Raw genomic sequence first — 57671 nt, 5'->3', positions numbered from 1 at the left:
CGACCCTGCAGGACCCGCTCGTCGGGCATGTGCTCGACGGCCGATACCGGGTCGAGGCACGAATCGCCGTAGGTGGCATGGCCACGGTCTACCGGGCCGTGGACACCCGGCTCGACCGGGTGCTCGCCCTGAAGGTGATGCACCCGGGCCTCGCCTCGGACGGCGCGTTCGTCGACCGCTTCATCCGCGAGGCCAAGTCCGTCGCCCGGCTCGCCCATCCCAACGTCGTCGGTGTGTTCGACCAGGGCACGGACGGGACGTATGTCTATCTCGCGATGGAGTACGTCGCCGGTTGCACGCTGCGCGACGTACTGAGCGAGCGCGGCGCTCTGCAGCCCCGCGCCGCCCTCGACATCCTGGAGCCGGTCCTCGCCGCGCTCGGCGCCGCCCACCGCGCCGGCCTGGTGCACCGCGACATGAAGCCGGAGAACGTCCTCATCGGGGACGACGGCCGCGTCAAGGTCGCCGACTTCGGGCTCGTGCGGGCCGTGGACACCAACACGAACGCCTCCTCCGGCTCCCTGCTGGGCACCGTCTCCTATCTCGCGCCGGAGCAGATAGAGCACGGCACCGCCGACACCCGCGCGGACGTCTACGCCTGCGGTGTCGTGCTGTATGAGATGCTCACCGGCGCCAAGCCGCACAACGGCGGCACCGCGGCCCAGGTCCTCTACCAGCACCTCCACGAGGACGTCGCGCCGCCGTCCGGGGCGGTTCCCGGGCTGGCCCACGAACTCGACGAGCTGGTGGCGGCGGCCGCCGCCCGCAGCCCCGAGCTGCGCCCCGCCGACGCCGTCGCGCTGCTGGCGCGTACGCGTGAGGCACGGAACACGCTCAGCGACGAGCAGCTGGACGCGGTCCCCCCGCAGGCCGTCACCGCCGGCCTGACCGGCTCCGAGGACCGTACGAGTGTGATCCCCCGGCCGGTGGCGCACGGCACCGGGCCGGGCGGCCCCGCCCCGGCGGATGACGACGCGCTGAACCGGACGAGCCGGCTGGAAATGCCTCCGCCCGGAGACCGTGCCGCCCCAGCCAGGACGGCACGCCGTGTGCCCCGGCGCGGGGCCCTCGCGGTGATCGCGGCCGTCCTGCTGGTGTTCGGCGTGGGCGCCGGCGTCTGGTACATCAACTCCGGCCAGTTCACGCAGGTGCCCGCCGTTCTCGATCTGCCGAAGAAGGAGGCCGAGCAGAAGCTGAGCGGCAGCGGCCTCGATGTGAAGGTGGACGAGGACTTCAGCGAAGTCGTGGACCGGGGCCGGGTGATCCGTACCGAACCGGGACCGGGCAAGCGCATCCGCGACACCGGCACAGTGACGATCACCGTGTCGAAGGGCCCGGAGATCGTGAAGGTCCCTCGGCTGGAGGGCGTCCCGCTGCCGAAGGCCAGAGAGCAGCTCAAGGAGCTGGGCCTGGCCCCGGGGACCGTCCGCAAGGAGTTCAGCAGCGAGGTGGCCCAGGGCTCGGTCATCCGTACGCAGCCCCCCGCCGGCACCAAGCGCAGCCCGGACTCGGCCGTCGCGATCATCGTCAGCAAGGGCGAGCCGATCGAGGCGTCGGATGTGACCGGCGAGACCGTGCAGGACGCCACACAGGAGCTGCGCGAGGCCGGGCTGAGGGTCGAGGTCTCCCCCCGGCGGGTCTTCTCCGAGGAGGAGAAGGGCAGCGTCGCCGGGCAGTCATCCGCCGAGGGCGACCAGCTCGCGAAGGGCGACATCGTCACGCTGACCGTCTCCAAGGGCCCGCAGATGGTCGAGGTGCCCGATGTCGAGGGCAAGAGCGCCGACGACGCGAAGCGGGAGCTGGAGGGCAAGGGGTTCGAGGTGCGGGTCACCCGGTTCTTCTTCGGCGACACCGTCTTCGACCAGTCGGTGGACGGCGGCGACGAGGCTCCGAAGGGCAGCTCGATCACGATCAGGGTCCGCTGAGACCCGGACGGCCGTACGGTCCGCCGTACGGCCGTCCGTGGGATCCTGGAGCGGTGCCGCAATCCCCCGGCGGGCAGCGACCCCCGTCCCCCCGCGAGAACCGAGTCCCTCGTCCCCGTAACCCGGTCGGCAGCCATGTGCCGGTCGCGGGCGGCCTGGCCGCCAACGGGCTGTCCTACGGCCGCGAGATCGGCGCCGAGGCCGTGCAGGTCTTCGTCGCCAACCCGCGCGGCTGGGCGACGACGGCCGGCAACCCGCTGCAGGACGAGGCGTTCCGGGAGCTCCGCGCCACCGAATCCGTCCCGGCCTACGTCCACGCGCCCTACCTGATCAACTTCGGCTCGCACACCGAGGCCACCGTGGACAGGTCGGTGGATTCACTGCGCCACTCGCTGCGCCGTGGCCGCGCCATCGGCGCTCTCGGGGTCGTGGTCCACACCGGCTCGGCGACCGGAGGCCGGCCCCGCGCCGACGCCCTGGCCCAGGTCCGGGAACGGATGCTGCCGCTGCTGGAGGAGCTCACTCACGACGACGACCCGTGGCTGCTGCTGGAGCCGACGGCCGGGCAGGGCGCCTCCCTGTGCTCTCTCGTCGAGGACCTGGGCCCGTACTTCGACGCGCTGGACCGGCATCCGCGGCTCGGCGTCTGCCTGGACACGTGTCACGCCTTCGCCGCCGGGCACGACATGGCGGCACCGGGCGGGACGAAGGCACTGCTCGACGAACTCGTGGACACGGTCGGCGAGGGCCGTCTGAAGCTCATTCACGCGAACGACTCGAAGGACGTGGTGGGCGCCCACAAGGACCGGCACGCGAACATCGGCAGCGGTCACATCGGGGCGGAACCGTTCGGCGAGCTGTTCACGCACCCGGCGACCAAGGGAGTGCCGCTGGTCATCGAGACCCCGGGCGGCAAGGAGGGCCACGCGGCGGACGTGGCGCGGCTGAAGAGGCTGCGCGACGGCTGACAGCGCGGCCGCGCAGGGCCCGGTGTCGGACAGCCCTGCCGGACAGGCCCGTCGGACAGGCCTGGTGGGACAGGGCCTAGAGCTCGGGCCCTTCGCCCGGCCCCTCCTGGTAGGAGTACCGCTGCTCCCGCCACGGGTCACCCAGGTTGTGATAGCCGCGCTCCTCCCAGAAGCCACGGCGGTCGGCCGTCATGTACTCGACACCGCGGACCCACTTGGGGCCCTTCCAGGCGTAGAGATGCGGTACGACCAGCCGGACCGGGAAGCCGTGCTCGGCGGTGAGCAGCTCGCCACCCTTGTGGGTGGCGAAAATGCTCCGTTCGGACGCGAAGTCGGAGAGCCGCAAGTTGGAGCTGAAGCCGTACTCCGCCCAGACCATCACATGGGTGACATCGGGCGCGGGCGGGGCGAGTTCAAGGACCGTACGGGCAAGGACGCCGCCCCATTCGGCCCCCACCATGCTGTACTTCGTGACACAGTGAAGATCAGCGACGACCGTGGAGTACGGCAGAGCCGTGAACTCCTCGTGCGTCCAGCAGTGCTTGTCCCCGTCGGCGGTCGCGCCGAACACCCTGAACTCCCAGCGGTCGGGCCTGAACTTGGGAACCGGACCGTAGTGCGTAACCGGCCATCCGCGCTGGAGCCGCTGCCCCGGAGGAAGCTCGACCTGCGCCCCTTCGTGGCTTTCCGGCTGACCCATGTGTCCATGGTGACAGACCGGGAAGGGTGGTCGTGACCAGCGCAATACCGATCGGGACAACTCATACTAAGCATGCACTTACTGGACCGTCCTCCCGGGCGGTGCGAGGATGCGCGCATCCTGCCGTTCTTGTCTGGAAGGAGCCACTGCGATGCAGGGCGACCCCGAGGTCATCGAGTTTCTCAATGAGCAGCTGACCGCCGAGCTGACTGCCATCAACCAGTACTTCCTGCACGCCAAGATGCAGGAGAACTTCGGCTGGACGAAGCTGGCGAAGTACACCCGCGCCGAGTCGTTCGACGAGATGAAGCACGCGGAGTTGCTCACCGACCGGATCCTCTTCCTCGAGGGGCTGCCCAACTACCAGCGGCTGTTCCACGTCCGGGTGGGCCAGACGGTCACCGAGATGTTCCAGGCGGACCGGCAGGTCGAGGTGGAGGCGATCGACCGCCTCAGGCGCGGGATCGAGATCATGCGGGCCAAGGGCGACATCACCTCGGCCAATATCTTCGAGAGCATCCTCGCGGACGAGGAGCACCACATCGACTATCTCGAGACACAGCTGGAGCTCATCGAGAAACTCGGGGAACCGCTCTACATCGCCCAGCTGATCGAGCAGCCGGACAGCTGATCCGGGAGGTCAGGCCGCTTCGGCGGAGAGTACGGCGGGGTCACCCTGATCCGCCATCTCGCGCCGTGGGCACGCGCCACGCCCCAGCAGCGCCTGGATCCGCCGCACACAGCTGCCGCAGTCCGTGCCCGCCTTGCACGCACCCGCTATCTGGCGGGGGGTGCACGCACCGGTGTCCGCGTGCTCGCGCACCTGCTTCTCGGTGATGCCGAAGCATGAGCAGACGTACACGCGATTCACTCCCGTCAGCGGGATCGGACAGCAGGACAACTGCGGGACAACTTCACGATGATCAGTGAGGTTACCCTTACCTTACCCACAATGGCCGACGCCTCACAACGCATGGGGGCACGGATCAATGTGATCCGTGCCCCACAGTGCTGTTCGAGCCGTCCGGCCGGTCCTACTGGCCCCGGTACATCTCCGCGACCAGGAACGCCAGGTCAAGGGACTGGCTGCGGTTGAGCCGCGGGTCGCAGGCCGTCTCGTAGCGCTGGTGGAGATCGTCGACGAAGATCTCGTGGCCGCCACCCACGCACTCGGTGACATCGTCGCCGGTCAGCTCCACATGGATGCCGCCCGGGTGGGTGCCGAGACCCTTGTGGACCTCGAAGAAGCCCTTGACCTCGTCCAGCACGTCGTCGAAGCGCCGGGTCTTGTGGCCGGAGGCCGCCTCGAAGGTGTTGCCGTGCATCGGGTCGCACACCCACGCCACCTGCGCGCCGGATGCGGTGACCTTCTCCACCAGGGTGGGCAGCTTGTCGCGGACCTTGTCCGCGCCCATCCGGGAGATGAAGGTGAGCCGGCCAGGCTCACGGTCCGGGTCCAGCCGCTCGATCAGCGTCAGGGCCTCTTCCGGCGTCGTCGTCGGGCCGAGCTTCACACCGATCGGGTTCCGGATCCGGGACGCGAACTCGATGTGCGCGCCGTCCAGCTGCCGGGTGCGCTCACCGATCCACACCATGTGGCCGGATACGTCGTACAGATCGCCGGTGCGCGAGTCCGTACGGGTCAGCGCGGACTCGTAGTCGAGCACCAGCGCCTCATGGGAGGCGAAGAACTCGACCGTCTTGAACTCCTCGGGGTCCACCCCGCAGGCGTTCATGAAGTTCAGCGCGCGGTCGATCTCGCGGGCCAGCGCCTCGTAGCGCTGTCCGGACGGGGAGGACTTCACGAAGTCCTGGTTCCAGGCGTGCACCTGGCGCAGGTCGGCGTAGCCACCGGTGGTGAAGGCCCGTACGAGATTCAGCGTGGCGGAGGAGGCGTGGTACATCCGCTTCAGCCGCTCCGGGTCCGGCACCCGCGCGGCCTCGGTGAAGTCGACGCCGTTGACGGAGTCGCCCCGGTAGGTCGGCAGGGTCACGCCGTCGCGGGTCTCGGTAGGCTTCGAGCGCGGCTTGCTGTACTGACCGGCGATCCGGCCGACCTTCACGACCGGCACGGAACCGGCGTAGGTCAGCACGGCGCCCATCTGGAGCAGCGTCTTCAGCTTGTTCCGGATCTGGTCGGCGCCCACGGCGTCGAAGGCCTCGGCACAGTCGCCGCCCTGCAGCAGGAACGCCTCGCCCTTGGCGACAGCGCCCAGACGGGCACGCAGCTGGTCGCACTCGCCTGCGAAGACGAGCGGTGGATACGATTCGAGGTCCGCGATCACATCGCGCAGAGCCTCGGGGTTGGGCCACTCAGGCTGCTGCGCCGCGGGAAGGGCTCGCCAGGTGTTGTCCCCGGCGTGAGATTCAGCGTTCACGGTCACGCCCTCCACATTACGGGGTCAAACACACCGTCCGGACCGCTGCCCACGGGATGAGACGGTCGGCACACGGCTCGACGGAGCCCCCGTAATCCCGGCGCCTGTCCGCCGCCGGAACAGCGGCCGTCCGCCGCCCGAACGCCGTCGGTCACCGGGCGGAACGATCTCCGCTGCGCCACCCCGTCTCCCGCGACGCACTGGGACCGGCGGGACACGTTCGGGTAGGGTTCTGGTCATGTTCGCGCAGACGATGACCATGAACTGGTGGTGGACCGCTCACCCGGCGGCCCACTGATTGCGCGTATCCGACATACCGACGCGAGGCCGCCCGAGGGGCGGCCTTTGTGCGTTATCGAGCCTCGCGGCTCCGGGCCGTTCCGCCGACTCGATCATCGATCCGAATCCGGAAGGAACAAACTCAGATGCATCGCGACATCACCGCGCTCCTGCGCCGGCTGTCCGCGGGCGACGGCCCGCCGTTCGCCCTGATCCACCGCCGCACCCCGGGCCGCCCTGGGGCCGCCGAGGCCACTGTCGAGGTGCTGACCGGCCCGGTTCAGGACGTGGAGCGGCTCGCGGACATCCCGCTGGGCGAGGGGGCGACCGGCGAGGCCGTGACCGACGCCCTCGCCCTGGTGCCCTTCCGGCAGATCCGCGAGCGCGGATTCGACGTCCGGGACGACGGCACACCGCTCACGGTGCTGCGGCCCGAGCAGGCGTACGAGCTGCCGCTCGACGCCGTGCGGGACGCCCTGCCGCAGCAGGTCGTACGCGTCGAGAACGGCGCCTTCGACATCGGCGACGACGCGTACGCGGCCACCGTCGGACAGGTGATCGAGGAGGAGATCGGACAGGGCGAGGGCGCGAACTTCGTCATCCACCGGACCTTCCGGGGCGAGATCCCGGGGTTCGACCGGGCCGACGCGCTCGCCCTGTTCCGGCGGCTGCTCGAGGGTGAGCGCGGGGCCTACTGGACCTATGTCGTGCACACCGGCGTACGCACCCTGGTCGGGGCCGGCCCCGAGGTCCACGTCCGGATGTCCGGCGGCACCGTCGTGATGAACCCGGTCAGCGGAACCTACCGCTACCCGCCCGAAGGGCCGGACGTCGAGGGCCTGTTGGACTTTCTCCAGGACCGCAAGGAGGTGGAGGAGCTGTCCATGGTCGTGGACGAGGAGCTGAAGATGATGTGCACGGTGGGCGACATGGGCGGGGTCGTCGTCGGGCCGCGGCTGAAGGAGATGTCCCATCTCGCGCACACCGAGTACGAGTTGCGCGGCCGCAGCTCGCTGGACGTACGGGAAGTGCTGAAGGAGACCATGTTTGCGGCGACCGTCACCGGCTCGCCGGTGCAGAACGCCTGCCGGGCCATCGAGCGCCACGAGGCCGGCGGACGCGGCTACTACGCCGGGGCCCTGGCTCTCATCGGGCGGGACGCGGGCGGGGCGCAGACCCTCGACTCCCCCATCCTCATCCGGACTGCCGACATCGACGCGGACGGCGGGCTGCGGCTCCCGGTCGGCGCCACGCTCGTACGCCACTCCGATCCGTACGCCGAGGTCGCCGAGACACACGCCAAAGCGGCCGGGGTACTGACCGCACTCGGTGTGCGCGATGCGCCGGTACGGGATGCGGAGGGCGCACGGGCGCGTTTGTCGGACGACCCGCGGGTGCGGGCCGTGCTCGACGCCCGCAGGGCGGATCTGGCCCCCTTCTGGCTGCGGATGCGGACAGCCGCCGGCCCGGCCGCCGGGCCCCGTACCGGCGCGATGTCCGGGCACGCGCTCATGGTCGACGCCGAGGACACCTTCACGGCGATGCTCGCCCACCTGTTGCGCTCCTCCGGCCTCACCGTGACCGTACGGCGCTACGACGAGCCCGGGCTGCGCGAGGCGGCGCTGTCGCACCAGGGTCCGGTGGTGCTGGGGCCGGGGCCGGGCGACCCCGGCGCCACCACCGATCCGAAGATGCGTTTCCTGCGGGAGCTGGCCGCCGCGCTGGTGCGCGGACACCGGCAGGGGCTGCTCGGGGTCTGCCTGGGTCATGAGCTGATCGCGGCCGAGCTGGGCCTGGATCTCGTCCGCAAGGACGTGCCGTACCAGGGGGCGCAGGAGCGCATCGACTTCTTCGGGCGTCCCGAGACCGTGGGGTTCTACAACACCTTCACCGCGCGGTGCGACGCGCTCGCCGAGAAGGAGCTGGCGATGCACCGGGTGGAGCTGAGCCGGGACCCGGTCAGCGGGGATGTCCACGCGCTGCGCGGGCCGGGCTTCGCCGGGGTGCAGTTCCATCCGGAGTCGGTGCTGACCCTGGACGGCGCCGCGATCACCGCGGGGCTGCTGGCGGCCGTCCTGGTGTGAGGGGCGCGGCGGATGCCTGAGCGATGGGCCCGGGCGGTGCCCGGCCCATCGCCCGGTGCCGCCGCCCGGATCCCGCGGGGTCGGCGCGGCGGACCAGGCGACCGGGGACTGCTTGGGACGTCCGGTCGGCCGCCCGGTCGGACCCCCCGAAGCGGCCGGGTCAGCCGAAGAAGACGCCGACCTCGGCGTACAGCTTCGGGTCGACCGTCTTGAGCTTCGCGGTGGCCTCGGCGATCGGGACCCGGACGATGTCCGTGCCGCGCAGGGCGACCATCTTCCCGAAGTCGCCGTCGCGCACCGCGTCGATCGCGTGCAGCCCGAAGCGGGTGGCGAGCCACCGGTCGAAGGCACTCGGGGTTCCGCCGCGCTGGACGTGACCGAGCACGGTCGTGCGGGCCTCCTTGCCCGTCCGGCTCTCGATCTGCTTGGCGAGCCACTCGCCGATGCCGGACAGCCGGACGTGTCCGAAGGAATCCTGCGAGCCGTCCTTGAGGACCAGATCGCCGTCCCTGGGCATCGCCCCCTCGGCGACGACCACGATCGGCGCGTAACGGATCTTGAAGCGGGACTCGACCCAGGCGCAGACCTGGTCGAGGTCGAAGCGCTGCTCGGGGATGAGGATGGCGTTGGCGCCGCCCGCGAGGCCCGAGTGCAGCGCGATCCAGCCCGCATGACGGCCCATCACCTCGACCACCAGCACCCGCATATGCGACTCGGCGGTGGTGTGCAGCCGGTCGATGGCCTCGGTCGCGATATTGACGGCGGTGTCGAATCCGAAGGTGTAGTCGGTGGCGGACAGATCGTTGTCAATGGTCTTCGGCACGCCGACACAGGAAATGCCGAATTCGTCGGCGAGGCGCGCCGCGACGCCGAGGGTGTCCTCACCGCCGATGGCGATCAGCGCGTCGACCTCCTGCTTGACGAGGTTGTCCTTGATCCGGCGGATGCCGTTGTCGGCCTTGAGGGGGTTGGTGCGCGACGATCCGAGGATGGTGCCGCCGCGGGGCAGGATGCCGCGCACCGCGGGGATGTCGAGCTGGACCGTGTCGCCTTCGAGCGGCCCTCGCCAGCCGTCCCGGAAGCCGGTGAACTCGTAGCCGTACTCCTGGACGCCCTTGCGGACGACAGCGCGGATGACCGCGTTGAGCCCGGGGCAGTCGCCGCCCCCGGTCAGTACTCCGACCCGCATGGAATCTTCCCTTCTCCACATTGACCCGTACGTGCGGCTCACGCTAACGGTGATCCAGGTCACAGGGGATGGGGTTGGCGGCCGAATCCGATATACGGAAAGGGAGCCGAGTCCCGCGGTTCACTCGTACGAGCGGCTATTCGTCGTCCAGACCGCGCTCGATGGCGTATCGCACCAGCTCCACGCGGTTGTGCAACTGCAGCTTGCCCAGGGTGTTCTGCACATGGTTCTGGACCGTGCGGTGCGAGATGACCAGCCGCTCCGCGATCTGCTTGTACGAGAGCCCCTTGGCCACCAGCCGGAGCACCTCGGTCTCCCGTTCCGTGAGCCGGGGCGCGCCGGGATCGTGAGACGTCGCGGAGACCGGGTCCGCGGCCAGCCGCCGGTACTCGCCGAGCACCAGCCCGGCCAGGCCCGGGGTGAAGACGGGATCGCCGACGGCCGTCCGGCGCACCGCGTCGAGCAGTTCATCCGTGCTGGCGGACTTCAGCAGATAGCCCGTCGCACCGGACTTGACCGCTTCCAGCACATCGGCGTGCTCGCCGCTCGCGGAGAGGACGAGCACGCGCAGCGCGGGGTTGGAGCCGACGAGCTCCTTGCAGACCTGGACGCCGGGCAGACCCGGCAGATTGAGGTCGAGGACCATGACGTCGGGGGTCGCCGCCCGGGCCCGGCGCACCGCCTGCGGGCCGTCCCCGGCGGTCGCCACCACGTCCATCCCCGCGGCGCCCAGGTCGCGGGCGACCGCGTCCCGCCACATCGGGTGGTCGTCGACCACCATGACCTTGAGCGTCGTCGCCTGTTCGCTCACCGCTTCGCCTCACTCCCCCGGGGCTCCTTCGGAACCCTCAACTCGACCTCCGTGCCCTGCCCGGGGACCGACAGCAGCTCTGCGCTGCCGCCCAGTTCCCGCAGCCTGCTGCGGATCGACAGCGCAACGCCCAGCCGGCCCTCGCGCTCGGCGTCCGCCAGCCGGCCTTCCGGGATGCCCGGGCCGTCGTCCCGTACGGTCACGATCACCGCGTCGGGCTCGTCCTCCACCAGGATCCACGCCTGCGCGTCCGCGCCCGCGTGCCGACGCACATTGTCCAGCGCGGCACCGACAGCTGCCGCCAACTCCGCTGCCGCCGCGGCCTCCAGGGACACCGGCGCCCCCGGCTCGGCGAAGGACACCCTCGCCCCGGCGTACGGGGCGAGGAGCGCCCGCAGATCGCAGTGATCTCCACAGCTCCCCTCGCCGTCCTCCGCCACGCGCGCGTGCGCGTGCCCCGCGTCCGGTACGGCCGCGGGTTCGTCCCCTGCCGCGGGCGGGGATGCGGTGCGGGCCGCGGGGATCAGTCCGCCGGCGACCAACGTGCGCAGCGCGACCTCCTGCTCTCCCGCCATCCGGCCCAGCTCGGCCGCCTCGCCGCCGATCTCGGCACCGCGGCGCTGCACCATGGCGAGCACCTGGAGCACGCTGTCGTGGATGTCCCGGGCCAGCCGCTCCCGCTCGCGGGTGGCGGCGTCGATCTGGAGAGCGCGGGCAAGGGTCCGCTCACTGGCGCGGGCCACCTCGACGACATAGCCGATCGCGACGCTCGCCACCCACACGAGCAGAACGTTGTGGACGGTGTCCCGGGCGAAGCTGCCGCGCTCGAGGACGTTGGCGACAGCGACCGGTGTGGAGGCCACGGCCGCCCAGCGCCAGCCGCCCTTGATCGCGAAGCCGAGCACGGCTCCGGCCGTCCAGATGGACGGCAGGGTGGGGCCTCCGCCGACGACCCGGGCATGCGTGTCGACGACGGGGGTGAGCAATATGCCCGTCAGCGCGATGGTCAGATCGACGGCCAGGAAGCCCATGGTGCAGCGCTCGGGGGAAGTCACCCTGCGCCAGGTCAGGCACATCCATCCGGTCAGCACGGCCATGTAGGCGGCGGCGCCGAGCGGGTGGGCGTACTTGCCGTAGGCGATGGCGAAGAGCCCGAGCGCGTAGCAGAGCGTCAGAATCCGGTAGCCGGTCAGCGCCCGCCACAGCGGCAGCTCCACCGACATCCGCAGAGCCGTGTCGCGCTTCTGCAGCGCCATCTCCCCCACCCCCGGTCCGGCGCGGCTACGCCCCGGCTGTCTTCTGCTGCCTGTCGTCCCTGTCGGCCTTCTCGGCCCTTTCCGCTTCGGCCCTCTCGGCCCTGGCGGCCTTCTCGAGCTCCGCGAGATGCTTGGCCGCCTCCGCGATCTGCCGCTTGGCGGCCGTCGCGTAGATGTCGACGTACTCCTGACCGGACAGCTTCATGATCTCGTACATGACCTCGTCGGTCACCGAACGCAGGATGAAACGGTCGCCGTCCATGCCCGTGTAGCGGCTGAAGTCCAGCGGCTTGCCGATACGGATGCCCGGCCGGATCATCTTCGGCACCACCTTGCCGGGCGGCTGGACCTTCTCGGTGTCGATCATCGCGACCGGGATGACCGGGGCGCCGGTGGCGAGCGCCACGCGCGCGAGGCCGCCCGGCTTGCCGCGGTAGAGCCGTCCGTCGGGCGACCGCGTGCCCTCCGGGTAGATGCCGAAGAGCTCGCCGCGCTCCAGCACGCCGATCCCGCTCTTGATGGCGGCCTCGCCGGCGCCGCGCCCGCCGGAGCGGTCCACCGGCAGTTGGCCGACGCCCTTGAAGAAGGCCGCGGTGAGCTTGCCCTTCACCCCGGGCGAGGTGAAGTACTCCGATTTCGCGATGAACGTGACCTTGCGGTCGAGCACCGCGGGCAGGAAGAAGGAGTCCGAGAAGGACAGGTGATTGCTCGCCAGGATCGCGGGACCCCCGACCGGGATGTTCTCCAGCCCCTCCACCCAGGGACGGAAGGCAAGCTTCAGCGTCCCTCCGATGGACAGCTTCATTGCGCCGTAAAGCAACCGAGGACCTCCTGTATGCGACGGAGAGACCTTAACCCGCGGCGGCGCGAGTACGGCTCCGAGGCCGCCCTCGGACCTACCCGGTGTCGGTCCCGTCGCGTACGGTGAAGCCACACTGTGATCCATGACGAACCCACGACGAACAGGAGATTCTGGTGCCGGTCCTCCCGGGAGCCGAGCCGTTCCGCCATGAGGGCGGACCGGTCGGCGTTCTCCTCTGCCACGGCTTCACCGGATCCCCGCAGTCGCTGCGCCCCTGGGCCGACTTCCTGGCCGAGCGCGGGCTGACCGTTTCCCTGCCACTGCTGCCAGGACACGGCACCCGCTGGCAGGACATGCAGCTCACCGGCTGGCAGGACTGGTACGCCGAGGTGGACCGCGAGCTGCGGGTCCTCGCCGAGCGGTGCAGCCAGGTGTTCGTCTTCGGGCTGTCGATGGGCGGGGCGCTGACGCTGCGGCTGGCCGCCAAGCACGGCGACGCCGTCAGCGGCGTCGTGATCGTCAACCCGGCCAACAAGGTGCACGGTCTGATGGCGCACGCGCTGCCGGTCGTGCGGCACCTGGCGCGTTCGACGAAGGGGGTGGCGGACGACATCGCCCTGGAGGGCGGCGCGGAGGTCGGCTACGACCGCGTACCGCTGCACGCGGCGCACTCCCTCCGCCAGTTCTTCCGGCTGGTCGACTCCGAGCTGCCGCAGGTCACCCAGCCGGTGCTGCTGCTGCACAGCCCGCAGGACCATGTCGTACCGGCCGCAGACTCGGCCCGCATCCTGAGCCGGATCTCCTCGACGGATGTCACCGAGACGCTGCTGGAGCGCAGCTACCACGTGGCGACGCTCGACCACGACGCCGAGCGGATCTTCCAGGACTCCTACGACTTCATCGGGCGGCTCGCCCCGGGCGCAGGCAAGGAGAAGGAGACGGCGAGCGGTGGCTGAGCGCAACACCGGAGCAGGTCCGGAGGACGGACGCGACCCGGTCGACGAGGACGCCGTATGGGCGGCCATCGTGGCCGGATACGGCGACGAGCCCGCGGACCCTGACCCGCTCTCGAACAAGGACCGGGACGACGACCGGGTCGAGAACAACGACGAGAACGACGAGAACGACGAGGACGCGGACGGCGGCAAGGGCGCGGGCAAGGCGGTGAACGGGGAAGGCGACGACGTCCCGGAGGAGCCGGAGGCGCCCGCCTCGGACCCCGCGAGCACCGCGAGCCCCACCGGCCGCCCTCTCGGCTCGAGCATCACGGTCTACTCCCCCGGTGCCGGCCCCCGCGACTGGAATTCGCCCGCGGCATCGGAGGACGACCCCGACGAGGGGCACTTCGTACCCCCGGAGCCGCCGCCCCTTCCGTCGGCCGACACCACGGCCAAGTTCGCCTGGCTCGCGGTTCTCGGCGGCCCGCTGCTGCTTCTGCTCACGGTGCTGCTGCAGTGGGAGATGACCTGGTGGATCGCCACTCTCGGCATCGGCGGTTTCCTCGGCGGCTTCGCCACCCTGGTCATCCGGATGAGGGACGATGACGACGAGGACGACGATCCCGGCCGAGGCGCGGTCGTCTGACGCCGGAGTGCTGAGGCCTGGGGCCGGGGTACGGCTCTAGGCCTCGGGAGCTGCGGGAACCGCCGGAACTCTGAGGGCGGCGAGGACCGGTAGGTGGTCCGTGGCCGTCCTCAGGTCGGATGCGGTGATGCCGGGCAGCCCGTGGGGGTCCTCTCCGCCGGTCGCCGGGAGTGGGACACCGCAGCCGAGGACTTCGACGCCGTGCGTGGCGAAGACGGCGTCGATGCGCTGGAGAGGGTCGCCGGGCCGGGTGGTGTGCTCGCCGCCCCAGGGCTTGGTGGCCCAGCCATCCTGCAGTTCGGCGGCGATCCTGCGGAACGTGCGACCGTTGGGCCGGTCGTTGAGGTCGCCCGCGACCACGGCGTGCGGGGTGTCATCCGCGGTGAGGCGGTCGAGGAGCAGCCCGCCCTGTGCGTAGCGCTCCGCGGCCTGCATGCTCAGATGGCAGCTGAGGACGCTGAGCCGGGCGCCCCCGATCCGTACGACGGCGGTCGCGAAGCCGCGCTGGTGGAGACCGGGGGTGCGGGGCAGCAGGATGTCCTCCGTCCGCTCCACATGAGCCCGCAGCGAGGCCAGGATCATCGGCCCCGAGGCGGTCGCACCGCCCGTGACGTACACCAGGCCGGACTCGCGGGCCAGCCACGCCGCGGCCTTGCGCCAGCGGAAGAACCGCGGCGCCTCCTGGATGCACACGAGATCGGGGGCGCAGGCCCGGATCACCCGGGCGAGCGCCGCCCGATCGTCGCGCATGGAACGGATGTTGTAGCTGAGCAGGCGGACCACGGCCGAACCGTCAGGCTCGGTGCGGGATTCGGGTAGCTCCGCCGGCATCGCCCCGTCCCCCTTCGTGCTGTCTGCTTCGTACGTTCGGCTTCGTACGGTCAGCCCTGGCGGGCCAGGTCCGCGGCGCCGACCAGTCCGGCCTCGCCGCCGAGCTGGGCGGCGAGGACCTGGGCGTGCGGCCGGTACTGACCGCCCACCAGCCAGCGGCGGAAGGACTTGCGGATCGGGTCGAGGACGAGGTCGCCCTCGTCGGAGACCCCGCCGCCGACGATGAACGCCGAGGGGTCGAACAGCGACGCGAGGTCGGCGAGGCCGGCGCCCGCCCAGCGGGCCAGCTCCCGGAACGAGTCGATGGCGACCGGGTCGCCCTGCCGGGCGGCCTCACTGACGTGCTTGCCCTCGATCGAGTCGGGGGTGCCGTCGCCGAGGCCGAGCAGGATCGTGGCGTTCTCGGGGGTGGCCACGGCACGCTGCTTGGCGTAGCGGACCAGGGCGCGGCCGGAGGCGTACTGCTCCCAGCAGCCCTGGCTGCCGCAGCCGCACAGCAGACCGTCGGGGACGACCCGGATGTGGCCGAACTCGCCTGCCACGCCGAAACGGCCGCGGCGCAGCTTGTTGCCGATGATGATGCCGCCGCCGAGCCCGGTGCCGAGGGTGATGCAGATGACGTCCTCGTGGCCCTGCCCGGCGCCGAAGCGGTACTCGCCCCAGGCGGCCGCGTTGGCGTCGTTCTCGACGACGACCGGCAGCCCCACGCGCTGCTCGACCTTGTCCTTGAGCGCCTCGTGACGCCAGTTGATGTTGGGGGCGAAGAGTACGGTGGCCCGCTTGTCGTCCACGTAGCCCGCCGCGCCGATGCCGACCGCCTCGACCTGGTGGCCCGTGCTGACCTTGCGTACCGCCTCCGCGATGGCGTCGACGACCCCTTCGGGCGTGGGCGGAGTGGGTACCTTGCTCGTCTCGAGAATCGAGCCCTCTTCGTCGACCACGCCAGCTGCGATCTTCGTGCCGCCGATGTCGACGCCGATGGTGAGTCCCATGTGTCCCTCAGTTATTCCGGTCGATCCCCGCCGTGACCAACCGTACCCCGTACCGGAGGGCGGCTCGGGCGATGACGGGACGATCAGTCGAGGTCGATGCGCTCGGTACCGGAGGGGCCGTCGGGGCCCTCGGGACCGCCCTCGCCCCGAGTCCAGCGGCGCTCCTGACCCTCGACGGCGGCCCGGTAGGCGGCCAGCAGCTCGGACCCGGCGGCGGCGAGGTGATCGAAGACCTCGGGATTGCGCTCGACGACCGGCTCGACGGCGGCCTTCGCCTGGGCGATCAGCTGCTGTACGGCTCCCGCGGCGGCGGTGCCGGAGAGCGGGGTCTGGATCGAGGAGAGCTTGTCGGCGACGGCGTCGGCCAGCTTGCGCAGCTCCTCGGCGGCACTGCCGGGTGTCGTTCCGGTCTGCGCGCTGCGGCGGGCCCGCTCTGCGGCCAGGTCCTCGGCGCAGGCCTTGGCCCAGGCGTCGGCATCGGCGGTGTCGGCTGCGGGGCGCTCGGTGGCGTCGCTCATGGCGGGCTCCTGCGGGAGAACTTCGGAAGTACTTCGACGTTACCCGAATAGGGGTACGCCGCGGAGCCGCCCGGAGGCGACTCCGGTGCTCAGCCCGGCGCGGGTGACGTACGCGGCCACTGGGTGGCGTCGGGGGTGAAGCGGATCTTCAGTTCGCCGTCCGCCAGACCCGCGCCGGAGACGGAACAGCGGCGCAGCGCGGACGGCAGCGGCACGATACGGCAGAATGGGCCGACGGTGAGGACGAGTTCGTCGCCGCGCCGGATGAGATCGAGCTCCCCGCGCTCGGCACCGGGCAGCGGCAGTCGCCAGATGAGCACACCCTCGTCGTCGAGCCGGTCCTCGACGGGCCAGGAGTCGTGACGGGGGCCGGGGCCGGCGGGCCGGGCGCCGTGAGCGGAGCCGGAGCCGTCGGTCCGGGTGTCGGGGAAGAGGCCGACAGGCTGCTCCAGCCCGTCGGCGAGTCCCGCGCCCTCGACGAGTCCCGGGCGCTCGACCGCACCCCCGTGCTCGACCGGTCCCGTGTGCTCGACCGGTCCTGCCTGGTCGACCGGTCCGATGTGCTCGACGGGTCCGGCCGTGCCGTGCCCGCCTCCGAAGGTCGCCGAGACGGCCGCCCCGACCAGCTCCGCCAGGTCGTCCGGCCCGTCCGGATCGCGGCCGAGATGCGGCAGCTCACAGAGCGTGGTGCCGGTGACGACGTCCGTGTACAGCGCCTTCAACGCGGTCTGCTGCTGCCCGGACAGGGCGGCGAGCCAGGGGTCGGCCGAGCCGGTGGGCAGCAGCCGGTTGGCGACGACGGCGTCCGCGCGCAGGCCGTACAGGGCGAGCCCGGCGCGGGCGGTACGCAGTGCCTCGGCGCCGGCCGGGCCGGGTTCGATGACGATACGGACGCTCGTCGCGGGCGACTCGATCACGGCCTGTGCGACGGCGAGTTCGCGCTCGCAGCGGGCCGCGGTGTCGTAGAGCCACTCCGTCGGCATGGGCACCCCGGCGAGTTGGGCGAGCATCGGGCGCAGCGCGCGGGCCGCCTGCCGCTCTGTCGGCAGCAGCCGCCGCAGGTAGCGCCGCAACTGCCCGGGAAGCGCGAGCACCGCCAGCGTCTCCGGCGTCGGCGGCATGTCGATGACCACCAGATCCCAGGTGGAGGGTTGAGCTTCGGCCTCAGCGGTGCTGCCGGGCGCGTCGGCGGTGCGCTCCCGCGGCGAACCGGGGTCCACACCGGCGGTTACGTCTCCGGGTGCGGTGCCGGCGGCGCGCCCGCGCCCGCTCCGGTCTCCGGCAGGAACGGCCGCTCCGGCGGCGCGGGCGGCGTCCCCTTGCGGACCACCGGGACTGGCCCCGGCCCGCGGGCCACCGGGGCTCGTCCCGGCGAACTCGCCCCCGGGCACCGCGTCCCCGCCCCGCGGCGCCCTCGGCTGCGACACCGACCCCGCGCCACGTCCCGCGGGAGCGATCCCCTCCGCAGGCCGGATCGGACCCTCTTGCCCCACCGACGAACCACCGGAACTTCCCTCGGCGGCCTCACCACCGGGCACGGTACGGCCGCTGCGAGCGGCATGCGATGCGGCGCCCTCCGGCCGATCCACGACGGGTACGGGTACGGGTACGGAGGGCACGCCAGGCTGCGGGACGCGGGCTGTCCCCGCCCCGCCTCCGGCCGCAGATCCCCTCCCGTCGGTGTCTTCCGTCGGGAGGTCGTGCAGAGCCTTCAGCGCGTGCAGCAGCGCGAGTTGCGGGGCACCCGGCAGCTCCGTGATCTCGTCCCTGTCGAGGGGACGGGCGCCGAGCAGGTCGAGGGCGGCTGAGCTGCGCTCCTGAAGAGTGAGCAGCGCGATGCGGAAGTGTTCCGCGGAATCGATACGGGCGGCCCACAGGTTCGGCGCGGCGCGGAACGGTCGGGTCCAGGGCTGCCCGGCGGCCGAAGACGCCTGGGAGCGCCCGCCGTAGCCGGCGGCTTGCCCCCCGGACGACTCGTGCGCCCCAGGCTCCCCCGGCCGCAAGGCGGAGCCCCCGAGAAGGGTTTCCAGCGTGCCGGAGCGGTCGGTGGTGAGGAGCAGAGTGCGGCGGCCGCGCAAGGCGCCGGCGAGAGCGGTCGCTGCGGCGACGGTGGTACGACCGGCGCCACCCGCTCCGGTGACCAGGACCGTACGCGCGCTCAGGCCTGAGCCCCGCTCTCGACTCGCTTCTTCAGGCCCGCCAGCGCGCGGTCGATGATGACCTTCTCGGCCTTGCGCTTGATCATCCCCAGCATGGGGATCTTGACGTCGACCGTCAGCTGGTAGGTGACCTCGGTGCTCGCACCGCCCGCCACGGGCGTCAGGCTGTACGAGCCGTCCAGGGCACGCAGCATCTGGGACTTGACCAGCGACCAGCTCACCACGTTCGCGCCGGTCCAGGTGTAGGCGAGGGTGTGGTCGTCCTTGATCGCGCCGGCGTCGAGCACCAGCCGGACCTGCTCGGCCCGCCCTTGCGCATCCTTGGCCAGAACCTCGGCCTCCTTGACCTCGCCGGTCCACTCCGGGTAGCGGTCGAAGTCGGCGATCACCGCCATGACCTCGGACGGTGCCGCGTCGATCGTGATGCTCGAGCTGGTGTGTTCCGCCATCGCGGTGGCTCCTCCACTACGGTCCCACTACGGTCCGATCCGCGGCCTGTTCGCCTGCCGGTGAAGGCTACCGCGCGCAGGTCGGAGGGCCGGCACCCGGCCCGTACCCGCCCCGGCCGGTGTCCGCCGCGAAACGGCTCACCGGCTCGGCGGCACGCACGACTCGCCTTCACCCTTCACCACTCCAGAGCGTACGGCCGCCCGGTGGCCGCGAAGTGTCCGACGTTGATGCACTCGGTCGCCCCGATCCGCATCCGGTGGGCCTGCGGCTGATGGACATGGCCGAAGAGGGCGTGCCGCGGACGGGTGGCTCGGATCGCTTCCAGCAGCGCGGGGCTGCCGCGCTCGAAGCGGCGGGCGACGGTGTCGTAGCAGAGCTCGGGCACCTCGGGCGGGATGTGCGAACAGAGCACGTCCACCTCGCCGATCGCGGCGATCTTCGCGGCGTACTCCTCGTCGTCGATCTCGTACGGGGTGCGCATCGGACTGCGCAGACCTCCGCCGACGAAGCCGAAGACGCGGCCGCCGATCTCGACCCGCTGCGCGTCGAGCACGGTGGTACCCGGCTGGGCGTATTCGGGCCACAAGTGTGGGATGTCGACATTGCCGTAGGTGGCGTACGTCGGCCGGGGGAATGCGGCGAAAAGTTCGGCGTACTGCTTGCGGACCGCGGCCTCGATGGCGGCTGCGCGATCGAGGCCGTTCCACAGCCGGGCGCCGAACTCGCGAGCCTCCTCGAAGCGCCGGGCGGTGCGCAGTTCGACGATGCGGTCGGCGTTCTCGACCCCGAAGAGATCGGGGAAAATACCGCGCGAGTGGTCGTCATAGTCAAGGAAGAGCACCAGGTCACCGAGGCAGATCAGGGCGTCGGCACCGTCCCCGGCCCGGGCGAGGTCCCGGCTGTTGCCGTGCACATCGCTCACTACATGGACTCGCATGTCTCATGACATTACGCCGCGCGCCGACTGCCCGGGAGCCCGCCCTCACCTGCGGTTACTTCCGGGTCACCCGAGGGTTGGAATACTCTGCGCAAAGCAGTCCCCCATGCTTGTGTGACGCATGAAACATCTGACCCAATCCCCTATCGGGAACGCAGTACCGATGGGTAACGTCCGGGCAGTCCACCCCCCCGCAGCCTGATCATGGACCGCAGCCGACGCAGCACGCCGGTGCACGACGTAGCGGCGCCAGCGTCCGACGAGGAGCAGCAGTCTTGCGCGAGTTCAGCCTTCCGGCCCTGTACGAGGTCCCCGCGGACGGCAATCTGACGGATCTGATCCGCCGCAATGCCGCGCAGCATCCCGACGTGCCGGTCATCGCCCGCAAGCGGAACGGCCAGTGGGAGGATGTCACCGCGACCGGCTTCCTCGCCGAGGTGCGGGCCGTCGGCAAGGGCCTGATCGCTGCCGGGGTGCAGCCGGGCGACCGGGTCGGTCTGATGTCCAGAACTCGCTACGAGTGGACGCTGCTCGACTTCGCCGTGTGGGCGGCGGGCGGGGTCACCGTGCCGGTGTACGAGACCAGTTCGCCCGAGCAGGTCGCCTGGATCCTCGGCGACTCGGGCGCTGTCGGCGCAATCGTCGAGAGCGATGTCCACGAGGCCGCGGTCGAGTCCGTACGTGACCGGCTGCCCGGTCTGAAGAACGTCTGGCAGATCGAGCGCGACGCCGTCGAGCAACTGCGCACCAAGGGCGCGGAGATCTCCGACGCCGAGGTCGACGAGCGCAGCGCCCTCGCGAACGCCGACTCCCCCGCGACGATCGTCTACACCTCGGGCACCACCGGCCGTCCCAAGGGCTGTGTGCTGACCCACCGCAACTTCTTCGCCGAGTGCGGCAATGTGGTCGAGCGGCTGCGCCCGCTCTTCCGTACCGGCGATTCCTCCGTGCTGCTCTTCCTCCCGGTCGCGCACGTCTTCGGACGGCTCGTGGAGATCGCCTGTGTCCTCGCGCCGATCAAGCTCGGGCACGTGGCGGACATCAAGAACCTCACCGGTGAACTCGCCTCCTTCCGGCCGACGATGGTGCTGGGCGTTCCGCGTGTCTTCGAGAAGATCTACAACTCGGCGCGGGCCAAGGCGCAGGCGGACGGCAAGGGCAAGATCTTCGACAAGGCCGCCGACACCGCCATCGAGTACAGCCGCGCGCTGGGCACCCCGTCCGGTCCGTCGCTGAGCCTGAAGTTCAAGCACAAGGTCTTCGACCGGCTCGTCTTCAGCAAGCTGCGGGCGGTGCTGGGCGGGCGCGGCGAGTACGCGATCTCCGGCGGCGCGGCACTCGGCGAGCGGCTGGGCCACTTCTACCGCGGCATCGGCTTCACGGTGCTGGAGGGCTACGGCCTCACCGAGTCGTGCGCGGCGACCACCTTCAACCCGTGGGACCGGCAGAAGATCGGCACGGTCGGACAGCCGCTGCCGGGCTCGGTGGTGCGGATCGCCGACGACGGCGAGGTGCTGCTGCACGGCGAGCACCTGTTCTCGGGCTACTGGAACAACGAGACCGCGACCGCCGAGGCGCTGTCCGACGGCTGGTTCCACACCGGTGACATCGGAACCCTCGACGAGGACGGCTACCTGGCGATCACCGGCCGGAAGAAGGAGATCATCGTCACCGCGGGCGGCAAGAACGTCGCCCCGGCAGTGATCGAGGACCGGATCCGGGCGCACGCGCTGATCGGCGAGTGCATGGTGGTCGGGGACGGACGGCCGTTCGTGGGCGCGCTGATCACCCTGGACGAGGAGTTCCTGCCGCGCTGGGCGGAGGACCACGGCAAGCCGGCCGGGTCCCTGGCCGCCGAACTGCGCGAGGACCCCGACCTGCTGGCCGCGGTCCAGCAGGCGGTGGAGGACGGCAACGCCGCCGTGTCGAAGGCGGAGTCGGTACGCAAGTTCCGTATTCTGCCTGCTCAGTTCACGGAGGAGTCCGGGCACCTCACGCCGTCGCTGAAGCTCAAGCGCAATGTGGTGGCGAAGGACTTCGCGAGCGAGGTCGAGTCGCTCTACCACGGCTGATAAACGGCCTTCAGATCCGAGCCACCGGACCACCCGGTCTGCGCGTCCCGCGCGGACCGGGTGGTCCGCGTTTCGGTCCGTGCAGTCCGTGTGGTCCGTGTGGTCCGTGTGGTCCTGTGGTCCGGTCCGCATGGTCCGCATGGTCGGTGTGATCAGGAGATGCTGCCCGTACTCGGCACGCACGCGCGCGAGGTCCCGTTCGGCAGCAGCGCCGTCCGCGAGCAGCGGTGACGGGCGAGTGCGGCGCGTCGCAGGGCCCCGGCTCGCTTCAGCCGGCTGCGCAGGAATGCCGCTGCGCGCAGCCGTGCACCCCGCGCAGCCGCCCGTCGCCCCTCGCTCCTCGCCCCTCGCCCGATCAGCGGATCACAGGAGGTCCTGGAGGCGCTCCGCGAGCAGGTCCCAGCGCCAGCGCTCCTCGACCCAGACCCTGCCCCGCTCGCCCATGCGGTGGCGCAGTTCCGGGTCTTCGAGCAGCGTGACGATCCGCTCGGCCGCGTCCTCGGCGGAACCTCCGCGCACCACCCAGCCCGTCTCCCCGTCGAGCACCGCGTCCGGCGCGCCGCCCGAGTCCCCCGCGACGACCGGCAGACCGGTGGCCGAGGCCTCCAGATAGACGATGCCCAGGCCTTCGACGTCGAGGCCGCCGCGGCGCGTGCGGCAGGGCATCGCGAAGACGTCTCCCGCGCCGTAGTGCGCGGGCAGCTCCTCCCAGGGAACCGCGCCGGTGAAGCGTACGGAGTCGGCCACGCCCGTCCCGGCCGCCAGCTTCTCCAGCTCCTTGCGGTACGGACCTCCGCCAACGATCAGCAGGACGGCATCCGGTACCGCCGCCAGGATCCGCGGCATGGCCAGGATCAGGGTGTCCTGACCCTTGCGCGGTACGAGCCGGGATACGCACACGACGACGGGGCGGTCGGACAGCCCGAGCCTGGCCCGGACCTCATCGCCGCCGGACCCCGGGTGGAAAGTCTTCTCGTCGACGCCGGGCGGCAGTTGGACCATCCGCGCGGCGGCCTGCGGGGTGAGTGCGGCGGCGATTCTCGAGCGGGTGTACTCGCCGAGATAGGTGATCGTGTCGGTGCCCTCGCCGATCCGCCGCAGCAGCTGCCGGGCGGCCGGCAGCTGCGCCCACCCCGCCTCGTGTCCGTGCGCCGTGGCGACCAGCCGCCGCGCCCCCGCCCTGCGCAGGGCGGGCGCCATCAGCCCGAGGGGAGCCGCGGCCCCGAACCACACCGAGGAGCAGCCGTGCTCGCGCAGCAGGCCCGCCGCTCGACGGGTCACCCGTGGGGTGGGCAGCAGCATCGTCGTGCGGTCGCGTACCACTGTGAACGGCTGTGCGGCATCGAAGCGAGCGGTGGCCTCCACGCCTTCCCTGGTGCGCTTCCAGGTCGAGGCGTAGACGACCACCTCCGAGGGGTCCAGCCGCAGCGCCATGCTGTGCAGGAAGGCCTGGATGCCGCCTGGGCGGGGCGGGAAGTCGTTGGTCACGATCAGGGTCTTGTCCATCGCCTGCCGACAGTAGCCGGTCCGGACGGTGGTCCACGGGCCGGGCCCGCCCCGCCTTCCGGCTGCCGGTTCCTTCGCTCTTCCCGCCCGCGCCTCGTGGCTGAGGCCCGTCCGTCCCCGGCATGATGCACCGAGCATCGCGGAACACCACAGAACGGGACGAGGCGACCATGGCAGACGCCAACATCCGTAGGCGCAGCGGCGTTCGACGGGTTTTCCCCGCCCGCCCGGTGACGGTCTGGGCAGTGACCCGCGCCGTCCTGCTGCTGTGGGTGTTCAAGGTGCTGCTGCTGCCCGGCCCGGACGTCACCGGTGACATCTCGGTGATCTACCAGGGCTGGTTCGAGGTACTGCGGACCGGCTCCTTCCCGCTCGACGACGTGACCTGGCAGTACCCGCCCGCGGCCGCCCTGGCCGTCCTCTCCCCCGGTCTGCTCCCCTTCCTCGACTACGCTCCGGCCTTCTTCGTACTGGCCTGGCTGGCCGACGCCGCGGTCCTCGTTCTGCTGCTGCGGGCGGGCCGGTCCCCCGGGCGGCAGCTCACCGGCGCCTGGGTGTGGGTGGCCGGGGTGCCGTTGCTGGGCCCGACCGCGTACGCCCGCTATGACGTGATGGTGACGGGCGTGGCCGTCGCCGCGCTGCTGGTCTTACGGCGCCACCCGCGCGCGGCGGGGGCGCTCGCCGCGTTCGGCGCGCTCCTCAAGGTCTGGCCTCTACTGCTCCTGGCGGCCACCCCGCGCGGCCGGCCCACGCGCGCGTGCTGGACGGCCGCCGCCGTGACCACGGCTGTACTCGCACTCCTCTTCGCCTCCGCGATGCCGGGGGCGTTCGCCTTCCTCGGCTTCCAGCGGGACCGGGGTACGGAGGTCGAGTCCCTGGGCTCGCTGGTCTTCCATGTGGCCCGGCACTTCGGCTGGGACGGCCGGGTGCTGCTCAACTACGGCTCGGTGGAGTTCCTCGGCCCGTACGTCACCGAAGTGAGCCGGGGCGCGCTCGGTCTGACCGTGCTCGCTTTCGGCTGGATGCTGCTGTGGCGGCTGCGGGCGGTGGAGTTCACGCCGAACACCGCGTGCGACGGGGCGTTCGCGGCTGTGCTGCTGTTCACCACCACCAGCCGCGTGATCAGCCCGCAGTACATGATCTGGCTGGTCGGTCTCGCCGCGGTCTGCCTGTCGCTGCGGGGCAGCCGCCAAGGGCTTCCGGCGGTGCTGGTGCTGGCCGCCACGACCACCACGCTGCTGGAGTTCCCGATCTGGTTCTCGCACGTGGTGGCCAGTGATCCGCTGGGCATCGCCCTGCTGGCGCTGCGCAACGGCCTGCTGGTCGCCGCTACCGTGGTGTGCTGCCGGCGTCTGTGGCGTCAGACGGTCACCGAACCCGGGCTGCGCTCGGCGGCCGTGGGGCACAGCGCCTCCGGTCACGTCCCCGGCCAGGCCTCCGAACCGCTGCCCCGCTGACGCCCGGCCCCGGAACCCCCCCCACGACGGCGATGACTTGGCGCCCGGCTCGCCAGATCCGCTGCGAAATACTGCGCACGGGAGACCGGCCGCGGAGGCCGTCGACACCGGCCTCCCGCCTCAGCCCAACTGTGCGGTGACATAGCCGCGCCACCGCGCCGTGAAATCGTCCAGGCCGACGCCCAGCACCTCGCGCAGCGCCCGGTCGACGGCTCCCTGGCGCTTCTCGCCCTCGGCAGCCGCCCGGTAGAACTCCCTGAGCCTGTCCTCGCCCCAGCGGTCCGCGATCATCCGGCAGGCCAGCCAGCTTCCCTCGTACGCCGCCGCCAGCCGGCCGCCCTCCCCGGCGAAACCGAAGTCGTCGTTCCTGGGCAGCTGCCGGGGCCGCTGTCCTGCCGTGACCTCGCGGGTGAGCTCGGGGGCGATCTCCTGGGGCGCACGGTCCGTACCGCGGTAGCCGGCCCAGTCGGCGAAACCCTCGGACAGCCACAGCGGGGTGGCACCCGAGGTGTTCGCCCGGGTCGCCACATGCGCCGTCTCGTGCGTCAGGATCACCTGCTGCCCGAACTCGCCGAGCAGGGCGTACGCGTCCGGGTTGACGATCACCCGGTCCGCGGGCGCGCTCCCCGCCCCGCCGGCCTCGCCCGTGGTCACCGCCGCTATCCCCCGGTACCCGTCCCCGGGCGCCCCCAGCAGCTCGCCCATGGCGTCGAGGGACTCGGGCACAAGGACGACCACCCGGTGGGCCCAGCGGCCCCGCCAGGCGTCGTCCACGGCCGGTACGGTACGGTCCGCGGTCCGTGCGATCGCCCGCAGCCGCCGGGCCTCCTGGCCGGCTCCCAGGACCAGGCTGTGGCTTCCACGGGCGACCGTGACCTTCCCCTGGTCCCACAGCTGCCGGGCACCGGACCCATGGCCGCCCGGCCCGGCGTTCTCCGCCGCGACGTACCAGCGCCCGTCCCGCTCGGTGAGGGTCAGCCGCTGCATCGCGGTCACGGGGGCCGTGTCGTACCCCTCGAGGCGGTAGCTCAGCCGGACCTCCGCGGCGATCCGCCGACCCTCGCCCCGGGCCGGCTCGAAGCCGCCGGTGCCGGTCAGCCGGTACTGCCAGTCCTTCAGCGGTACGTCCTCGAGGTTGCTGAACACCCGGCGCTGTTCGGCGCGGTAGCCGGTGGCGCGGGGGTCGGCGGCGGCGAGGAAGCCGTCGGCGTCCCGGTCCAGCAGCGCGTCGGCCCGGCGGTCCAGCATCCGCTCGATGGCTCGCGTGGCAGTGTCATCGGAACCCGCGGCCCCGCCGCACCCGGCCAGAGCGGGCGGCAGCGCGAGGAGCAGCGCCGCACACAGCGCGCCCCGCCGTCTCGCCCCGCTCCGCCGGCCTGCCACGCCGCCGATCGTACGGCGCCGGGCGGACCGGGCCGAGAGACAGACCGGGCCGAGGGGCGGGCCGGGCCGAGAGCGATGGCCCCGGGCGGGAGGGGATGGGACGGCAGGGGCCGCACAGAGCAGCAGGACGGAGGACGGGCGCGGGCGCGTGATGAGCGCAGCGGCGCGACGGGGAGGGGAGGCGACGGGGAGGGGACGCGGTCAGACCCGGGTGACCGTGGCGCCCGGGATCATGCCGACCGGGTCGTAGCGCACCTGCGCACCGGGGTAGGGCGCGTGCACGACCTGGCCGTTGCCCACGTACATGCCGACGTGGCTGGCGTCCCCGCGATAGGTGACCAGATCCCCGGGCCGCGCCTGACCCAGCGGCACCTGCCGCCCGGCGTTCCGCTGCGCCTGCGAGGTCCGCGGGATCGCCACCCCCGCCTGGGCGTACGACCACTGGGTCAGCCCCGAGCAGTCGAAGCCGTCGGGCCCGGCCTTGCCCCAGACGTACGGGGATCCGACGGCCCGCCGTGCCGCCGCCACCGCAGCCGCGGCGCGGGAGGACGAGGGCCCGAGGTCCTCGGGGCCCGCGAACCAGGCGTCCGAGCGGTCGCCGGTGCGCGAGGCCCGGTCGTAGGCCTCCCGCTGCTCGCGGGAGAGGGAGTTGAGCAACCGCCGCGCGGTGGCGAGCCGGTGCTCCACCGCCCTCTTCTGGCGGACGACCTCGGCGCGGCTGCGTTCGAGGTCCGCGAGCTTCACCGCGGCCTCCTCGCGCTGCTGCCGCAGGGAGCGCTGCGCCTTCTGGAGGGCCAGCAGCCGGTCGGTCTGGCGGCTGCCGATCCGGTCGAGTGTGGAGGCCCGCTCGAGGTAGGCCTCCGGATCCTCGGAGAGCATCAACGTGAGCGCCGGTTCGAGCCCGCCGGAGCGGTACTGGGCGCCGGCGAGTGTGGCGAGGCCGTCCCGCATCCGGTTGACCCGCTCCTGACCGCGGGCCACCCGGTTCTGGACCTGGTCGACCTGCTTGCGCAGCCGGTCGCGGCGCTCGTCGGCCGCGTGGAACTTCTCGGTGGACTTCTCGGCCTGCTCGTACAGCCGGTCCACCTTCAACTTCACATCGGCCGCCGTGTCCTGCGGATCGGCACCCGCGGGGGTGGCGGAGAGCGCGGCGGCGGTGGCCACCGCGGCCGACAGAACGGTGACCCCGGCAGCCGGCCGGTCGAAGCCGGACTGCGAGGGACGGCGATGGGACGCCACTGGAGGCCGCACTCCCTTCCGCTGTGTGCAGCCCCTGCCGCCCGGGGCGGGCGGACCTGTGTCCGGGAGCTGCGTCGGCAGACAGTAGCCGGGCGACCCCGGAGCGTCCAAAGGCTCTGCCGAGCGCGGAAAGTGACGCCCCGCCGTCAGTTCGCAGGTCACCGGCGGGGCGTGGAGTCAGCGGTGGGTGTTGCAATTCCCCCGGATGGGCGGTGTGCCCGAGGTGTGGAATCCGGGAATCAGATGCGGACGCCGAACGCGAAGGGCATGTTGTTGATCGACTCGAAGCGCACGCTGGCACCCGGCTTCGGCGCGTGCAGTATTTGGCCGTTGCCCGCGTACAGACCGATGTGGTGCAGGTCGCTGTAGAACAGCACCAAGTCGCCCGGCTTGAGCTCGCCCTGGCTGATCCGCGTGCCGTTGTTGGCCTGGGCCTGCGAGGTGCGGTCCAGCTGCACGCCGGCCTGCGAGTACGCCCACGAGGTCAGACCGGAGCAGTCGAACGAACTCGGGCCCGTGGCGCCCCAGACGTAGGGCGAGCCGATCTTGGTCTTGGCGGCGGAGAGTGCGGCGGCGGCGCGCTGCGAGTCCGGCACGTCGCTGCCGAGGTCCGTACGGCTGTTGGCGCGGTTGGCGCGCGCCTCGGCCTCCGCGAGCGCCGCGCGCTCCTTGGCCGTCAGGGTGTTGAGAAGACCCTGGGCCTTGGAGAGCTTGCCCTGGATCTCGTTCTTCTTGTCGCCCAGCGCTTCACGGGTGTCGGCGAGCTCGGCCAGCTTGTCGCTGGCCTCTTCCCGCTGCTGCTGGAGCGTCCGCTGCTTGTCGGCGATCTTGCGAAGTCCGTCGGCCTGCTTGGTGCTCAGCTGGTCGAGGGTGGAGGCCCGGTCGAGGTAGGTGTCCGGGTCGGAGGAGAGGAGCAGCTGCATGGACGGGTCGATGCCGCCGCTGCGGTACTGCGCGGTGGCCATCGAACCCAGGCCGTTGCGCATCTCGTTCAGCTCGTCCTGGCCGCGCGCCACCTTGTCCTGGAGGTCGCCGACCTGCTTCTCGAGCTTCTCCTGCTTCTCCTTCGCCCCGTTGTACTTCTCGGTGGCGACCTCGGCCTCTTCGTAGAGCTTGTCGACCTTGGCCTTGACCTCTTTTTTGGTCGGCTTCGGGTCGGCCTGCGCGGCCTGGGACGTGAGAGCGACGGCGGCGGCGGCAGTTGCGGTGAGCACGGTCACGCGGGTGCGGCTCGGCTGCTTGGGTCGACGGTGGGACGCCACGGGGGCGAGCTCCTTCTTCCTCCAGCCGCCTACCGGGTGAGTGGGGGGTTGCAAAACCCCGGCTCCGCGCATCGGCTCCCCCTGAAGCCTGCCGACCCGCGGACTCGGCGGTGCCTCCGCTGACATCCCGGATGGACGATCAACCGCGCGGAGGTTCGAGGCCAGACCTTAGTGACCTTCTTGTGATCGGTTCAAATCCTGATGAGAAAAAACTCTGTTACGGCATGCATTCTTTACACACGTCACACTGGTAGTGACCAGCCCCTGACGCTACGTTCCGTCAATTCGGGCATTGAGCCCAGGAGTTACTCAGGTGCGCGAAAGCCGCTTCAGCAACAGAGTGGACGCAACCGGGCGGGCCCCCGCGCGGGCCACTCCATCGGCCACCTCGCGGTCGGTGGAGACCACCACGACCGGACGGCCGGGCGGCTCGGCCCGTACGAGCTGCCGGATCAACTCATCGGCGGTTTGCCCCGGTTTGCTGAACAGCACCCGGACTCCCCGCGGTGGTGCGAGCAGCACCGGAGCCGCCAGTTCCGCACCGTCGAAGACACACGTCATCTCGGCGCCCGTCTGAGCTGCCAGCACGGCGAGCCCGCCCAGCAGCCGCAGTCGCTGCTTCTCCAGCGGCATGGTCGGATAGCCGGTCTTGGTGACGTTGTAGCCGTCCACCACCAGATGGGCCTGGGGCAGCGCGAGCAGTTGGTCCAGCAGCGCCGGGTCGCTCTCCGAAAGCGCCCGGCTCGCGATGTCCTTGGGCGTCATCCGGCCCGGCTCGACGGCGTCCACGGTGTCCGCGGGGTGCATCGAGGCGGGCGGCAGCGCCAGCTCGCGCCGCAGCCCCTGGGCCGCGTCCAGCACCGTGTCCAGCAGCAGCCGCACCCGCATGTCCTCGACGCTGCGGCCCTCGCGCACGGCCCGCCGGCTCGCCTCGAGCGCGGACTCGGTCTCCGAGAGCCGGGCCTTCAGCCGGCGCGCCTCGGTCTCCGCGGCGGACTTTTCCGCCGCGGCGGCGTCCCGTACGGACTCCAGCTCGGCCGCGGCCTTGCGCAGCGCGGCCTCGCCGCGCCGTACGTCGCTCTCGGAGCTGCGCAGCTTCCGGTGCAGCCGGTCGGCCTCCCTGCGGGCGGCCTCGAAATCCGAACGCATCCGGTCGGTCTCCGCGCGGGCGTCCGCGCGCGCCTCGGCCAGCTCCTCGCGCAGCCGATGCAGCTCCCGCTTGGTGTCCTCCTCGGCCCGCTCGGCCTGCGCGCGCTGCGCCTCCTCGCCCGCGGCCGCGACGAGCTTGACCCAGCCGGCCGGGCGCAGCACATAGGCCGCCGCGGCCACGTCCAGTGGGTCGGCGGCGGCGGGCGGCGAGCCCGCCTCCAGGGCCTCGGCGAGCTCGGGCTGCACCTCGCGCAGCCGCTCGCCGATCCGCTGCCGGAAGAGGGTGTGGCTCTCCAGGGCCGCCGCCATGGCGTTGCCGGCGAACTTCGCCCTGCGGGTCGGGGTGAAACGGGCGTACTGCCGCAGCTGAGCCGGGAGTTCGGTGATGGTGAGGCTTCCGAAGGCGTCCGCGACGAGTGCGATCACCCGGTGCCGGACACCTTCCGGCAGGGGGCGGTCGAGCACCTCAGCAGTACCTGCGGCCTCATCGGCCCCGCCGGCACCGTCGCTACGCTCCACCACCTGTCACCGCTCCGTTCTAGGCGCTTGCGCCCGGGCGGTCCACCAGCTCGATCTGGTCCACCGCGTTGCACCAGCGGCACCGCACCGATTCGATCGTCTCACTGACCACGTCCCGCTCCTCGATCCTCGGCTCCCCGGCCAGGTCGAGATGCACGTACTCGACGGCCTTGGTCGAGCGGGTCACGTCGAATCGCGTGAGATTGCCGCACAGGGTGCAGCGCCAACGGGTCTCGGCCGTCGGCTGGGGAAGGCCCATCGTGTCGTCGTCCTCTTCTCGTGTGCCGCATTCCCGTGCGCTGCCGCCGCGGTGCGTCGTCGGACTGCGGGAGTGTCTTCCGTAACCCTACGGCCTGGCGGCGACGTGGCGCGGGGGCCGGGCGGCCGACGGCGGCACGGCGAGGCACTCTGGGCAGCTTGGTCCGGTTACGACATGCTCTGTTCATGATCCGCAGGGCGCTCATGGCGAAGAAGGCGGCGGTGCGTGCGGCCCTTGCCGGGCCCATCGTGACGTACGGCCTGATCGGCCTGTGCTGCCTGATCTTCGTCATCGGACCGGTCTCCGGCCTCGACCCCCGGTACGGCACCGGCGCCGACCTGCTGGCGGCGCAGACCGGCTACTTCGAGCGCTGGGGAGTGATCCCGAGCGAGCTGCTGCGGGGCTCATCGCACGCCCTGCTCACGCCGCTGACCGCCCTCTTCATCCACGGCAGCTGGCTGCATCTGCTGGGCAACATGCTCTTCCTCTTCGTCTTCGGCGGGATGGCGGAGGAGCGGATGGGCCGGCTCGAGTTCGTGCTCTTCTATCTGGTGGCCGGCTATCTCGCGCTCTGCGGATACGCGGCCGCGCACGCCGACTCCGTCCAGACGCTGGTCGGGGCCTCCGGAGCGATTTCGGGCGTGCTGGGGGCCTTCCTCTATCTCTTCCCGAAGGCCCGGGTCACCAGCCTCTTCCCGTTCTTGTTCTTCCTGCCGCTGCGCTTCCCCGCCTGGGCGGTGCTGATCTTCTGGTTCGTGCTCCAGTGGATGGCCGCGCGGACCGCGACGACCCAGCCGGGGGTGGCTTATCTGGCCCACCTCGTCGGCTTCTGTCTCGGTTTCCTCTACGCGTGGGCCCGCTACCGGGGGAGTCGACAGTGGCGCGGAGCGCCTTCCGTTGAGGGTGGTGGTAGGAGACGGGAGGGCTAGAGTGAGCAGCGCAGCCAGGGCGACCGAGGGAGAAGGCCAACCGTGATCACCGCGATTGTGCTCATCAAGACCAGCGTGGACCGGATCCCGGAGATCGCCGAGTCGATCGCCGCCCTGGACAGTGTCAGCGAGGTCTACTCGGTCACCGGGACGTACGACTTGGTGGCCATGGTCCGGGTGACCCGGCACGACGACCTCGCGGACATCATCCCGGGCCGGATCAGCAAGATCCCCGGCGTCGAGGTCACGGACACCCACGTCGCCTTCCGTACGTACTCGCAGCACGACCTCGAAGCCGCCTTCGCGATCGGGCTCGACGCGTAGCCGCCTGCCGCTCGCCGCTCGCCCCTGAGGCCTCCACCGGGCTTACGGCTCTCACCGCCCGCCCCCGCCGGGCGCATGCCCCGGCGATGAGCCTCGACCGTGTCCCACGCGGGTGGCGCGGAGCCGGGCTGGGACACGTCAGACCGCCGGAGCGCCGCGGTCCGGAACGCAGCGGCCGTCCTCGGTGCGGTAGTTCCACTGCGCGCCGTCGGTCACCAGCTCCTTCACCGCCCGTACGAACCGCTCGACGTGCTCATCAGGAGTGCCCGCGCCGAAGCTGACCCGGATGGCGTTGAGCGAGCGGCTCCGCTCGCCCGGGGCGGCATCGGGGGCGCCGCACTCGCCCGGCTCCCCGGGCTCGCCGCCCAGCAGGGTCCGCACCAGGGGGTGGGCGCAGAAGAGGCCGTCGCGCACTCCGATGCCGTACTCCGCGGAGAGCGCGGCCGCGAAGTGCGAGCTGTTCCACCCCTCCACCACGAAGGAGAGGACACCGACCCTCGGCGCGTCGTCACCGAACAGCGACAGCACCTTCACCTCGGGCACCTCGGCCAGGCCCTCGCGGACCCGGGCGACGAGTCGCTGCTCCCGCTCCACCAGCGAGTCGAACCCCTCCTCGGTCAGCGCCTTGCAGGCGGAGGCGATCGCGTAGACACCGATGACGTTCGGCGAACCGGCCTCGTGCCGGGCGGCGGTGGTGTGCCACTCCACGTCCACGCTGCCGTCGGCGCGGCGCGCCACCGTGCGGCTGGCCCCGCCCCCCGCGAGGTACGGCTCCCCGCTCTGCAGCCAGTCGGCGCGTCCGGCCAGCACACCCGAGCCGAAGGGCGCGTACAGCTTGTGCCCGGAGAAGGCGACCCAGTCGACGCCGGACTCCGCGATGTCCACGGGGTGGTGGGGGGCGAGCTGCGCCGCGTCGAGCACGATGCGCGCGCCGTGCGCATGGGCGGCGGCGGCCAGTTCCCGTACGGGCCACAGCTCGCCGGTGACATTGGACGCTCCGGTGACGCACACCAGCACCGGACCGGCCGGCTCTCCCCCGGCCACCGATGGGGTCCCTGGTCCGGCGAGCGCCCGCTCCAGCGTCTCGACGGCCTGCCGCGGGGTGCGCGGCGCGTCGAGGTAGCGGACCTCGACGTCCTCGCGCTGTTCCCAGGGGAGCAGCGAGGCGTGGTGCTCGGTCTCGAACACGAACACCCGGGTGCCGTACGGCAGGACGGAGGCCAGGAGGTTGAGGGAGTCGGTGGTGGAGCGGGTGAAGACGACCTGGTCGCCCTCGCGGCAGCCGAGGAACTCGGCGACCGCGGCGCGGCTGTTCTCGAAGAGGTCGGTGGACAGCTGCGAGAGGTAGCCGGCGCCGCGGTGCACGCTCCCGTAGTACGGGGCGTACGCGGCCACGTCGTCCCAGACCCGCTGCAACGCCGGGGCGCTCGCCGCGTAGTCGAGCGCCGCGTACGTCACTTCGCCACCGGTGACGAGCGGGACGAGGACATCCCGCCCGAGGACGGGCAGTGGTGCGGAGGCGGTGGACGGGGCAGCCGCGTTGTCAGGTGCGGCACAGGCAGGGTCGGCGGAGGCAGCGCTACCGGGGGCGGGGAGGGCGACAGGGGCGGCAGGGGCGGTGTCAGGGCGCACGGACATGGCGAAATCTCCCGAAGGAAGGCGAAGGGCTTCGACGAACACACGCGCCACGGAAGGGCGGAGGCGTGTGGAATGCCTCGACGCGCGGATGACACCGCACGGAGGCTGTGAAGAAGGGGCCGCAGGCCCTAGCGCATTCGCTTGCTCACGAAAGGAACTCCCTCGACAACCAGGACCCCTGGATCACGAGGGGTCCGCGCTTGCCGTAGACCTCGCTGCCTACGGCCTGGTCATCACCCGGGGCACCCCGCCACGGACGGAGGGTTGCCGGACAGCGGGCCGGGGCCGTGTCGCTGTCACTCGTGACCTGGCAGCAGTATGCCAGCCGATCACCCGCGGGCAACACGGTGTCCGTATGGCGGGACGGCGGGACGGGCTGCCGCGGTCGGGGACGGCAGGGTTGCCACGACGTCGGGACGGCGGGACGGGCTGCCGCGGTGGGCATGCGGAGGGCCCGGACCTCGGTCCGGGCCCTCCATGTCGAGCGCTGTCCCTCCGTGTCGAGCGCTGTCCCTCAAAGACACCTCAGCCGTTGCTGGCGCCGACCCAGCGCTCCAGGGTCCGCCGGGCCGCGCCCGAGTCGATCGACTCCGCGGCCCTCGCCATGCCCGCCGCGATCTGCTCGGCGAGCGGGGCGTCCCCCGGGTCCAGGGCCACCAGAGCCGCGGCCGAGTTCAGCAGCACCGCGTCCCGTACGGGTCCCCGCTCCCCGCCGAGCAGACGCTGAGCCACATCCGCGTTGTACGAGGCGTCGGCGCCGCGCAGCGCCTCCACCGGCACCAGGTCCAGCCCCACGTCCCGCGGGTCGAAACCCTCCTGCCGGACCGCGCCGTCCCGTACCACCCACACCTGCGAGGTCGCGGTCGTGGTGAGCTCGTCGAGGCCGTCGTCGCCCCGGAAGACCAGCGCGGACGAACCCCGTTCGGCGAGCACCCCGGCCAGGATCGGCGCCATCCGGGCGTCGGCGACACCGGTCGCCTGGGCCCGTACCCGCGCCGGGTTGGTCAGCGGCCCGAGGAAGTTGAAGGTGGTGGGGATCCCCAGCTCGCGCCGGGCCGGCGCCACATGCCGCAGCGCGGGGTGGAATTTCACCGCGAAGCAGAAGGTGATCCCGGCTTCCTCGGCGACCTCGACCACCCGCTGCGGCGAGAGGTCCAGATTGACGCCCAGCTTCTCCAGCACGTCCGAGGCGCCGCTCGCCGAGGACGCGGCCCGGTTGCCGTGCTTGACGACCTTCGCGCCCGTCCCGGCGACGACGATCGCCGACATCGTCGAGATGTTCACGGTCCTGGCCCGGTCGCCGCCGGTGCCCACGATGTCCACGCTGGGGCCCGGCACCTCGATGACGTTGGCGTGCGCGTACATGGTCCGTACGAGGCCGGAGACCTCCGCGACCGTCTCGCCCTTGGCGCGCAGGGCGACCGCGAAGCCCGCGATCTGCGCGTCCGTCGCCTCGCCCCGCATGATGCGGTCCATGGCCCAGGCCGTGCCGTCCGCGCCGAGGTCGTGGCCCGCCAGCAGGGAGCCGATGATGTCCGGCCAGGTGCGGGCCGTCGCGGTGCTGTCGCCGCCCCCGGCGTCTCTCCCGGACCGCGTACGGGCGGGGGTCCCGGACCGCGTACGGGCGGGGGTGCCCCCAGCGTTAGCCGGCGGAGTGCCCTCAGGGACGCCCCCACCGGCTGAGGTCACGATGTCCATGGTCCGCTCCTGGATCCGTGGTGAGCAGGGAATGGGCCGGCCCTCCGGGCCCGCCGCAAGCCTATCCGCGGCCGGCCGCGGCATCGCCTCCGTGCCCGTACTGCGGACAATCGGTGAGACGAACCCCGGGACAAACCCGGGACAAACGCCGAGGGCCCCGGCCGACCCCTGGCAGGGTCGGGCCGGGGCCCTCGGGTGCGGCTTCAGCCGTGGCGGCTCAGTGGCGGCTCAGTGGTGGCCGTGACCGCTGGTGATCTCCCGGTACTCCTCGGGGCTCGGCTTGGGGATCTGGTTGTGCTCCCCGTACCAGCCCTGGGAGAGCCTGGCCCGCAGCTTCTGCACCGGCGAGATCTTGCGCCTCACACCGTTCTCGTCGACCTCCGGGCCGAGCTCGACCGGCTCGTGCTGCTCATGCTGGGTCAGCGTGTACAGCGCCTCCTGCGGCAGCGGCTCGTGCACCTCCACGAACTCACCGTGCGGCAGCCGCTTGATGATCCCGGTCTCACGACCGTGCAGCACCTTCTCCCTGTCGCGCCGCTGCAGACCCAGACAGATCCGCTTGGTCACGAGGAAGGTCAGCACCGGTAGGACGAAGAAGCCGATCCGGCCGAACCAGGTGATGGCGTTGATCGACAGATGGAAGTGAGTCGCCCAGATGTCGTTGCCACCGCCGACGAGCAGGATGAAGTAGACGCTCAGCCAGGCCGCACCGAAGGCCGTACGGGTCGGGGCGTTACGCGGGCGGTCCAGGATGTGGTGCTCGCGCTTGTCCCCGGTGACCCAGGACTCCAGGAACGGCCACACGGCGATGGCGACCAGCACCAGCGGGAAGATCATCAGCGGGATGAACACGCCCAGCGCGAGCGTGTGCCCCCAGAAATTGATCTCCCAGCCCGGCATCAGCCGGATCAGGCCCTCGGAGAAGCCCATGTACCAGTCGGGCTGCGCGCCGGTGGACACCTGGTCCGGCCGGTACGGGCCGAGCGCCCAGATCGGGTTGATGCTGGCGATGGCGGAGATGACCGCGGTCAGACCGAAGACGACGAAGAAGAAGCCTCCGGCCTTGGCCATGTAGACCGGCAGCAGCGGCATTCCGACCACGTTCTTGTTCGTGCGGCCGGGGCCCGGGTACTGCGTGTGCTTGTGGTAGAAGACCAGGATCAGGTGCGCCACCAGCAGGCCGAGCATGATGCCCGGCAGCAGCAGGACGTGGATCGAGAAGAACCGCGGCACGAAGTCCGTACCCGGGAACTCACCGCCGAACAGGAAGAACGAGAGGTACGTGCCGACGATCGGCATCGACAGGATCGCGCCCTCCATGAAGCGCACACCGGTGCCGGAGAGCAGGTCGTCCGGCAGCGAGTAGCCGGTGAAGCCGGTGAACATGCCCAGCACGAGCAGCAGGAAGCCGAACATCCAGTTGAGCTCGCGCGGCTTGCGGAAGGCTCCGGTGAAGAACACCCGCATCATGTGGACGAACATCGCCGCGATGAAGATCAGGGCGCCCCAGTGGTGGATCTGCCGGATGAGCAGACCGCCGCGTACGTCGAAGCTGATGTCCAGGGTCGAGGCGTATGCCTCGGACATCCGGACACCCTGCATCGGAACGTAACTGCCGTGGTAGACGACCTCGTTCATCGCCGGGTGGAAGAACAGCGTCAGATATACACCCGTGAGGATGATGATGATGAAGCTGTAGAGCGCGACCTCACCGAGCATGAAGGACCAGTGGTCCGGGAAGATCTTGCGCATATTCGCCTTGGCCAGGCCGTAGATGCCGAGCCGGCCATCCGCCCAGTCTGCGATCCGCTCGCCGCGCGGCGGCGTGCGCGTGTCCTTTGCAGTACTCATCCGCGCTCCCAGAAGCTCGGGCCGACCGGCTCCGCGAAGTCGCCGAGCGCCTCGAGGTAACCGTCCTTGTTCACACCGATCCGCAGCTGGGGCAGAGCGTGGCCAGCCGGGCCGAAGATCACTCGACCGCCGTCGGTGAGGTCGAAGGTGGACTGGTGGCACGGGCAGAGCACATGGTGCGTCTGCTGCTCGTACAGGCTGACCGGGCAACCGACGTGGGTGCAGATCTTCGAGTAAGCGACGATGCCCTCGTGCGACCAGTCGAGCTCGCGCTTGTCCTTGATGTTCTCCGGCTGCAGCCGCACGACCATCAGAGCCGCCTTCGCGATTTCCTTCTGGAACTCATGCTGGTCCTCCTCCAGGCCCTCGGGCTGGGCGAAGGTCAGCGAACCGACGACGACGTCCTCGGGACGCAGCGGCTCATTGGTGTTCACGTTGACCAGCAGCTTGCCCTTGGCCCACAGGGTGTGGCGGAGCTTGGTCCCCGGCGCCGGGCCGAGGCCGCCGAGCAGCATCACACCGGAGAGCGGGACCATCGCCAGCGCACCGAACATGGTGGTGCGGATCAGCTTCCGCCGACCCAGGGCCGATTCCTTCGCGCCCTGCTTGAAGTCGGCCATGACCTTGGCCCTGACCTCGGGAGGGGCCTCGATCGGATGCCGCTCGTCGGGGGTCTCCACATCGGACATCAGGGTGCGGGCCCAGTGGACCGCGCCCGCGCCGATGCAGAACAGCGCCACGCCCAGAGTGAGACCGAGGGCGAAGTTCAGCGCGCTGATGTGGCCGATCGGGAAGACGTAGATGATCTTCTCGACCGGGACGGCCACATACGCGACGATGAAGGCGATCGTGGCGATCATGGACAGGGTGAAGAGGAAGGCGACCGCGCGCTCCGAGCGCTTGGCGGCCCGCTCGTCGATGTCCTGGACGCGAGGCTTGTGGGGCGGCAGCCCGGGGTCGGCGAACGGATCGGCCGCCGGGGCTACCGCGCCGGTGCGAGCCGTTTCCCGCTCACTCGGCAGGTGTTCTTCGGACACGTCTTTGTTGGATCCACTCTGACTCATGACTTCTTGGCCTTTGCGGTGTGCGCGGCGACCCATACGGCGGCGGCGATCATCACGCCCAGGCCGAAGATCCAGCCGAAGAGGCCCTCGCTGACCGGGCCGAGCCCGCCCAGCTCGAAGCCGCCGGGGGACTCGGCTTCATCGCTGTTCACCGTGTGGAGGTAGGCGATGATGTCCTTCTTGCTCTGCTCGGGCATCGTGGAGTCCGGGAAGGACGGCATCTGCTGCGGGCCGGTCTGCATGGCCTGGTAGATGTGCTTGGGCTCTACGTCGTCGAGCTCCGGGGCGTACTTGCCGCCGGTGAGGGCACCGCCCTTGCCGGTGAAGTTGTGGCACTGCGCGCAGTTCTGGCGGAAGAGGTCTCCGCCCTTCGCGATGTCCGCGCCCTGCGGGTCGTACTGCTCCTCGGTGGGCGTGATCGGGCCCGCGCCGAGCGAGGCGATGTACGCGGCCAGCTGGTCGATCTCGGCCTGCGTGTAGACCGCCGGCTTCTTCGGCGCCTGGGCACCGGGCTGCTGGGCCGGCATACGGCCGGTGCCGACCTGGAAGTCCACCGCGGCGGAGCCGACGCCGACCAGGCTCGGGCCGTCGGAGGACCCCTGACCGCCGGTGCCGTGGCAGCTGGCGCAGCCCACGGAGTAGAGCTTCTTGCCCTCCTCGATGGCAAGGGACTGGGCGGCGCCGTCGGCATGTGCCTTGTCCGCGGGCGCGAACGCGGCGTACAGCCCCCCGGTGACCGCCAGCGCGAAGAGTAGGACGACGAGCGCCGCCAGCGGATGGCGCCGTCGTGCGGAGAGCTTTTTCACGGATTACCCCGGTGTCAGGATCTTCTGCGTCGATGCTTCTGGCTGTGTCTGTCTGGTAACGCGGGCCGGATGCGGGCCCGGTTACTTGATCATGTAGATCGTGGCGAAGAGGCCGATCCAGACGACATCGACGAAGTGCCAGTAATAGGACACGACGATGGCCGCCGTGGCCTGTTCGTGGGTGAACCTCTTGGCGGCGTACGTCCTGCCCAGGACCAGCAGGAAGGCGATCAGACCGCCCGTCACGTGCAGGCCGTGGAAGCCGGTGGTCAGGTAGAACACCGAGCCGTACGGGTCGGACTTGAGCGAGAGGCCCTCGTGCCTGACCAGCTCGGTGTACTCGAACACCTGGCCGCCGATGAAGACCGCGCCCATCACGAACGTGACCACGAACCAGGAGCGCAGCTTCTTCACATCGCCACGCTCAGCGGCGAAGACGCCCAGCTGGCAGGTGAGGGAGGAGAGCACCAGGATCGTGGTGTTCGCGGCCGAGAACGGGAAGTTCAGCGTGGACGCCATTTCCTTCCAGTGCTCTGCGCCGGTCACCGATCGCAGGGTGAAGTACATCGCGAAGAGGGCCGCGAAGAACATCAGCTCGGAACTCAACCAGATGATGGTTCCGACGCTGGTGAGGTTCGGTCGATTGACCGACGGGTGCGCGTGCCCGGTTTCTACTGTCGTTGCTGTCGCCACGACCGACATTATGTCGGTCGCTTATCCCGCCCTCACCCCGGGGGGTGCCGTTCGGCGCGTTGAAGACGTGTGCCCTGCTCGTACGGCCCATGGGGACCGTAGCTCGATGGAGGGAAGCGCAGCTTCCGGGGCGTTCCGGCGGTCCCGCTCCGGCCTGTCCTGACGGGCCGTCCGTCCGATCCTGGATGCGTACGAACCCTCCTCCGCGGGCCCTGCGCGGAGTAGCATCCGCGCAACGGTCCAACCCGTAACTGTGCTGTCCGGAAGCCTGGAGGAACGATGCAGCCGACCGCCTCGGTGCTGGTCTACAGCGACAACGCCAACACCCGGGAGCAGGTACGGCTGGCGGCGGGGCGCCGGCCCGCCCCCGACCTTCCGGAGGTCGAGTACCTGGAGTGCGCGACCCTGCCGGCCGTCCTCAGTGCGCTGGAGGCCGGCGGGGTCGACGTCTGCGTGCTGGACGGTGAGACGGCGCCCATCGGCGGGATGGGCGTCTGCCGGCAGATCAAGGACGAGATCTTCCGCTGCCCGCCCGTACTGCTGCTGATCGGCCGCCCGCAGGACGCCTGGCTGGCGACCTGGAGCCGGGCGGACGCGGCGGTGACACACCCGGTGGACCCGGTTGAGTTCGCCGACGCCCTGGCAGCGTTGCTGCGCACCCGGCTCGCCATCGAGGCCTGACGCCTGCGCCCCGCTCAGATCCGGGGCCGTAGCCGGGCCGCGTCGGCGGGGCCGCTGCCGTCGCGGGTCCCCGCGGGGACCACGGCACTGCCCTTCCGCCACTTCGCCCAGTCCACGTTCCAGTCGCCGAAGCCGTTGTCGAACGGCGTCATATCCGCGCCGCCGCTGTTGACGACCTTGACGATGTCGCCCACGCGCACGGTGTCGAAGAACCACTTGGCGTTCTCGGTGCTCATGCCGGTGCAGCCGTGGCTGACGTTGGCCGCGCCCTGCGATCCGACGGACCAGGGCGCCGCGTGGACGTACTCCCCGCTCCAGGTGACCCGGGTCGCCCAGTAGACCCCGAGGTCGTAGAAGTCGGCGGAGCCGATGCTCGCGCTGGTCATTCGTACGAAGGATTCCTTGCCGAGGATCGTCTTGACACCGTTGCGGGTGTCGTAGCCGGGCTTGCCGGTGGTCACCGGGATGGTGCGGATGACCTCGCCGTTGCGGTAGACGGTCATCTGGTGCGCGGCGGCGTCGGTGACGGCCTCGAGCCGGTCGCCGATCTGCATCTTCACGGGCTTGGCGGAGCCGCCGTACAGGCCGCCGATCTTGATGCCGTCCAGTGTGCTGCGCACCTCGACCTGCGCCTTCGCCGGCCAGTAGTCGCGCGGGCGGAAGTGGAGCGTCTTGTCGTTGACCCAGTGCCAGCCGCCGTCGACGCGGGGCTTGGAGTCGACCTTCAGGGCCCGTTCGACCGTGGCGCGGTCCTCGCGGTCGGTGACGGGATGGCTCAGCTCTGCCGTGACCGGCTGGCCGACGCCGTAGGTGCCGCTGTCGGGGCCGAGGGAGATCCGCAGCCGCTTGTCCGAGGCCTTGGTGTCGAAGCCGACTATGCGGCGGCCGGGCGCGCCGTCCTCGTCCTCGGTACTCACCCGGACGGAGTAGTGGGCGCCTGCGGCCAGTGGGGAGGTGCTGTGCCAGCTGGAGCCGTCGGCGGTGAGTTCGCCGCGTACGTAGCGCCCTGTGGCGTCGGTGGCGGTCACGTCGGTTATCCGGTCGTCGCCCTTCGCGGATATCTCGAGTGGCTTGTCCGGGTCTATCTTCCCGCCGTCGTCCGCGTTGACGGCTATGGCACCGGCCGCGTCGTACGGCTGTGCGGACAGCGGGTGTTCGTCGTCGCAGGCGGTGACGGAGACCGCCAGGGGGGCTATCAGCAGAGCGCAGCTCGCTGCCGTCCGGAATCGAGAAGTGTGACTCATGGTCACAAAGTAAGAAAAAGGTGGCGGATGTGCCCGCCGGGCGCATGCAAATGGGTCAGGCCCGGCAAACCGCAAGGGTTGCCGGGCCTGACCCGTACTGAGCTGTGCCGTGCTGTGCGCCGCTGAGGGCTACTGGTTCGCGTTCTCGCCGCGGTAGTACTCGAAGACCCAGCCGAACAGGCCCACGAGGATGACCGGCAGCGAGAAGTAGAGAAGCCACCAGTCGAAGACGACGCCCAGGAAGGCGAGCGCGCCGCCGAACCCCAGGGAGAGCGGCTGCCAGCTGTGCGGGCTGAAGAAGCCCAGCTCACCGGCGTCGTCGGCGACGTCGGCGTCCTTCTTGTCCTGCGCCCCCGTGTCCACCCGGCGGGCGGTGAAGGCGAGGTAGTAGCCGATCATGATGCTCAGGCCGAAGGCGAGGAACAGCGCCGTCGTACCGACCGGCTCCTTCGACCACACGCCGTACACAATGGCCATGGCCAGCATGAAGACGGCCAGCCAGATGAACATGCGTCCCTGGATCTTCACTTCCCGGCCTCCTTGCCACCGGCGAGCGCGGCTCCGGTGTACTCGAGCTGGTCGAGCGCGGCGATGTCGGGGTGGTGGAGGTCGAACGCCGGGGATTCGGAACGGATCCGCGGCAGGGTGAGGAAGTTGTGCCGCGGCGGCGGGCACGAGGTCGCCCACTCCAGCGAGCGGCCGTAGCCCCACGGGTCGTCGACCTCGACCTTCTTCCCGTACTTGGCGGTCTTCCAGACGTTGTAGAGGAACGGAAGGACCGACAGGCCGAGCACGAACGAACTGATCGTCGAGATGGTGTTCAGCGTGGTGAAGCCGTCGGCGGCGAGATAGTCCGCGTAGCGCCGCGGCATGCCCTCCGCACCCAGCCAGTGCTGCACCAGGAACGTCCCGTGGAAGCCGATGAACAGCGTCCAGAACGTGATCTTGCCGAGCCGCTCGTCCAGCATCTTGCCGGTGAACTTCGGCCACCAGAAGTGGAAGCCGGCGAACATCGCGAAGACCACGGTTCCGAAGACCACGTAGTGGAAGTGGGCCACAACGAAGTACGAGTCCGAGACGTGGAAGTCCATCGGCGGCGAGGCCAGGATGACACCCGTCAGACCACCGAACAGGAAGGTGACCAGGAAGCCGACCGTCCACAGCATCGGAGTCTCGAAACTCAGACTCCCCTTCCACATGGTGCCGATCCAGTTGAAGAACTTCACACCGGTCGGGACCGCGATCAGGAAGGTCATGAAGGAGAAGAACGGCAACAGAACACCACCGGTGACATACATGTGGTGGGCCCAGACCGTCACCGAAAGACCAGCGATCGAAATCGTCGCCGCGACCAGACCGATGTAGCCGAACATCGGCTTCCGGCTGAATACCGGAATGACCTCGGAAACGATGCCGAAGAATGGCAACGCGATGATGTACACCTCTGGATGGCCGAAGAACCAGAAGAGGTGCTGCCACAGCAATGCGCCGCCATTGGCCGAATCAAAGATATGCGCCCCGAATTTACGATCCACTTCCAGGGCGAACAGCGCGGCGGCCAGCACGGGGAAGGCGATGAGCACCAGCACACCGGTGAGCAGCACGTTCCAGGTGAAGATCGGCATCCGGAACATCGTCATGCCGGGAGCGCGCATGCAGATGATGGTGGTGATGAAGTTGACCGAGCCGAGGATCGTGCCGAAGCCGGAGAAGGCCAGGCCCATGATCCACATGTCGGCGCCGATGCCCGGCGAGCGGACCGCGTCCGACAGCGGCGAGTAGGCGAACCAGCCGAAGTCGGCCGCCCCCTGCGGGGTGAGGAAACCACCCACCGCGATCAGCGAGCCGAAGAGATACAGCCAGTACGCGAACATGTTCAGCCGCGGGAACGCCACATCGGGCGCGCCGATCTGCAGCGGCATGATCCAGTTCGTGAAACCGGCGAACAGCGGCGTCGCGAACATCAGCAGCATGATCGTGCCGTGCATCGTGAACGCCTGGTTGAACTGCTCGTTCGACATGACCTGTGTGCCGGGGCGAGCGAGTTCGGCGCGCATCAGGAGCGCCATCACTCCGCCGATGCAGAAGAAGGCGAACGACGTGACGAGGTAGAGCGTGCCGATCGTCTTGTGGTCAGTGGTCGTGAGCCACTTCACCACAACGTTGCCCGGCTGCCTCCGGCGCACCGGCAGCTCGTCCTCATAGGCGGCCGTGTCGGCACCCTGGGGTTCGTTGAGGATGCTCACTTGTCACTCTCCGCATCATGCGACTTGCCGTGCGCGGACGACTCGTCGTCGCCGCCGACGCCCGTGTGGCCGGGGAAGTTACCCGTGCCCAATCCCGGAATGCCCGCGTCGATGTAGCCGGTCTGACCCTGCTTCGCCAGGTCCTTCAGGTGCGCCCGGTACCGCTCCGGGGAGACGACCTTGACGTTGAAGAGCATCCGGGCGTGGTCGACACCGCACAGCTCGGCGCACTTGCCCCGGAAGGTGCCCTCCTTGCTCGGAGTCGCCTCGAAGACGTTGGTCTGGCCGGGGATGACGTCCTGCTTCATCAGGAACGGCACGACCCAGAAGGAGTGAATGACATCGCGCGAGGTCAGGACGAACCGGACACGTTCGCCCTTCGGCAGCCACAGGGTCGGTCCCGGGCTCGGGTTGCCCGGTGTCATCTCCCCCGGCGTGCCGGTCTCGTAGACGCCCTCGGCGCCGCCCGGCATCCCCTCGAGCTTCTTGGGGGCGATGCTCTCGAGCTGCTTGGCGAGCTTGTCGGGCGTGGTGGTGTCGCCGTCCACGTTCTCGATGTAGTTGAAGCCCCAGCTCCACTGGTAGCCGACGACGTTGACGACGTGGTCGGGCTTCTTGGTGACCTTGAGCAGTTCGCTCTCATCGCGCGCGGTGAAGTAGAAGAGGACCGCGACGATGATGATCGGGACCACCGTGTAGAGGGCCTCGATCGGCATGTTGTACCGAGTCTGCGGAGGGATCTCGACCTTGGTCCTGCTGCGGCGGTGGAAGATGACCGCCCACAGGATGAGGCCCCAGACCAGCACACCCGTGGCGAGCGCAGCCGCCCACGAGCCCTGCCACAGGGAGAGGATCCGCGGCGCCTCCTCCGTGACCGGGGTGGGCATACCGAGGCGGGGGAAGTCCTTGTATGTGCAACCGGTGGCGGTCGCAAGGACCAGGCCCGCGGCCAGCGCCTGCGGCAGCTTCCGCCGCATCGGGCGCCGCGACGAGCGGTCGGAGCCGTAGGGACTCACGTAGCGCCTTCCCGAGAATCTCGCCCGCGCGGCCGGCTGCGGCCGTCTGCTGGTCGGTCGCCGGCCCTGGCGCGGGCAGGGGTTTGGATGTTTATGCGGAGCAAACCCTACTGGACGCAATTTGGGGTCGCGCGGGGAGGGTGCCCAACGCGCCGCCGGGCTCCACGAAGGTGTGGAATCGGGGGCTCCGGGAGCGTTCTGACGTGCCCTCGCCTCGGTGTTTTCCGGCTCCGGCGGCAGCCCGGACCGGACGGCGTGCCGCGAGCCCCCGGGCAGCCGCTCCGGGTCGCGGACGTGGAGCGTAGCGTTTTGTATGTGCCCTACTTCGACGCCGCGTCATCCGCACCGCTGCATCCCGTCGCCCGCCAGGCGCTGCTCGCGTCACTCGACGAGGGGTGGGCCGATCCGGCGCGGCTCTATCAGGAGGGACGGCGGGCGCGGCTGCTGCTCGACGCATCGCGCGAGGCGGCCGCCGAGGCAGTGGGCTGCCGGCCCGACGAGCTGTCCTTCACCCCCTCCGGCACCCGCGCCGTACACAGCGGGATCGCCGGGTCCCTGGCCGGGCGGCGGCGCGTCGGGCGCCATCTGGTCGTGTCAGCCGTGGAGCACTCCTCCGTCCTGCACGCCGCCGCTTCCCACGCGGCGGACCGCGGGACGGTCACCGAGGTCGGCGTGGACCGTAAGGGCCGGGTGGCCCCCGAGGCGTACGGCCGGGCGCTCCGGGCCGACACCGCACTCGCCTGTCTGCAGTCCGCCAACCACGAAGTGGGAACCGAGCAGCCCGTGGCCGATGTCGCACAGGCCTGCGAGGGAGCAGGAGTTCCGCTGCTGGTGGACGCGGCGCAGTCACTGGCCTGGGGCCCGGTCGAGGGCCGCTGGTCACTGCTCGCCGCCAGTGCCCACAAATGGGGCGGACCACCCGGTGTCGGACTGCTGGCCGTGCGCAAGGGGGTCCGGTTCGCGTCGCAAGACCCGGCGGACGAGCGGGAGTCGGGCCGCGCGCCGGGGTTCGAGAACATCCCTGCCGTGGTCGCGGCAGCGGCGTCGCTGCGCGCCGTTCAGCAGGAGACCGCCGCCGAGGCGGAGCGGCTGCGCGGGCTGGTGGAACTGATCCGGACGCGGGTTCCGGAACTGGTGCCGGATGTGGAGGTCGTCGGCGATGCCGTACGGCGGCTGCCGCATCTGGTCACCTTCTCGTGTCTCTATGTCGACGGAGAGACCTTGCTGCACGAGCTGGACCGGGCGGGCTTCTCGGTGTCCTCGGGGTCCTCGTGCACCTCCAGCACGCTCACGCCGAGCCATGTGCTGCGGGCCATGGGGGTGCTCTCGGAGGGCAACGTCCGGGTCTCTCTGCCCATCGGCACGGCACAGGACGACGTGGAACGGTTCCTCGCCGTACTGCCGGGCGCGGTGCGGGACGTACGCGAGCGGCTGGGCGCGCCGTCGGCGGCCCCGCCGGTCGCCGAGACTCGCGGGGCTGCCACGGCGGACGGCGAAGCGCCCGCCCCTGCCGCCGCGCTGACGGTCGACGCGCTGGGCAGGCGCTGCCCCGTCCCGGTGATCGAGCTGGCGAAGGTGATCGGGGATGTGCCGGTGGGCGAGATGGTGGCGGTGCTGTCGGACGACGAGGCGGCCCGGCTGGACATCCCGGCGTGGTGCGGGATGCGCGGCCAGGAGTACGTGGGCGAGCGCCCGGCGGAGCGCGGCACCGTCTATCTGGTGCGGCGCCGGGAATAGCCGATCCGCCCCGCGTTGTGCTGGGCGGGGCGGATCGGTGGCGCTCTCGGGCTGTGGCTGCCCGGCTCCCACACACTCGCGGGCAGGCAGCCGGGGCAGCCGGGTATCAGGCCAGGTGTTCCCGGACCTCGGCGGCCGCCTCATGGCCGTAGGCCTTGGTGAAGCGGTCCATGAAGTGGCCGCGCCGCAGCTCGTACTCCTGGGTGCCCAGCGTCTCGATCACCAGGGTCGCCAGCATGCAGCCCAGCTGGGCCGACCGCTCCAGCGAGAGATCCCAGGACAGGCCCGCCAGGAAGCCCGCGCGGAACGCGTCGCCGACACCGGTGGGGTCGACCTTGGCCTCCTCGTCGGGGCAGCCGACCTCGATCGGGTCCTCGCCGCTCCGCTCGATGCGTACGCCGCGGGCCCCGAGGGTGGTCACGCGGGTGCCGACCTTGCCCAGGATCGCGTCCGCCGACCAGCCCGTCTTGGACTCGATCAGGGCCTTCTCGTACTCGTTGGTGAAGAGGTAGGTCGCGCCGTCGACGAGGACCCGGATGTCGTCGCCCCCCATACGGGCGAGCTGCTGGGAGGGGTCGGCGGCGAACGGGATCCCACGCGAGCGGCACTCCTCCGTGTGCCGGATCATCGCCTCGGGGTCGTCGGCACCCACGAGCACCAGGTCGAGCCCGCCGACCCGCGACGCGACCGGCTGGAGCTCGATGTTCCGGGCCTCGCTCATCGCGCCGGTGTAGAAGGACGCGATCTGGTTGTGGTCGGTGTCCGTGGTGCAGACGAAGCGGGCGGTGTGCAGCACCTCGGAGATACGGACCGAGGTGGTGTCCACCCCGTGCCGGTCGAGCCATGAGCGGTACTCCGCGAAGTCCGTGCCGGCGGCGCCGACCAGGATCGGGCGCAGCCCCAGCACACCCATGCCGAAGCAGATGTTGGGGGCGACACCGCCTCTGCGCACATCGAGGGTGTCGACCAGAAAGGAGAGGGAGACGGTGTGCAGTTGGTCCGCGACCAGTTGGTCGGCAAAGCGGCCGGGGAACGTCATCAGATGGTCGGTGGCGATGGAGCCGGTGACAGCGATTCGCACAGCGGGTCTGCTCCTGCGACGGGGTGGAGTAGAAGGACAGTTCACGCTACCTGTTCCCCGCGCACCGTCCGACAGGACAAATCTACCCGATAGTAGGTCTTTCTTCGCCCCGGGAAGGATGCATACGGTGCGTTGGTACGGGGTCCGGCCCTGCGGACCCCACGGACCGGGAGTCTCCATGCCGAAGAAGCACGTCGAGTCCACTCCCCAGCCCCTGAGCGCCGAGCCCGAGTCGCTGGCGCAACTGCGCGGTGACTGCGCGCGGATGGCATCGCACTGGTCTGCCGCCCCCGCCGCCCCGCACCCGCACGAGCCCGTGTCGCCATCGCGTATCCACGGAATCGAGGTCCCGCCGACCTCCGCCCATCTGCTGGACGGAATGTCCGAGTACGGCGACTGAGGCAGCCGCGGTCCTGAACCAAGGGGAACCGCGCGCTCCCCCGCTCCGTCCAATCCGCGTCCTCCGGATGGAGGATCCGACATCACCTGTCGGGCGGAGTCGAAGGAGCAATGCGGTGAGCACCGAGCACACTCCCCCTGCCTCCGGCGGTGGGACCCCCACGGAGGGCACACCGGCGGATCGCACCCCGGACACCCAGCGGCACCGGCGTTCCACCCTCATCGCCGTATCGGTCGCGGCGGCGGTTCTGCTGGCCGGCGGCGGAGGCGCGTACTGGGCCTCGACCGCTTCCGACGGCGAGGGCGACGGCGGCGCGCCCGCGGCCGGTCAGGGCGACCCGCCGCCGCTGGAACTGGACGGTTACAGCGGCGGCGGGTCGCCCGGGAGCAGCTCGGGGATCGCCCCGGGTGAGCCGGACCCGGCGGGTGCGCGCTACCACGCGCAGGGCACGCTGCCGGACGGGCCGGAATCGGCCCCCGTATACCGGGCGCAGGCGGAGGTGTCCCGCGCGCAGGCGGAGCGGCTGGCGAAGGCGCTCGGTGTGCGGGGGGCACCGCGGCTGGTCCAGGACACCTGGAAGTTCGGGCTGACCCGTGACGCGTCGGGGCCGACCCTGGAGGTCAGCAAGAAGGCCCCGGGCACCTGGACGTACGTCCGCTACGGCAAGGGGGGCGCCGTCGAGTGCACCGAGCCCCCGATGAGCGGGCCGAAGGACGGGAAGGGCGGCGAGGACGCGTCCACGGCGGTGCGCTGCCCCGCCCCGGGTGACCTTTCACAGGGGTCGGACGGCGGCGAGGACGGCGCCGGGCCGGTCTCCGAGGAGAAGGCGAAGAAGGCGGTCGGACCCGCGCTCGAGGGCATCGGGCTGAGCGACGCGAAGCTGGACGCGCGGCAGACGATGGGCGCCATCCGGGTCGTGAACGCGGATCCGGTGCTGGGTGGGCTGCCCACGTACGGCTGGCACACCGGCCTGCAGGTCGGCTCGGACGGTCAAGTGGTCGGCGGCTCCGGGCATCTGACGGAGCTGAAGAAGGGCGCGGAGTACCCCGTACTCGGCGCCGCGGAGACGATGAAGGAGCTCAACAAGTCGGCCGGCGGGGGCGGCGGGGTAGGCATCGGCGGTTGCGCCTCGGCCGTGCCGCACGAGGGTGCTGTCGGCATCGAGGGGGGCGGCAAGGCGAAGTCGAAGCCGTGCGCGACACCCGGCGAGGCGACTCCGAAGCAGGAGCAGAAGCCGAAGCCGGTGGAGGTCCGCGACGCGGTCTTCGGCCTGGCGGTCCACCTTGTGGCCGGGCAGCAGGCGCTGGTGCCGTCCTGGATGTTCGAGGCCGAGCAGCCGGGCGCGACGGGCCCGCGGAACACCTTCACGGTGACCCACCCCGCGGTGCAGCGCAGGTACATCGCGGAGCCCTCTCCGAGCCAGGCTCCCAGCCGTGCACCCGGCACCGAGAAGCCCGGTGACCGGCCGACCGGCGAGCCGGCGCGGCCCGGCGGCGGCTCCGGCCCGGCGCACATCGAGTCCTACAGCGCCGACGGCCGGACCCTGACCCTGAGCTTCTGGGGCGGGGTGTGCAGTGACTACTCGGCCTCCGCCGATGCGTCTTCGGGCACGGTGAAGGCCCAGGTCACGGGCGAGGAGAAGGAGCCCGGCAAGAAGTGCATCAAGATCGCGAAGCAATTCGAGAAGAAGGTCACACTGGACAAGCCGCTGGGCGACCGCAAGGTCGTGGACGCCTCGACGGGCACAGCGGTCCCGAAGAAGGAGTGACCGGCGCCGTACAGACGGACTGAAGGCGGCGGACCCTGGGGGTCCGCCGCCTTCGCGTCGTGGTTCGCGAGCCCGAGCCCGTGACTCCTAGTGGAAGGAGTCGCCGCAGGCGCAGGAGCCGGTGGCGTTCGGGTTGTCGATCGTGAAGCCCTGCTTCTCGATGGTGTCGACGAAGTCGATCGATGCGCCGACCAGGTACGGGGCGCTCATCCGGTCGGTGACGACCTTGACACCGTCGAAGTCCTTGATCACATCGCCGTCGAGCGAACGCTCGTCGAAGAAGAGCTGGTAGCGCAGGCCTGAGCAACCGCCGGGCTGGACGGCGACGCGGAGCGCGAGGTCGTCACGGCCTTCCTGCTCCAGCAGGCCCTTGACCTTGGCCGCTGCGGCGTCGGACAGGAGGATGCCGTCACTCGCGGTGGTCTTCTCGTCCTGAACGGACATCTGCTTCTCTCCCGGGTTGTACGGACTGCTTACCGTCGGCTGCAACCGACGGGGCCGCGGATTCATTCCGCCCTGGACACGTTCTTTTCCCTCTTCATGCTCGCACACCGCCACCGCTCGGAGGACTGGCCGCCGGTCGCGGCTCCGCCACATGGGGATGCGTCACATCGACACGATGGCCATCGTCAAACTGACGTGAAGCAGTTATGATAGATAACGTCAATCAGACGAAAAGACGTGTCTGCGGAAACAGAAAGGGTGCGTGCAGTGACCACGGCCCAAACTCTCGACGTCCAGCCGACGCCGCTTGCCCTCCTCCTACTCGGCCGGGAGGCCGACCCGAAGAGCGAGCGCGGCGTGGAGTGCCCCGGCGACCTGCCCTCCCCCTCCGATCCGGACCTGGTGGAGCGGGCCCGCGCGGCCAAGGCGAAGCTCGGGGACAAGGTCTTCGTCCTCGGTCACCACTACCAGCGTGACGAGGTCATCCAGTTCGCCGACGTCACCGGCGACTCCTTCAAGCTCGCCCGGGACGCGGCCGCGCGCCCGGAGGCCGAGTACATCGTCTTCTGCGGTGTGCACTTCATGGCCGAGTCGGCGGACATCCTGACCGGGGACGACCAGCGGGTCGTGCTCCCCGACCTGGCAGCGGGCTGCTCGATGGCCGATATGGCCACCGCCGAGCAGGTCGCCGAGTGCTGGGACGTGCTGACCGAGGCGGGTGTGGCCGAGCAGGTCGTACCGGTCGCGTACATGAACTCCTCCGCGGACATCAAGGCCTTCACGGGCAGGCACGGGGGCACGATCTGCACATCCTCCAACGCGAAGCGGGCGCTGGCCTGGGCGTTCCAGCAGGGGGATGGCCGGCAGAACAAGGTCCTCTTCCTGCCCGACCAGCACCTGGGCCGCAACACCGCCGTCCGGGACTTGGGCATGTCCCCGGAGGACTGCGTCGTCTACAACCCGCACAAGCCGGGCGGCGGCCTGACCGTCGAGGAGCTGCGCGCCGCGAAGATGATCCTGTGGCGCGGGCACTGCTCGGTGCACGGCCGTTTCTCGCTGGACTCCGTACGGGACGTACGGGAGCGGATACCGGGCGTGAACGTGCTGGTGCACCCGGAGTGCAAGCAGGAGGTCGTCGCGGCGGCGGACTACGTCGGCTCGACGGAGTACATCATCAAGGCTCTCGAGGAGGCCCCGGCCGGGTCGAAGTGGGCGATCGGCACCGAGCTGAACCTGGTGCGGCGCCTGGCCAACCGTTTCGCGGAGGAGGACAAGGAGATCGTCTTCCTCGACAAGACGGTCTGCTTCTGCTCGACGATGAACCGGATCGACCTGCCGCACCTGGTGTGGGCGCTGGAGTCCCTGGCGGAGGGCAATGTGGTCAACCGCATCCAGGTGGAACCGGAGACGGAGAAGTTCGCCAAGCTCGCTCTGGAGCGGATGCTGGCGCTTCCGTAGCGGCAGCGCTTTCGCGACTTTCGCGCATGTGGAGAGGGGCGTCCCCGCTTGGGGGACGCCCCCTTCCGTTATGCCCCTGCCTTCCGTCATGCCCCTGCCCGGCCCGCGGCCACGTCGGGAACCGGGCCGCGTCACGGGGGCCGGTGTCCGTTCGCCGGAGGACCGGTCCCCCCACGGGGAGTCGCGGAGGTGCGGGGCGCGAAGGTCGGGACTACGGCGTGTCGGGCCGTAGACCCCCGGCACCGCCGCCGGCGTCCAGGCGGGGGATGCGCCGCTGCGCAGCGAACGCGGCGGCCGGGTAGCGCGGATCGGGCCGCACGGCGTACTCGCGCAGGCATGCCTCGGTGAACTTGATGACGTGCTCGTCGCCATGGTCGGCGGCCCGTGCGCCCAGTTCGACCATCGGGGGCAGGTCCGGGATTTCCGACCGCCAGACCGTCGTGCCCTCGTCGCGCCGGTCGGTGGTGAAGGCGAGCAGGAACGCCGCGTGCACCTGCCACAGCTGCGCCACCGTCGCCTCGTGCAATGCGTGCGGCAGGTGCGGGAGCACGATGCGTACGGCGGCGGGCGCGGTGACGCCGTGGATCAGCGGGACCGGGTATACCTCGGGGTGGCCGAGGTAGACGTCGGCGAACTGGGCCGTCATCTCGCTCAGCAACCGGTGCGCCTGCTCCGGGGCCAGCCACTCCAACGACTCGTTGTAGCCGGGCAGTTCGGCGAGCGTGTCCAAGCGGCGACGGGCGGTGCCCGGTCCCAGTCCGCCGTCCTGCGCCACGCGGGGCAGCGCGGCGACCGCGGCGGACAGGCCGTAGGGACCTCGGAGCCGGGGGCGGCCGGGAAGCTCGGTGTACCGGGCGGCCCAGTACGCCAAGCCGCGGGCCAGCTCGTTCAGTTGGAGCTGCGTCGGCTTGTCGGCGGCGTACAGGCCGCGCACCGCGTGGGCGGTGCGGATCAGGCCGTGGGTCAGGCCGGCGAACAGGCCCGGGATCAGGCGCGGCCACCATCGAACGAGAACCTCGCGCCAGTGCGCCTCGACCAGTTCGCGGACGAAGAGTCGCTCCCAGTCCCCGGCTCGGTCGAAGGCCCCGAGCGCGGGGCGCCACGAGGACTCGTCCGCGGGGTCCAGGGCGAAGCGCGCGGCGGGCGGCTCATGGTGCTCCATCGCGCTCCGGTAGCGCCGCACCCACCGGGCGACCTCGTCCTCCTGCCCCAGCAGGGCGAGCGCCTCGGCGCCCATCGGACCGTGGTTGGCGAGGTCGACCCCCTGCCCGCGCTCGTACCCGAGATCGTCCATCCGTTCCAGGGCATCGTTGACCGCATCGCTGTAGCTGACCGACGACATGGACTGCCACCTTTCAGAGTAGAATAGTTTGGAAATCCGAACCATCTAGACTCGCAGTATGCCGCATACGCACGAGACCGGGAAGGCACCCCGGATGCCGGCCCCCGACGAGGTCGAAGTCCTGGGCCTCGTACCCCTGTTGGAGCCGTTCTTCCGTGGATCGGTGGTGCGGGATCTCATGCCGGCGCCGCTGCGCGACGCGATGGAGACGCACGGGCTGACGCCGCGCCACGGCGCCGTGCTCCCGCAGCTGCTGGCCGGACAGCCACTGACCGTCAGCGAGATCGCCCGGCGGCTCCATGTGTCGCTGCCCACCGCCAGCGAGCTGGTCGGCAGTCTGAGCCGGGCCGGGATCGTGCAACGCGCCGAAGACCCGGCGAATCGCCGCCGGGTCCTGGTGTCACTGGCCGAGGAATTCCGCCCGCCGCTCGAAACCTTCGTCGCCCGGCGGACCGAGCCGCTGCTGCGCGCCCTGGACCGGCTGTCGCCGAATGACCGGGCCGGATTCCTGGCAGGTCTTACGGCCTGGGTCCGCGAGGTGCAGAGCTAGTTGGTACCGCAGTTGCGTCTGCGGTGACGGAACCGCAGTTCTCCGGGCTGTGGCCTGGTCGTTTGTGGTGACTGCCCGCCGCAGGGCATCCGCGGGTGCCCGGCGCACGGGTCTTGAGAGGCAGGGAAGTTCCGGACTGTAGAAGCGTGGTGGTCAGAAGCGTCGTGGTCAGAAGCGTGGTGGTCAGTGAAGTCCCTCCGGAACGGGGGGACTTCACGCGCTCGCCGTCACAACCGGGGCCGTTTCCGCGGTCGGGGCGGCCGACCGTGGCCCCGGGCCCGCCGGGGAGGCCCGGTCAAGCGCCGCGGCGCCCGCCCCGGACTCCGGGACGGGCGCCGTGGCGTCGTGGCGGTGGCGGCGGGCGCTACACGCCCGCCGGTTCGACCTCGCGCTCGCCCGAGGGCGTCGCAGGCGCCGACTTCGCCACCCGCTTCTCCGCCTTCTTCTTGCGGCGGCGCTCCTTGCGCAGCTCGACCATCGCGTAGAGCGTCGGTACGAGCAGCAGGGTGAGCATCGTCGAGGTGACCAGACCGCCGATCACCACCACGGCCAGCGGCTGGGAGATGAAGCCGCCGTCACCGGTGACCGCCAGGGCCATCGGCAGCAGCGCGCAGATCGTCGCCAGCGCGGTCATCAGGATCGGCCGCAGCCGGTGCCGGCCGCCTTCGACCACCGCTTCCACGATGCCGTAGCCCTGCGCCCGGTACTGGTTGATCAGATCGATCAGCACGATCGCGTTGGTGACCACGATGCCGATCAGCATCAGCATGCCGATCATCGCCGGGACACCCATCGGAGTGCCGGTGGCGACCAGCAGTCCGATCGCGCCGGTCGCCGCGAACGGGATGGAGACCAGCAGGATCAGCGGCTGCACCAGGCTGCGGAAGGTCGCGACCAGCAGCATGAAGACGATCGCGATCGCGGCCAGCATGGCCAGTCCGAGCGAGGAGAACGCCTCGTCCTGGTCCTGCGAGACACCGCCGATGTCCGCGCTGGCGCCCTCGGGCAGGTCCAGCGCGCCGATCTTCGACGTGAGCTCGGCGCTCACCGCGCCGGTGTTGTCAGCGGTCGGCTTGGCCGTGATCGTCGCGGCCCTGGCGCCGTCGATCCGGGTCATCTGGACCGGGCCGGGGACCGTCTTGACGTCCGCGACCTCACCGAGCTTCACCGCGCCGGCCGGGGTGGCCAGCGAGAGGTTCTTCAGCTGGGCCTCGGTCGTCGCGGGCTTCGCCGACTTCACGACGACATCACGCTCGGTGTCGTCCAGGATCGCCTTGCCGGAGGTGGTGCCGCGCACCGCCTGGGTGACGGCCTGGCCGAGCGTGGCCTCCGTGAAGCCGAACCGCGCCGCCTTCTCGTTGCTCTTGACCGAGATGCGCGGGACGCTCTGCGCCAGGTCGCTCTGGACGTCGGTGACGTCGTCGAGCTTCGCGACCTCGCCGCGCACCGCCTCGGACGCCTTCTTCAGCACGTCGGCGTCCGCTGCCTTGACCACGACGCTCAGGTCCTGGCTGCCGAAGCCGTCGCCCACGTTGACCGTGGTCCGGCCGACGCCCTTGCCGAGCCCGTCCAGGCCGTCGCGGATGTTGTCGATCGCCGCGTCGGAGTCGCCGGAGTCCTCCAACTTCACCTGGTACGAGGCCTGGTTGGCGCCCGTACCGCCGCCGAAGGCCGCCATGAGACCGGACGAGCCGACGGTGACCTGGTAGTCCTTCACCTCACCGATGCCGTCCAGCATCTTCTCGATCTTCTTCGAGGCGGCGTCGGCCGCACCCAGGCTGGTACCCGGGTCCAATTCCTGCTTGATGGTGAGAGTGTCCTGGTCGCCCTGGTCGAAGAAGTTGGTCTTCAGCAGCGGCGCCATGCCGAAGGTGCCGATGAGCACCACCACCGCGATCACCAGGCTGGTGAAGCGGCGCCGGGTCGCGAACCGCAGCACCGGTACGTACAGCCGCTGCAGCAGGCTGCGCGCCTCCTTCTCCTCCGAGAGGCGGCGCAGCTCGTCCGGATCCGCCTGGGCATCCTTGCCGTTCTTGCCCCCGACGCCCTTGGGCGCGCTCAGGAACCAGTACGACAGCACCGGCACGACCGTCAGCGACACGATCAGCGAAGCGAGCAGCGCGACGGTGACGGTCAGCGAGAAGGGGCCGAACAGCGCTCCGATCATGCCGCCGACGACGCCGATCGGCAGGAAGACGGCGACGGTGGTGAGGGTCGAGGAGGTGATCGCGCCCGACACCTCCTTGACCGCGGTGAGGATGGCCTGCTGCCGCTCCTCGCCGTAGGACAGGTGCCGCTTGATGTTCTCCAGCACCACGATCGAGTCGTCGACGACCCGGCCGATGGCGATGGTCAGCGCGCCCAGCGTCAGCATGTTGAGCGACAGGTCGCGGCTCCACAACACGATCAGGGTGATCACGACGGAGAGCGGGATGGACACCGCGGTGACCAGAGTGGAGCGCAGCGACACCAGGAAGACCAGGATCACCACGACAGCCATGATCAGGCCGAGGAAGCCCTCGGTGGTGAGGCTGTCGATGGACTTGGAGACCGCCGGGCCCTGGTCGCTGACGACCGTGAGTTTCGCGTCCGCGCCGAGGTCCTGGCGCAGCTCGGGCAGCTTGTCCCGGACCGTGTCGGATATGGCGACGGCGCTGCCGTCCTGGTCCATCGTCATGACGATGGCGAGGCTCGGCTCACCGTTGGTGCGGGTGATGGAGACCGGGGTCGAGGACTCGTCCTTGACGGTGGCGACGTCGCCCAGGCGTACGGGCTTCGGAGCGCTGCCCGTGGCACCGCCCTGAACGCCTTGTCCTTCCTGAACGCCTTGTCCGCTCTGGCCGCCCTGGCCGCCTTGACCGCTCTGGCCGCCGGCCGCGGGCGACACCCGCAGCTCCTCGATCTGCCGTAGCGAGGTGTAGCCGCCGCCCACCTGGACGGTCTTGCTCTTGCCGTCCTCGGCGAAGGAACCGGCGGGTACGGACGCGCCGTTCGCCTCCAGCACCGGTCCGAGCGCGGCGGCCGTGAGTCCTGCCTTCGCGAGTTTCGACTCGTCCGGGGTGACCGAGACGATCCGGTCCTGGACACCGTCCACGGTGACCTGGCCGACGCCCTCGATGTCCTTGAGGACCGGCAGGACCGAACGGTCGAGCTGATCGGCGAGCGCCTGCTGGTCCTTGCCGGACGTGGCGGCGAGGACGACGGTCGGGATGTCGTCGGTGGAACCGGCGACCACCTGCGGGTCGACATCGTCCGGCAGCTCGGCACGGGCCCGGTTCACGGCCTGCTGGACATCGGCCACGAGCTGCTTCGAGCCGCTCCCGTAGTCGAACTGCGCCATGATCACGGCAGAGCCCTCGCTCGCCGTGGAGGTGATGCCGGTGATGCCGTCCACGGCCTCGACACTGTCCTCGAGCGGCTCGACGACCTGCTTCTCGACCACATCGGGGGACGCGCCCTGGTACGGGGCCAGCACCGACACCATGGGCAGCTCGATGGAGGGCAGCAGCTGCTGCTTGAGCTGGGGGATCGCGATGGCCCCGAAGGCGATCGCGACGACCGCCATCAACGCGATCAAACCCCGTTGTACGAGGCTGATTCTGGACAGCCAGGACATGGGTGGAGATCTCTCTTCTGTTCGTTGCTGATCGGCAGGAGGGCGGGCGCGACCCGGCAGGCTCTGCCTCCCGGGCGCACATTTACGGCCCACTTATACGATCAGGCATACGAAGGACGGTTTCCTCGCCCCCAAGGTCGGTTCCCTGGCCGGGCGCGTACCGCAGGCGCAGTACGTCCCCGTCCGTCCTCACTCCACCCTTGGACGTACCAGCCCGGATTCGTAGGCGACCACCACCAGTTGGGCGCGGTCGCGGGCGCCGAGCTTCGCCATCGCCCGGTTGACATGCGTCTTGACGGTCAGCGGGCTCACCTCGAGCCGCTCGGCGATCTCGTCGTTGGAGAGGCCGCCCGCGACGAGGACGAGGACCTCGCGC

Annotated in this window: 51 protein-coding genes, 1 pseudogene and 1 riboswitch (2 of these 53 cut by a window edge); of the genes and pseudogenes, 17 read left to right on the top strand and 35 right to left on the bottom strand. The window is 70.6% G+C overall.

Annotated elements, in window-relative coordinates:
- Positions 1-1925, top strand: partial view of a Stk1 family PASTA domain-containing Ser/Thr kinase gene (gene pknB / locus ABZW18_RS02600; protein ID WP_356180973.1) — the 3' portion only. Its footprint begins 7 nt before the window's first position; the window shows 1925 of its 1932 coding nt (coding positions 8-1932); its start codon lies beyond the left edge, outside the window; it ends in the stop codon at positions 1923-1925.
- Between the two features lie 53 nt (positions 1926-1978).
- Complete coding sequence (locus ABZW18_RS02595; RefSeq protein WP_356180970.1) at positions 1979-2893, top strand: deoxyribonuclease IV; 915 nt, start codon at positions 1979-1981, stop codon at positions 2891-2893.
- A gap of 76 nt (positions 2894-2969) precedes the next feature.
- On the opposite strand, the gene ABZW18_RS02590 is transcribed toward ABZW18_RS02595, so the two are convergent.
- A complete protein-coding gene (locus ABZW18_RS02590) occupies positions 2970-3593 on the bottom strand; it encodes a sulfite oxidase-like oxidoreductase (protein ID WP_356180968.1) in 624 nt (207 codons plus the stop codon).
- 151 nt (positions 3594-3744) lie between these two features.
- On the opposite strand from ABZW18_RS02590, the gene bfr reads away from it, so the two are divergent.
- On the top strand, positions 3745-4224 hold the full coding sequence (gene bfr / locus ABZW18_RS02585; RefSeq protein WP_356180965.1) for a bacterioferritin: 480 nt from the start codon (positions 3745-3747) through the stop codon (positions 4222-4224).
- 9 nt (positions 4225-4233) lie between these two features.
- On the opposite strand, the gene ABZW18_RS02580 is transcribed toward bfr, so the two are convergent.
- Positions 4234-4464: a (2Fe-2S)-binding protein gene (locus tag ABZW18_RS02580; protein WP_356180963.1), complete on the bottom strand. Its 231-nt coding sequence runs from the start codon at positions 4462-4464 to the stop codon at positions 4234-4236.
- Between the two features lie 163 nt (positions 4465-4627).
- Positions 4628-5977, bottom strand: a complete 1350-nt coding sequence (locus tag ABZW18_RS02575; RefSeq protein ID WP_356180961.1) for a class II 3-deoxy-7-phosphoheptulonate synthase — start codon at positions 5975-5977, stop codon at positions 4628-4630.
- A 232-nt stretch (positions 5978-6209) separates the two neighbouring features.
- Here ABZW18_RS02575 and ABZW18_RS02570 point away from each other — a divergent pair, with 232 nt between their 5' ends.
- Both ABZW18_RS02570 and ABZW18_RS02565 read left to right on the top strand, forming a co-directional pair.
- A complete protein-coding gene (locus ABZW18_RS02570) occupies positions 6210-6269 on the top strand; it encodes a trp operon leader peptide (protein WP_356181087.1) in 60 nt (19 codons plus the stop codon).
- Between the two features lie 127 nt (positions 6270-6396).
- Complete coding sequence (locus ABZW18_RS02565) at positions 6397-8334, top strand: anthranilate synthase family protein (RefSeq protein ID WP_356180958.1); 1938 nt, start codon at positions 6397-6399, stop codon at positions 8332-8334.
- Between the two features lie 160 nt (positions 8335-8494).
- On the opposite strand, the gene ABZW18_RS02560 is transcribed toward ABZW18_RS02565, so the two are convergent.
- From ABZW18_RS02560 to ABZW18_RS02545, 4 genes are all read right to left on the bottom strand, one after another.
- Entirely contained in the window at positions 8495-9523 is a 1029-nt protein-coding gene (locus ABZW18_RS02560; protein ID WP_356180955.1) for a 6-phosphofructokinase, read from the bottom strand.
- A gap of 136 nt (positions 9524-9659) precedes the next feature.
- A complete protein-coding gene (locus tag ABZW18_RS02555) occupies positions 9660-10304 on the bottom strand; it encodes a response regulator transcription factor (protein ID WP_356181084.1) in 645 nt (214 codons plus the stop codon).
- A 26-nt stretch (positions 10305-10330) separates the two neighbouring features.
- The gene (locus tag ABZW18_RS02550; RefSeq protein ID WP_356180953.1) at positions 10331-11590 is read right to left on the bottom strand and encodes a DUF5931 domain-containing protein; all 1260 of its coding nucleotides are present in this window, start codon (positions 11588-11590) and stop codon (positions 10331-10333) included.
- Positions 11591-11615: 25 nt separating this feature from the next.
- The gene (locus ABZW18_RS02545; RefSeq protein ID WP_356181083.1) at positions 11616-12395 is read right to left on the bottom strand and encodes a lysophospholipid acyltransferase family protein; all 780 of its coding nucleotides are present in this window, start codon (positions 12393-12395) and stop codon (positions 11616-11618) included.
- A 170-nt stretch (positions 12396-12565) separates the two neighbouring features.
- Here ABZW18_RS02545 and ABZW18_RS02540 point away from each other — a divergent pair, with 170 nt between their 5' ends.
- Complete coding sequence (locus ABZW18_RS02540; protein ID WP_356180950.1) at positions 12566-13348, top strand: alpha/beta fold hydrolase; 783 nt, start codon at positions 12566-12568, stop codon at positions 13346-13348.
- Entirely contained in the window at positions 13341-13976 is a 636-nt protein-coding gene (locus ABZW18_RS02535) for a hypothetical protein (protein ID WP_356180947.1), read from the top strand. The genes ABZW18_RS02540 and ABZW18_RS02535 overlap by 8 nt, the downstream gene beginning before the upstream one ends.
- A 36-nt stretch (positions 13977-14012) precedes the next feature.
- Here ABZW18_RS02535 and ABZW18_RS02530 read toward each other — a convergent pair whose 3' ends face one another.
- From ABZW18_RS02530 to ABZW18_RS02500, 7 genes and pseudogenes are all read right to left on the bottom strand, one after another.
- Complete coding sequence (locus ABZW18_RS02530) at positions 14013-14807, bottom strand: endonuclease/exonuclease/phosphatase family protein (protein ID WP_356180945.1); 795 nt, start codon at positions 14805-14807, stop codon at positions 14013-14015.
- A gap of 50 nt (positions 14808-14857) precedes the next feature.
- Positions 14858-15799, bottom strand: a complete 942-nt coding sequence (locus ABZW18_RS02525) for an ROK family glucokinase (protein ID WP_356180942.1) — start codon at positions 15797-15799, stop codon at positions 14858-14860.
- Positions 15800-15882: 83 nt separating this feature from the next.
- Complete coding sequence (locus tag ABZW18_RS02520; protein ID WP_356180940.1) at positions 15883-16317, bottom strand: DUF5304 domain-containing protein; 435 nt, start codon at positions 16315-16317, stop codon at positions 15883-15885.
- Between the two features lie 89 nt (positions 16318-16406).
- Positions 16407-17537 (bottom strand): ArsA-related P-loop ATPase, encoded by a 1131-nt coding sequence (locus ABZW18_RS02515; protein ID WP_356181081.1) that lies wholly within the window; start codon positions 17535-17537, stop codon positions 16407-16409.
- 492 nt (positions 17538-18029) lie between these two features.
- Positions 18030-18479 (bottom strand): annotated as a pseudogene (locus ABZW18_RS02510) (ArsA-related P-loop ATPase); the annotation flags it as partial.
- Positions 18476-18925, bottom strand: coding sequence for an SRPBCC family protein (locus ABZW18_RS02505; RefSeq protein ID WP_356180937.1), 450 nt, complete (start codon positions 18923-18925; stop codon positions 18476-18478). The pseudogene ABZW18_RS02510 and the gene ABZW18_RS02505, both read right to left, overlap by 4 nt.
- Before the next feature lie 176 nt (positions 18926-19101).
- Positions 19102-19863 carry a metallophosphoesterase gene (locus tag ABZW18_RS02500; RefSeq protein ID WP_356180934.1) on the bottom strand — a complete coding sequence of 254 codons (762 nt, stop codon included), beginning with the start codon at positions 19861-19863 and terminating at the stop codon, positions 19102-19104.
- A gap of 275 nt (positions 19864-20138) precedes the next feature.
- Here ABZW18_RS02500 and ABZW18_RS02495 point away from each other — a divergent pair, with 275 nt between their 5' ends.
- Complete coding sequence (locus ABZW18_RS02495) at positions 20139-21935, top strand: AMP-dependent synthetase/ligase (protein WP_356180931.1); 1797 nt, start codon at positions 20139-20141, stop codon at positions 21933-21935.
- A 363-nt stretch (positions 21936-22298) separates the two neighbouring features.
- Here the strand turns inward: ABZW18_RS02495 and ABZW18_RS02490 are convergent, their stop codons facing one another.
- Positions 22299-23441 (bottom strand): glycosyltransferase family 4 protein, encoded by a 1143-nt coding sequence (locus ABZW18_RS02490; RefSeq protein WP_356180928.1) that lies wholly within the window; start codon positions 23439-23441, stop codon positions 22299-22301.
- 170 nt (positions 23442-23611) lie between these two features.
- Between ABZW18_RS02490 and ABZW18_RS02485 the strand changes: the two genes are divergently transcribed.
- Entirely contained in the window at positions 23612-24898 is a 1287-nt protein-coding gene (locus tag ABZW18_RS02485; protein WP_356180926.1) for a glycosyltransferase 87 family protein, read from the top strand.
- Between the two features lie 120 nt (positions 24899-25018).
- On the opposite strand, the gene ABZW18_RS02480 is transcribed toward ABZW18_RS02485, so the two are convergent.
- The 5 genes from ABZW18_RS02480 to ABZW18_RS02460 form a co-directional block, all read right to left on the bottom strand.
- Entirely contained in the window at positions 25019-26281 is a 1263-nt protein-coding gene (locus ABZW18_RS02480; protein WP_356180924.1) for a hypothetical protein, read from the bottom strand.
- A 201-nt stretch (positions 26282-26482) separates the two neighbouring features.
- Positions 26483-27520, bottom strand: a complete 1038-nt coding sequence (locus ABZW18_RS02475; RefSeq protein ID WP_356180921.1) for an NlpC/P60 family protein — start codon at positions 27518-27520, stop codon at positions 26483-26485.
- A 239-nt stretch (positions 27521-27759) separates the two neighbouring features.
- Positions 27760-28782: an NlpC/P60 family protein gene (locus ABZW18_RS02470; protein WP_356180918.1), complete on the bottom strand. Its 1023-nt coding sequence runs from the start codon at positions 28780-28782 to the stop codon at positions 27760-27762.
- A 309-nt stretch (positions 28783-29091) separates the two neighbouring features.
- Positions 29092-30453, bottom strand: coding sequence for an NYN domain-containing protein (locus ABZW18_RS02465; protein ID WP_356180915.1), 1362 nt, complete (start codon positions 30451-30453; stop codon positions 29092-29094).
- 16 nt (positions 30454-30469) lie between these two features.
- Positions 30470-30709 carry a hypothetical protein gene (locus tag ABZW18_RS02460; protein ID WP_356180912.1) on the bottom strand — a complete coding sequence of 80 codons (240 nt, stop codon included), beginning with the start codon at positions 30707-30709 and terminating at the stop codon, positions 30470-30472.
- Positions 30710-30894: 185 nt separating this feature from the next.
- Here ABZW18_RS02460 and ABZW18_RS02455 point away from each other — a divergent pair, with 185 nt between their 5' ends.
- Positions 30895-31638, top strand: coding sequence for a rhomboid family intramembrane serine protease (locus ABZW18_RS02455; RefSeq protein WP_356180910.1), 744 nt, complete (start codon positions 30895-30897; stop codon positions 31636-31638).
- 42 nt (positions 31639-31680) lie between these two features.
- Positions 31681-31962 (top strand): Lrp/AsnC ligand binding domain-containing protein, encoded by a 282-nt coding sequence (locus tag ABZW18_RS02450; protein WP_356180907.1) that lies wholly within the window; start codon positions 31681-31683, stop codon positions 31960-31962.
- Between the two features lie 138 nt (positions 31963-32100).
- Here ABZW18_RS02450 and ABZW18_RS02445 read toward each other — a convergent pair whose 3' ends face one another.
- The 6 genes from ABZW18_RS02445 to ABZW18_RS02420 all read right to left on the bottom strand — a co-directional run bounded on the left by ABZW18_RS02445 (position 32101) and on the right by ABZW18_RS02420 (position 39721).
- Positions 32101-33600, bottom strand: a complete 1500-nt coding sequence (locus ABZW18_RS02445) for an aminotransferase class V-fold PLP-dependent enzyme (protein WP_356180904.1) — start codon at positions 33598-33600, stop codon at positions 32101-32103.
- Positions 33601-33791: 191 nt separating this feature from the next.
- Positions 33792-33908, bottom strand: a riboswitch (SAM riboswitch).
- 217 nt (positions 33909-34125) lie between these two features.
- Positions 34126-35298: an anthranilate phosphoribosyltransferase gene (gene trpD, locus ABZW18_RS02440; RefSeq protein ID WP_356180901.1), complete on the bottom strand. Its 1173-nt coding sequence runs from the start codon at positions 35296-35298 to the stop codon at positions 34126-34128.
- Positions 35299-35526: 228 nt separating this feature from the next.
- Positions 35527-37149, bottom strand: coding sequence for a ubiquinol-cytochrome c reductase cytochrome b subunit (locus ABZW18_RS02435; RefSeq protein ID WP_356180898.1), 1623 nt, complete (start codon positions 37147-37149; stop codon positions 35527-35529).
- Positions 37146-38213 carry a Rieske 2Fe-2S domain-containing protein gene (locus ABZW18_RS02430; RefSeq protein WP_356180895.1) on the bottom strand — a complete coding sequence of 356 codons (1068 nt, stop codon included), beginning with the start codon at positions 38211-38213 and terminating at the stop codon, positions 37146-37148. The genes ABZW18_RS02435 and ABZW18_RS02430 overlap by 4 nt, the downstream gene beginning before the upstream one ends.
- Positions 38210-39019: a c-type cytochrome gene (locus ABZW18_RS02425; protein WP_356180892.1), complete on the bottom strand. Its 810-nt coding sequence runs from the start codon at positions 39017-39019 to the stop codon at positions 38210-38212. Before ABZW18_RS02425 ends, ABZW18_RS02430 begins: the two co-directional genes overlap by 4 nt.
- Before the next feature lie 81 nt (positions 39020-39100).
- A complete protein-coding gene (locus ABZW18_RS02420; RefSeq protein ID WP_356180890.1) occupies positions 39101-39721 on the bottom strand; it encodes a heme-copper oxidase subunit III in 621 nt (206 codons plus the stop codon).
- A 270-nt stretch (positions 39722-39991) separates the two neighbouring features.
- On the opposite strand from ABZW18_RS02420, the gene ABZW18_RS02415 reads away from it, so the two are divergent.
- The gene (locus ABZW18_RS02415; RefSeq protein WP_356180888.1) at positions 39992-40393 is read left to right on the top strand and encodes a hypothetical protein; all 402 of its coding nucleotides are present in this window, start codon (positions 39992-39994) and stop codon (positions 40391-40393) included.
- A 14-nt stretch (positions 40394-40407) separates the two neighbouring features.
- Here ABZW18_RS02415 and ABZW18_RS02410 read toward each other — a convergent pair whose 3' ends face one another.
- From ABZW18_RS02410 to coxB, 4 genes are all read right to left on the bottom strand, one after another.
- On the bottom strand, positions 40408-41637 hold the full coding sequence (locus tag ABZW18_RS02410) for an Ig-like domain-containing protein (RefSeq protein ID WP_356180885.1): 1230 nt from the start codon (positions 41635-41637) through the stop codon (positions 40408-40410).
- Positions 41638-41766: 129 nt separating this feature from the next.
- A complete protein-coding gene (locus ABZW18_RS02405) occupies positions 41767-42165 on the bottom strand; it encodes a cytochrome c oxidase subunit 4 (protein ID WP_356180882.1) in 399 nt (132 codons plus the stop codon).
- The gene (gene ctaD, locus ABZW18_RS02400; protein WP_356180879.1) at positions 42162-43883 is read right to left on the bottom strand and encodes a cytochrome c oxidase subunit I; all 1722 of its coding nucleotides are present in this window, start codon (positions 43881-43883) and stop codon (positions 42162-42164) included. The genes ABZW18_RS02405 and ctaD overlap by 4 nt, the downstream gene beginning before the upstream one ends.
- Positions 43880-44899 carry a cytochrome c oxidase subunit II gene (gene coxB, locus ABZW18_RS02395; protein WP_356180877.1) on the bottom strand — a complete coding sequence of 340 codons (1020 nt, stop codon included), beginning with the start codon at positions 44897-44899 and terminating at the stop codon, positions 43880-43882. The genes ctaD and coxB overlap by 4 nt, the downstream gene beginning before the upstream one ends.
- A gap of 315 nt (positions 44900-45214) precedes the next feature.
- Here coxB and ABZW18_RS02390 point away from each other — a divergent pair, with 315 nt between their 5' ends.
- Positions 45215-46636 carry an aminotransferase class V-fold PLP-dependent enzyme gene (locus ABZW18_RS02390; RefSeq protein WP_356180875.1) on the top strand — a complete coding sequence of 474 codons (1422 nt, stop codon included), beginning with the start codon at positions 45215-45217 and terminating at the stop codon, positions 46634-46636.
- A 106-nt stretch (positions 46637-46742) separates the two neighbouring features.
- On the opposite strand, the gene ABZW18_RS02385 is transcribed toward ABZW18_RS02390, so the two are convergent.
- Entirely contained in the window at positions 46743-47717 is a 975-nt protein-coding gene (locus ABZW18_RS02385; RefSeq protein ID WP_356180873.1) for a carbohydrate kinase family protein, read from the bottom strand.
- A 178-nt stretch (positions 47718-47895) separates the two neighbouring features.
- Between ABZW18_RS02385 and ABZW18_RS02380 the strand changes: the two genes are divergently transcribed.
- Entirely contained in the window at positions 47896-48117 is a 222-nt protein-coding gene (locus tag ABZW18_RS02380) for a hypothetical protein (protein WP_356180870.1), read from the top strand.
- Between the two features lie 115 nt (positions 48118-48232).
- Entirely contained in the window at positions 48233-49885 is a 1653-nt protein-coding gene (locus ABZW18_RS02375) for a hypothetical protein (RefSeq protein ID WP_356180868.1), read from the top strand.
- Positions 49886-49972: 87 nt separating this feature from the next.
- Here ABZW18_RS02375 and ABZW18_RS02370 read toward each other — a convergent pair whose 3' ends face one another.
- Positions 49973-50329, bottom strand: coding sequence for an iron-sulfur cluster assembly accessory protein (locus ABZW18_RS02370; protein WP_356180866.1), 357 nt, complete (start codon positions 50327-50329; stop codon positions 49973-49975).
- A gap of 258 nt (positions 50330-50587) precedes the next feature.
- Between ABZW18_RS02370 and nadA the strand changes: the two genes are divergently transcribed.
- Positions 50588-51787 (top strand): quinolinate synthase NadA, encoded by a 1200-nt coding sequence (gene nadA / locus ABZW18_RS02365; RefSeq protein ID WP_356180863.1) that lies wholly within the window; start codon positions 50588-50590, stop codon positions 51785-51787.
- A 211-nt stretch (positions 51788-51998) separates the two neighbouring features.
- Here the strand turns inward: nadA and ABZW18_RS02360 are convergent, their stop codons facing one another.
- Positions 51999-53129, bottom strand: a complete 1131-nt coding sequence (locus tag ABZW18_RS02360) for a hypothetical protein (RefSeq protein WP_356180860.1) — start codon at positions 53127-53129, stop codon at positions 51999-52001.
- 58 nt (positions 53130-53187) lie between these two features.
- Between ABZW18_RS02360 and ABZW18_RS02355 the strand changes: the two genes are divergently transcribed.
- Complete coding sequence (locus ABZW18_RS02355; RefSeq protein ID WP_356180857.1) at positions 53188-53679, top strand: MarR family transcriptional regulator; 492 nt, start codon at positions 53188-53190, stop codon at positions 53677-53679.
- Positions 53680-54043: 364 nt separating this feature from the next.
- On the opposite strand, the gene ABZW18_RS02350 is transcribed toward ABZW18_RS02355, so the two are convergent.
- Both ABZW18_RS02350 and ABZW18_RS02345 read right to left on the bottom strand, forming a co-directional pair.
- Positions 54044-57295, bottom strand: a complete 3252-nt coding sequence (locus tag ABZW18_RS02350) for an efflux RND transporter permease subunit (protein ID WP_356180854.1) — start codon at positions 57293-57295, stop codon at positions 54044-54046.
- A 189-nt stretch (positions 57296-57484) separates the two neighbouring features.
- Positions 57485-57671: the final stretch of a response regulator transcription factor gene (locus tag ABZW18_RS02345; RefSeq protein ID WP_356180852.1), read on the bottom strand. The gene runs 500 nt beyond the window's last position; 187 of the gene's 687 nt are visible here — the last part of the coding sequence; its start codon lies off the right edge, out of view — the gene reads right to left on this strand; its stop codon occupies positions 57485-57487.

Source organism: Streptomyces sp. NPDC004647, from assembly GCF_040609575.1.
GTDB lineage: Bacteria > Actinomycetota > Actinomycetes > Streptomycetales > Streptomycetaceae > Streptomyces.
The sequence above is the reverse complement of the archived record's forward strand: the minus strand, read 5'-3'. Positions and strand labels throughout refer to the sequence as shown.

Coding starts and splice junctions, on each gene's coding strand:
- ABZW18_RS02350 (WP_356180854.1), bottom strand. CDS start 57,295: ATGTCCTGGCTGTCCAGAATCAGCCTCGTACAACGGGGTTTGATCGCG.
- ABZW18_RS02505 (WP_356180937.1), bottom strand. CDS start 18,925: ATGGCGGAACACACCAGCTCGAGCATCACGATCGACGCGGCACCGTCC.
- ABZW18_RS02360 (WP_356180860.1), bottom strand. CDS start 53,129: ATGTCGTCGGTCAGCTACAGCGATGCGGTCAACGATGCCCTGGAACGG.
- ABZW18_RS02355 (WP_356180857.1), top strand. CDS start 53,188: ATGCCGCATACGCACGAGACCGGGAAGGCACCCCGGATGCCGGCCCCC.
- ABZW18_RS02445 (WP_356180904.1), bottom strand. CDS start 33,600: ATGTCCGTGCGCCCTGACACCGCCCCTGCCGCCCCTGTCGCCCTCCCC.
- ABZW18_RS02500 (WP_356180934.1), bottom strand. CDS start 19,863: ATGCGAGTCCATGTAGTGAGCGATGTGCACGGCAACAGCCGGGACCTC.
- ABZW18_RS02590 (WP_356180968.1), bottom strand. CDS start 3,593: ATGGGTCAGCCGGAAAGCCACGAAGGGGCGCAGGTCGAGCTTCCTCCG.
- ABZW18_RS02525 (WP_356180942.1), bottom strand. CDS start 15,799: ATGGGACTCACCATCGGCGTCGACATCGGCGGCACGAAGATCGCAGCT.
- ABZW18_RS02555 (WP_356181084.1), bottom strand. CDS start 10,304: ATGGTGGTCGACGACCACCCGATGTGGCGGGACGCGGTCGCCCGCGAC.
- ABZW18_RS02410 (WP_356180885.1), bottom strand. CDS start 41,637: ATGAGTCACACTTCTCGATTCCGGACGGCAGCGAGCTGCGCTCTGCTG.
- ABZW18_RS02415 (WP_356180888.1), top strand. CDS start 39,992: ATGCAGCCGACCGCCTCGGTGCTGGTCTACAGCGACAACGCCAACACC.
- ABZW18_RS02435 (WP_356180898.1), bottom strand. CDS start 37,149: ATGAGTACTGCAAAGGACACGCGCACGCCGCCGCGCGGCGAGCGGATC.
- ABZW18_RS02560 (WP_356180955.1), bottom strand. CDS start 9,523: ATGCGGGTCGGAGTACTGACCGGGGGCGGCGACTGCCCCGGGCTCAAC.
- ABZW18_RS02545 (WP_356181083.1), bottom strand. CDS start 12,395: ATGAAGCTGTCCATCGGAGGGACGCTGAAGCTTGCCTTCCGTCCCTGG.
- ABZW18_RS02420 (WP_356180890.1), bottom strand. CDS start 39,721: ATGTCGGTCGTGGCGACAGCAACGACAGTAGAAACCGGGCACGCGCAC.
- bfr (WP_356180965.1), top strand. CDS start 3,745: ATGCAGGGCGACCCCGAGGTCATCGAGTTTCTCAATGAGCAGCTGACC.
- ABZW18_RS02520 (WP_356180940.1), bottom strand. CDS start 16,317: ATGAGCGACGCCACCGAGCGCCCCGCAGCCGACACCGCCGATGCCGAC.
- ABZW18_RS02485 (WP_356180926.1), top strand. CDS start 23,612: ATGGCAGACGCCAACATCCGTAGGCGCAGCGGCGTTCGACGGGTTTTC.
- ABZW18_RS02455 (WP_356180910.1), top strand. CDS start 30,895: ATGATCCGCAGGGCGCTCATGGCGAAGAAGGCGGCGGTGCGTGCGGCC.
- ABZW18_RS02565 (WP_356180958.1), top strand. CDS start 6,397: ATGCATCGCGACATCACCGCGCTCCTGCGCCGGCTGTCCGCGGGCGAC.
- ABZW18_RS02530 (WP_356180945.1), bottom strand. CDS start 14,807: ATGCCGGCGGAGCTACCCGAATCCCGCACCGAGCCTGACGGTTCGGCC.
- ABZW18_RS02370 (WP_356180866.1), bottom strand. CDS start 50,329: ATGTCCGTTCAGGACGAGAAGACCACCGCGAGTGACGGCATCCTCCTG.
- ABZW18_RS02490 (WP_356180928.1), bottom strand. CDS start 23,441: ATGGACAAGACCCTGATCGTGACCAACGACTTCCCGCCCCGCCCAGGC.
- ABZW18_RS02380 (WP_356180870.1), top strand. CDS start 47,896: ATGCCGAAGAAGCACGTCGAGTCCACTCCCCAGCCCCTGAGCGCCGAG.
- ABZW18_RS02460 (WP_356180912.1), bottom strand. CDS start 30,709: ATGGGCCTTCCCCAGCCGACGGCCGAGACCCGTTGGCGCTGCACCCTG.
- trpD (WP_356180901.1), bottom strand. CDS start 35,298: ATGGACATCGTGACCTCAGCCGGTGGGGGCGTCCCTGAGGGCACTCCG.
- ABZW18_RS02430 (WP_356180895.1), bottom strand. CDS start 38,213: ATGAGTCAGAGTGGATCCAACAAAGACGTGTCCGAAGAACACCTGCCG.
- ABZW18_RS02550 (WP_356180953.1), bottom strand. CDS start 11,590: ATGGCGCTGCAGAAGCGCGACACGGCTCTGCGGATGTCGGTGGAGCTG.